This is a genomic window from Streptomyces sp. NPDC054956, assembly GCF_053609185.1.
In genome coordinates this window covers 1-50,343 of the sequence record NZ_JBSGXB010000004.1, presented here as the reverse complement: position 1 = coordinate 50,343, position 50,343 = coordinate 1, and the positions used below count along the sequence as shown (strand labels likewise).

The window sequence follows — 50,343 nt, the reverse complement described above, 5'->3', positions numbered from 1 at the left end:
GCAGCCAGCGAGCAGGGGGCCGAGCGGGCTCTGACCTGCGGTGGAGCAGGGCGAGCAGAGCCCGATCAGCGGTGCGATCTGCGCATATCAGGCAGCAGCGAGGGCGTCTCGCTTGTAGCCGCGGGGATTCTGCAGGCCGTCGATCGCGCCGATCGGGCCGGGGTCGGGGACGCCGGCGGCACGCATCTTGGCCTTCAGCTCATCCACGGTCAGGTGCATCGCCGCGGCGAGGGTTTCCGTCCTCATCCGGCCGACCTGGCGCTCATCCATGACGGCCAGCGCTTCGGCAACGATCGGGTTCGAGGATGCCTGTCCTGCCGGGGGCTGGGCGCCGCACAGCTGGAGCAGGGCCGCCCACGACCGCAGCTTCGGGAACCCCGGGATCTCCGGCAGGTCAACCTCGGCCATGGCGTCGATCGACTCCTGATCCAGGTCAACCAGGCCGGCCGCCAGCCGCTCGGCCCCGAGCTTGCGGAGGGTCGCCGCGTCCACGTGATGGATCGCGTACTCGACTGGCTCATCAGCCAATCCCGGTACGCCCTGGACGAAGACGTGGCCGGCGTCCTTGGCGTCGGTGGCGGTGGCCGGGTCTAGGCGGTGCGGGAGCCAGCCTTCAGCTGCAGCTCCGTCACCAAAGACCGCGTTGGTGTCGACGCGCTTGCACGGCCCGACCGCCCGGAAGGCGATCATCTGGGCGATGTTCTCGCTGAGGTACCGGCTCGTGCCACCCTGCGAGGCGAGCACCAGGTCGACGCACTCCTTCCGGCCGACCAGCAGCAGCTCGACTGCGAGGAGCTGTGACAGCTCCGACCCCTTCGGGAACTCGTCGAAGAAGATGGTGAATGCCGGGTGTTCGGGTGAGGGAGTCCACTTGTTACCCATGCCGAGCTTGCGCCGGAGCCGAGCCCGCCCCTTGGCAACGACGAGGAAGAACGCAAGGACGGCCTCGATCTGCTCTGTGGTCCGCGCGGTGATCCGCACCGCGTCGTGAAGGTCTTCGAGGCCGTCGCCGAACGGGTCGAGGTCGATGGTGACGTTGTCGTAGCAGGCGGTGGTGATCTCGGCGAGGGACTGGAGGATGCCGGTCTTCCCGCCGCCGGAGGCTGCGACTACGAGCCCCATTACTCCGGCGAGGCTGACCGCAAGGGCATCGCTACCGATGGACGTGCCGGCCCGCGAGCGGTCGGTGATGCTGATCGACTTGGGCTCCCGGTAGGGCGGGGCGGGGGCAGTGGCGAAGGGATTGCCTTCGATGAGACGGAGGGTGGCGCAGGCCCGGCGCTCCTTGAGCGGCTGAATCCGGAGCCGGTTGGTGCCGAGATCGAAGCTGGTCTCAAGGTCGCCCGCTGCTTTGATGATGGCCTCAGGGGTGCCCGCGCTGACGCGGACGGTGCACTCCCAGCCCCAGTCGTGGCTGCTGATGTCAAAGACCTCGGCCACGGGGATGTTGGCCTTGCGCATGGCGGCGAGGACGCACACGGCGAGCTGCTGCGGGGTCTCGGCCTGGGCAACGGGGAAAGGCTTGGTGTCGTCGGCCAGCATGTCGATGGTCATGCCGCCTGCGGTGGCTTCGATGCCTCCGAGCTGGATGTCCGTGGCGGCCTCAATGGCCGTGGCGGTCGGCTTGCCGGGGCGGCCCTTGTGGGCGCCGTAGAGCGCAGCGCCTGCGATCACGAGGAGGTCGGCCAGCAGGCCGCCGGTGAAGGTGCCGACCGTGATGCCGGCGCCGCCGACGAGGGTGGTGGCGCTGGATGCCCCGGCGTAGATGAGGCGGTGCTTGCGGTAGTCGGTGCGGTGCTTGAGGACGAGCGCCTTCTTCTTGGTCTGCTCGTCGGAGGTCGTGGCTGCCTGAATCTCAGCGCGAGCCGTCTCGATCATCCATGGCCAGTCGTCGCGGTATCCGTCGATCCACTGCGAGGCGAGCCGCTGGTATCCGCGAGCGATCCACGGGAGGTAGCCGCGGTGGATGACGACGTGGTCCTTGACGGCCTCCAGCAGCGACGGCCGGGCCTTCTCGACGGCCGCGGTCTTCTCGATGACGACGCCCTCGAGCGGGGCGGCCGGCTGGTCGGGGACGACGGTCAGGTGCGGGTGTACGGCGGCGGTGCTCATGCGGATTCACCCTCTCGATTCGCGGCCTGTTTGGCGGTGACGGCTGCCTGGTTTCGGGCAGCTTCGACGAACTTCGGCGCGTCGCCAGAGCGGCGGATCCCACGGACCTTGGGGCCCGTCTTGGAGCCCCTCCCAACGCCAGGGGGGAGATGTGGAACACGCTGGGCGTTTGTGACCTTGACGGGCCGGTTTCCGGGGGCTTCGGAGCGGGCCGCGATGAGGCGACGCTCGGCTGCGTTCCGACCTCGGATGATGTCGACGCTGTCGCCGGGGTCGACGCCGTTGAGGTCGCGGTAGGCGCGCTTCCAGATCGCCTCGGTGACGACGGTCTCGCCGAGGGCAGCGGCCAGCCTGAGAGCGTGCGCCCACTCCTTCGGGTAGGCCTCCGCTCGCTCTGCAGAGAGCTTGGCCGCTGTCTCTTCGGCGGCCTTCGCCGTGGCCATCGCCGCGTCGGCTTCGAGTCGTTCGGCGGTCTCCTTCGCGGACTTGGCGCGCCATGCTGCCCACCGCGAGACCTTGCCGTCGCGGGCCCGGATCCGGCCGTGCTCGTGGAGGTCCCACACGCCGGGGCCGGCGATCGAAGCGACCGCCGTAGCGATGGCGGTGATCGTGTCGAAAGATGCGAGGCCGTGGCCGAGGTTCACGCCGGCCGCGAGCGCTGCGACCGCCCAGGCGATGAGCCGGTAGTGCCAGTGCGGCCGGCGGTCGGTGACTGCGGCGGCCGCGCCCTTGAGGACGACCCATGCCCCCGCTTCAAGAACGACCGGGACGCCGCCGAGGTACGGGCGCTCCGGGCTGTAGAAGGCGGACATCTGCACGGGAAGAGCGACCAGGGCGCAGACCACCGCGAAGCTGATAGCGGCGCGCTTCCACGAGCGGGCCGAGTCCTCGCGGGCCTCCTGCTCCGCCTCCGCCGCAACCTCGGTCTCCTCAGCGGCCTTGGCTTCGGCATCGGTCAGCCGCTGCGTCTCGGCGAGCTTCCGCTGGAGCTCCGCGATTCGAACACTGTGCGCAGCTGCTTCGGCTTCGTCTCGGCGGGCGGCCCGGCTGTTGGCGAGGCGCTGCTTCTCGGCTTCCTCCTTGACCTTGATGAGCTCGGCCTGGGCCGCTGCTTCAGCCGCGATCCGCTGCGCCTTGGCGTCGGCGTCGGCCTTGGTCCGGATCGCGTCGGCTTCGGCGAGAGCGATCGGGTCGAAGGCCGGCTCGGGCTTGACGAGCGACCACGGGTCCGCCGCTCGTGCGGTTCCGTTGACGTGGTCCATGGTGCTGCTCACGGCAGGGATCCCTTCGTGGTGGTGGGGTTAGGCGGCGGTGTCGAAGCGGGTGGGCCGCTTGAGGGTGTGGGGCCAGATTCGGTGGCCGTCGGCGCTGCTGCCGATGGCGACCATCACGACGAGGGCGAGCCCGAGGCTGATCCGTTCCCAGGTCGACCAGTCGGATCCGAGGAGGGCCAGCACGCCGATGAAGGCGAGGAAGCTGCGGGCCTTGGCCATCGCGGTGGCGACGGTGCTCATGACCACTCCCACTTCTGGCCTGCGCGGGCGGCACGGAGAGCGGAGTCGCCGATCTGGCGGGCCATCTGCGCCCACTCGGCAGGCAGGTGATTGGCCGCGAGGAGGAGCGCGTTGCCGATCTGCCCGGCGTCCTTCGGCTTCACCTTGAACGGGTCGCCGGAGCGGCGGGCGAAGACCGGACGGATCGTCTGCATGTCGGCGGGGCGGAGGATGGCGCCGAGCCACTGGTGCAGCTCTGCAATGCCGCTGTAGGAGTAGCCGAGCTTGGTGCCGCCGTGCGAGATGTCCCAGGTCATGGCTTAGTTGCCCTTCATGCGTGGTGGGTGGGGTGTGATGCTGACGGATTTCCTGGCCTCAGGTACGGGGGCCGGACCTGAGGCGAGGGCTACCGATCAGCGGGCCTCGCGGATTCAGCGCTGGTTGTCGCGGCCAGCGAGGTGGGCGCGGGCGAGCGCAGCAGTGGCGTTCTCGGGATCCTCGGCGACGATCTTCTTGTACTGGCGGTACGCCTCGCCGTAGTTCTGGTTGTCGGACGCGGCGGCGGACTGGTCGGCGTGGTGCTGGGTGCGGGGCTTGAAGCGGGCCATGGGGTTCTCCTTGTCTGGGACGGGACTGTCGGGCGGCTCGGGTAACCGGTCAGCGGATCTCGCGAGCGAGGTGCTCAAGGCTCTGGGCCTCGCGCTCGTCTCGGTCGACCTGCCGGTTGACCTTCCAGGCCTTCGGGTGCGACAGCTTCTCGAGGCCGTAGTTGTTGCGGAGCCCCTTCATTGCGCTCTCGCGGGCTCCGGGCCTGCCGAACTGAGCCACGTGCACCAGCTCGTGCACGACGGTCTCGTCGAGCATCCGCTGGTCTGAGGTGAGTGGGCTGGCGTTGATGACGACCACGACCCCGTCGGGGCCCAGCGTGGTGGTCCCGAGGTAGTCGCATCGCTCGGCCCGGATGGGCAGCGTGTCCACGCCGAGCGTCTGCTGCTGTGCCCGGATGACGAGTGCGGGGCAGTGCTTCTCGGCGGCGACGATGAGCCGGGCCGGAGGCATCTGGCCGCGGGTCTTCTGCCGGACGAGGAATGAGGCCTGGCCGGCGATGGCCTCGACGCGGGACAAGACTGATGCGTACCGGCGATGTAACTGGTAGCCGGAGACGTCCATCAGGCGGCCTGGGCGGTGTCGCCGTCGAGCTCGTCGACGAGGCGGCTGGTCCCGGGGTTGGCCATGTCGTACTCGATGGCGGCCCAGCGGGCGGCCTCACGGGCGGCCTTGGTGCGGGCGCCGAAGTAGGCAACGACGATCTGGTGCCGGGCACCGTGCTCGGCCCAGGCGGACTCGACGGTGTCGGGGGTCTTGTGCAGAGTGAACTTGGGCATGGCTGTGCTCCTCGTTGGTCAGGCGGGGTGGGTGGGTCTAGCGGTTGGTGTGGAGTCCGGCGCCGGTCGCGGATCCGAGCTGGTCACGCTGGGCGCCGGCAGACTCGGCACGCTGGGACTGGGCGGCGGCGTACTCGGCGCGGCAGTCCTGAGCGGTGGCCGGCTGGTCGATGACGCTGTGGCCCGACTGGGCGGAGGCGCTCATCGGGGGCACCGGCAGCAGTGGTGGTCGCACGTCTTCTCGGCCGGCTTCGAGGCCTCTGCGGCCCGCGCTTCGACGGAGCGCTTGAGCATCGACACCACGACGAAGGCGACGCCGACCACGCCTGTGAAGATCAGCAGGGCAGCCATCAGGCCGGCACCCCCTCGAGCATCGGGCTGAGCTCGACGTCGAACGGTGTCGGCAGCGGCGTCATCGGCAGCCGGTACGCCTGAGCGGTGAGGTAGCGGGTGAAGAAGTCCGCTTCGAAGTCGCCCAGGTTCGGCGACAGCATCACGACGATGCGGGACCCGCGAACCACCGTGCAACCGAAGAAGTCGGCGTCGGTGATCTCGGAGGTGATGACCTCGACATGCAGCTCGGCCGCCATCTCGGCGAGCGGGGTGTCGAAGACGTAGTCGAGGGTGGGGCGCTGGCCGGGGACCAGGCGGAGGGCGGCGGGCTGCGGGGGCTTCACCGCAAGGGCCGTGGCGTTCACAGCGCAACCGCCAGCTCGCTCGCCGGGATGCCGCGGTCGTCGAGGTACTGCATGAACGCGGCTCGACTGACGCGGATCGTTCCGCGGCCGGAGCCAACGCGGTACGAGGGAAGGCGGCCGGCGGTGACCTCGCGGTAGATGGTGGCCCGGTCGAGGCGCAGCGCATCAGCGATGACCTTGACGTCGAGAGGGTGGTTGTCCTGTCCCTTCGTGGGGGCAGGCACGGTACGCTTGTGCTGCATCTCTGAGACCCAATCTCTGATGCGCTGGCCCTGGCGGGCCCGGTGTTGGTAGCACCGGGATCACCCCGCTGGGGCCTTTGCGTGTTCGGGGCGTTGCAGAACTTGCGGCTCCTGTAGAAGCTGCCGATGAAGAGCACGTTATAACGAGCAGGACGAGTTACGCAAGAGTGTGAGCGTGTCGTCACGGAAACAGTTCTAGATGTGCAGATCAGCCACATGTTCTACTGGTAACGACAACCGAGACGAAAGGGTCAGAGTGGCTTCGTACCAAGGCAAGCCCGCATACATCCAGATCGCGGACGACCTTCGCCAGCGCATCCTGGATGGAGTGCTGCGAACTGGAGACAAGTTGCCTTCCGAGGCTGCCTTGATGGCCGACTACGGCGTCTCCCGAATCGTCGTGCGGGGTGCAGTCGACATCCTCCAGAACGAGGGCCTCGTCTCGAAGGAGCAAGGTCGGGGGACCTTCGTTCGTAGTCAGCGCCCCCCAGAGCGCCGCATTTCCGGCGACCTGTACGGCAAGCGACCGGTCGCCTCGCCCATGAAGCGCGCTACGGAAGCCGAGGGACGACGCTCCGAATGGGAGCACGCAACGCGGACCACGACGGCAACGCAGGCCATCTCTGAGCGCCTTGGCATCGAGCCCGAAGACCAGGTTGTCCGCACGACGTACACGTTCTTCGCGGACCGGGCGCCGGTGATGTTGTCCACGTCTTACGAGCCGCTTGCGTTGACGTGCGGTACGCCGATTGAGCATCCGGAGGGCGGTCCGGTCTCCGGCGTCGTGCCCCGTATGGACTCGATCGGGCTGCACATCACGCACGTCACGGAGGACGTGACCGCGCGGGCGCCACGGCCTTACGAGAGCGAGTCGCTGAAGATCGCGCCGGGTGTGCCAGTCATTGAGATCATTCGGACGTACTACGTGGACACGCGGGCGGTGGAGACGTGCGACATCGTGATCGCCGCAGATCGGTACACGCTGAGCTACACGATCCCGCTGCCGCCTTACGAGGAACCTCAGGCCTGACCCCAGACACGCGAGAGCGCCCCAGCCATCCCGGCTGGGGCGCTTCTTCATGCTGCGGACCTCTCCGCCATGGGCAGCTGCAGCACCTCGGCGTGCCCGTACTGCACCTCACACCCGCCGCACCGGACCCCTGGCGTGTCGAGGGTGACCTTGAGGACGGTGCCGCAGGGGCATGCGACGGGTATCCGGCGTGCCGGCCGCTCACCGCCGACGATGGCGTCGCATTCGGCCTTCAGCCGGCGGACGTCATCGGCGAGTTCGAAAACTGCCTCGTGAGCGTCGCAGAACCACGGGACCTGCGCGCGGAGGAAGGCGACGGCCCCGTCAACGGTCTGCTGCACGTTGCCGCGGAATGGCGGCGGATCCCAGCCGAGGTCTTCGCGGGCAACCTGCTCCCAGGTGGTGACGACGCCTTCGATCCCTCCGCGGGCGCGTAGGTCCAGTACGGCCTCGTTGACCGGCAGCGGGGCGGTCCGGCTACCGCTCCGGCCACTGTCGCCGCGGCGGCCGGGGGCCAGGTGCTGCTCCAGCTCGCGGTACAGGGTGGGCAGGGCGGCGAGTCCCTCGTTGAGGCGCGCCTGGCAGCCTTCGTGGACACGGACGGCGGACGGGTTCCGGCAGATCTCACAGCTGGTGATCGCGGTCACGGCGTTCTCCTGGTGCGGCGTGCGGGCGGGTCTCAGGCGGGGAAGCTCTTCGGCGGCTGGCTGATGCATGGGACGGTGCGGCGTTCGGTGACGGGCCCTTGGGCTTGCGGATCGAAGATCTTGCTGCCGACATCGCTACGGACGTACACGTCGAGGGTGATCGTGTGCTCGTTGACGACGATCTTCGAGTCGATTGGTACGTCGGCTGGGTCCACCCCGTTGGTCATCAGCCAGACGGCGATCGCGGTGCGTCGGTCGTCGCTCATCTCGGCGGAGCCGTACAGGTCAGGCATCGGGGTTCTCCTTCGGCGGTTCGAGGGCGGCGAGGACTCGTTGCCCTGCGTCCAGCCCGGGGTAGTTCAGGCGCAGCCAGGCTGCGACCTCTCGAACGCGCTCGATGGCGGCTTCGGCTGCCTTACGGCGGGGCGTCTCCGTGTTGTGGTTGAGCAGGAAGCACCCCTCGGCGGTCTCGAACGCGTCGAGGATCCGGGCGGCCATGTCGAGGCGCTGTTCGGGGGTGGCTTGGTTCCAGCACCAGATCCACTGAGCGGGGGTGCCGATGTTCGCGGCATCTGGGTGGGGCTCCTCGCCGGCGTGCAGGTTGGCGAGCTCGTCCCGCAGTCGGTCGATCTCCCTGGCCTGCGCGTCGATCTGCTGCTGGAGCTGCCGTTCGGATTCGCGGCTGGCGGCAGCGTCCTTCCGTATCCGGTCGCGGGTGTCGTCGAGGAGTTCCTGGATGCGGACCGCCCGCCGCTGGCTGGCCTCGAGCTCGGCGTCGCGGCCGAGGCGGACGTGCTCGGCGGCTATCCGCAGGCCGGCGGCCATGCTGCTGTGCGCGATGGCGCCCTCCGGGGTCTGGGATTGGCTGGCGCACGTGTCGTGGTGGGCGGCGTCGGCAAGGATCCGCTCGAGGGCCGACTGCCCGACCGGGGTGTCGTAGGCGGCCTGGGGTTCGTCGGGGTGGTGCCGCTGGACGTGCTTGGTCCAGTGCGTTGGCGGGACAGTCGTCGTGCAGTGCGGGCATCGGACCGGGAAGCCGAGGGCGGCGGTGAACCGTGGGTTGTCGAGGCAGGTGTCTTGCGCCGCCTCGATCCAGCGGGCGCCTTCCCTGTTGGCGTGGCTGCCCTGATGGCCGGGTCGGAGGACGCATTCGGAGACGGGCCTGTCGCCATCGAGCGGTGGCAGCTGGTGGCCGCAGTGTTCGACCGGCTGGCTGGTGTCGATGAGGTGCAGCGGCACCTCGAACGCATCAGCTATCGCCGCAGCGCTCTCGCGGCTGCCAGCCTCTCGGATGCAGGGTGTCTGGTTGCACTGGCAGTCGGCGCAGGGCCAGCAGAACGGCTGCTCGCGGTAGTTCCGGTAGGTGACGGGCCCGCCGCCGCAGACGCAGCAGGCTTCGAGGCTGACGGCGGCGAGCACGGCGTCGACTGCGGCTTCTTGTCCGGCGGGTGGGAGCCAGTAGCCGCCAGCGTTGATGGCCTGCTTGACGGCGTCGAGGGCGAGGGCGCGGCGGGTGGGCGGGGTGGTCACTGTTGGCCTCCGTTGATCGCGCGGGCTACGGCGAGGGCTTGGGGTGTTCCGGACTCGTAGCAGCGGTGCGCGCCGCTGTCGCAGCAGACGTATCCGGCGCGCACGTGTGCAGAGGCGGCGTCCAGCCAGTCGGCGAGCGGCTCCCGGGTCCGGAGGAGGGCGGCGGCGGCTGGGGTGGCCGTCATGGCTCCTCGGAACGTGGCGGCGCGCAGCTGCTCGGCGGCGGCCTCGAGTTCGTTGGCGGGGGTCACAGGAGATCTCCCTTGATCTTCACGGTGTGGATGCGGCATGGCTGGTTGTACGTGCCCCGGCCGCCAGGTCGTCCGTGGTCGCCGGGGATGGCTTGGAGTCGGCGGGCATGGAGGTCGGTGTGCGCCTGCTCGTCGGGGTCGGGCGGGGCTCCGTGGCAGGGCTCCGTCTCCCAGCCGGGCAGGAACAGCTGGCCGGTCACGGCTGGCCTTCGATGAGCGCTGCCGCCGCGGTCATGGCCATGGCGTCGTACTCGCCGTCCGTGAGCCGCATCCGGACGCCGTCCTCGAGGAGCTTCAGCGAGTTCGGGCCGAGGGTGATGCCGACGGTTCGGATGGCGGCGCTGATCGCGTCGGTGAGCTCGCGGAAGCTGTAGGTCTGGGTGCCGATCGAGGGGTGCCCGTCGTCGGCGGTGTAGTGGCGGAGAACGCTCAGCCGCTGCTCGGGGTCGAGGGCCGGGGCGTGCGCGCAGCCGCCGGGGGCGTTGGTGTGCTCGAAGCGGCAGGATCGATGGCAACCGACCGTGTGCCAGTCGGTGGGTTCGGCGTTGAGCAGCGCGCGAACCTCATCGGCGGCGGTCACTGGCTGGCCTCGAGGACGTAGCCGGTGCGGCGGGTCTGACCGGTCTTGGTGGTCGGGCTGGCATGCAGGCTGCGGGTGAGGATTCGCCGGGGCCGCTTGCCGGTGACAGCGTCGACTACGTCAGCTCCGGCCCAGCCCGGTTCGTAGGCGGTGACGCGAATGCGGATGTTGTCGCGAGGGTCGACGGAGCGGTAGGTCTGGCCAGGTTGGATGGCGGTCATGGGGTTCCTCCGGGTGTCGGGTCGGGGCGGGGCTGTACGGCCGCGTGAGGCTCTGGGGTGGGCTCCGGCGGCTCTCGCGACGCCGGAGCCCTGAGAGGGCCTCAGGCGGCAGGCTGGCGCTTGCTGGCGGGGTCGTAGCTCTCGCTCGCCGGCCAGCCCCACAGCAGTCCGTAGGCCTTGGGTCGTGCGGTGAGGCCGACTTCCACGGGGTGAGCGCAACGCCGGTCTATGCCGAAGGCGCCGATGCGGTGCTTGTCGGCGGCGGACTCGCAGCTGAACGTTTCGTGGCAGCCGGGGGCGGCGCAGTGGCTGCGCGTGAGTCCGGTCCACCAGGCCCCGCAAGAGCAGTTGATGGCGTTGGCGGGGAGCGTGGCGGGCTCGGTCTCAGCGGGGGTCTGGTTCTGGAGGTCGGTCATTGTGGGTCCTTCCCGGTCTACTCGCTTTTGCTGGAGGGCTTGGGGGTCGGAATGCGGGTTCGGGGACCCTGGGGCTCCTACGCGGCTTCCTGTGGCGTCTGGCGGGCCTTCAGGGCCGCCCGGTACGCCTTCTCCCCGTCGCGGCACGGGTCGCAGATCTTGTCCCGGCGCCGAATGTGGGCCTCGTAGCCGTTGTGGTCGCCGTGGTGTTGGCGCCGGCCGTCGAGGATTCCGGCGAGGCAGGCTAGGAAGACCGCGTGCGTCGAGTTCTCCGCGCCCAGCTGGGCACTCGCCCGGTGAAGGCGGAGCTTCACCGCGTTCCTGCTGACGCCGAGCGCCTTGCCTGCCCGCTCGAGGGTGTAGCCCTGGGCCACGAGTTCGAGGACGGCTATCTGCTCGGGCGTCAGGCTGACCACCGGCCGGGCGGGCGCGGTCACGACGCGCCGCCGCGGGCGCAGCTGCAGGCGCAACTGCCGGTCGGCACGGGCTGCCCGGTGGCAGCGGCGTGCTCGACATCCTCGGGCCCCGCCCAGCGGTGCTCGGTGGGCTCGTCGTAGTGCTGGCCCCACTGGCAGGGCTCGCACTTGGCGTAGCAGATGATCGCGGCGCCGCCGGTGAGCGCGGTGTGCAGGGCTTCGACGGCTGCGGCCTTGGCGGGGTCGACGGGCTCGGTCATGACGTCTCCTTCGGTGCGGTGGGAAGATCGGGGTGTCCGGCCGGCTGCATAGCCCGCGGCTGGCCGTTCGCGTCACGGGGTGGGGGCGGCCAGGCGCCGAAGCTCGGCCACAGCGTCGAACCAGCAGCAGTCGCCAGGGCTGCACGTGGGGCCACCCTTGGCCTCGAGCTGCTCGGCCGCGCGTAGCAGGACCGCGGCCTCGAACTGCTCCTGCGCCGCCTGGATCCGTCGGGCGTAGTCGCGGACGCCCTCCTGAATCGCGTTGATGGAGAAGTAGCCGCCGGTCTTGGAGTCGAACAGCGGCGCGTACCGGTGGTGGCCGTGGACAGCCAGCTGGTACAGCTCGCCCTGGGCCACGTTGTAGGCCACCTGCGCGTCGGTGGGTGGCGCCTCTTCGTCGCAGTCGGGCTGGTCGGTCATGTCGTGGCCTTTCGGGTTCGGTGGGTGCGGTAGACGGCGGCGGCGAGGTCGGCGTAGTGCTGGGCTTGTTCGGCGGCGCGTGGCGGGCAGCGGTGTGGGTTGGGGCATTGGGGCAGGTCGTCCCAGTAGGTCGCGGTGTCAGCGGGGATCGGCTGGCGGCACCACTGGCAGGTGACCGTGACGGCGGGTCGGGGGCCGCCGAAGGATCCGTCGGGCCACTCCTCCGCCAACAGGCGCTGCAGCGGGCTCATGACGCGTCGCCGAACAGGACGGGCTCGATGGCCTTGCTGAGTCGGACCCGGCACAGCTCGGCGTGGGCAGCCTCCCGCTCGATGCCGACGGCCTGGAACCCCTCGATCGCCGCGGCCTCGAGGGTGGTGCCGGAGCCGGCGAACGGGTCGAGGACTATGCCGCCGGGCGGGGTGACGAGGCGGATCAGCCACCTCATCAGGGCGAGCGGCTTCACTGTGGCGTGGGCAGTGCCATCGGCGAGGCGGGGACGTTCCGATGCAGGGGCCTTGGCCTCATACCGGAAGGCGGGGAAGAAGCGGGCCTCGGCGCCAAGGCTCGGCACAGGGCATCCGGGCGCGCACTGGGTCGAGCAGTCCGGGTGGTGGCCAAGGAGGATGTTCGTGGGCCACCGGCCGGCTTCATGCGTGCTGTCTGCCCGCGCGCCGGTCCAGTCGCCGAGGGTGTCGCCGTTGCGGTTGCTGGCGATGCCGACAACCGACGCGCACTTGTCTCGGTAGTCCTGCCCGCCCTCGGTGCGGCAGGCGTCGACGTTGAGGGCACCCGTGCCGTGAAGTAGGACGTTCGCAACGGTGGACTCGTAGCCGGTGGACTTCCGTGCGACCACGATGGGTTCGTGTGCTGGCTTGAGATTGGTGTTCCAGCCCTGCCACTGACGGGCCGCATCGGAAGCGGGCGCCGTAACCGGGATGGAGCCGTCTGCCGCACGCCCCGTCGTTCCGCTGAGGAAAACGCTGGTGGCCCCGCTGGCCAGCCCGGAGTGTCTGCGACCGATCACCTCACGCTGCGCCCAATCGTCGCTGAGGTTGCCCTTCCTGGCGTTCAGAGCTGCAACTAGGTCGCGGATGCCGGCATCGTCGAAGCCGAGCTCCTCCCGCAGCCGATCCCACTGCTCAGGCTGCGGAATGATCGCCGCCTTGCCCTGGGTCGTCCAGAGCCCAGCCATACCGCTGAATCCCCAAAGGGCGTCAACCTGACGGTTGGTCCAGCCTGCCGCGTCTCGGGCCGCCGCAAGCCAGGCAGTCACCTGCAGGACCTGCGCCCGGTCGTCGCGGTGCCGGTCGATGGATTTGGCGATGTCCTGGCCTTTGGGGAAGCCGCTGCCATAGATCCAGTGGATGCTGTCGCGGATCTCGAAGCCGGCGTCTTCGATGGCGACGGTCATGCGGTGGTAGGTGCGGGTGGCGCCGAAGGCGAGGAGATGGCCGCCGGGCTTGAGGACCCGCCAGCAGTGACGCCAGACCTCGGTGTTGTAGGCGATCCCGGAGGCGTCCCAGGCCTTGCCCATGAAGCCGAGCTCGTAGGGCGGGTCGGTGATGATCGCGTCGATGCTGGCGGTCGCGATGGTCGGCAGGACGTCGAGGCAGTCGCCGAGGTGGAGAGTGATGCCGTCGGCGGCGTAGTACGGCTCGGCGGTCATGCGACTTCTCCTTGGGCTTCGGTGTAGCGAGCGGCGTGGACGGGGCTGCTGTCGGGGCGTTGGATGCCGTCGTCGTGGCAGGGGGTGCCGGGTGCGGTCTGGCAGGTGGTGCAGACGGCGGTGGCGGTGGCGTGGGCGGCTTCCTCGGCGTGCTCGGTGCGGGTCATGCGGCTTCCTCCAGTTCGACGGTCTGCGGACGGCCGTGGCGGCGTTCGGCTTCGGCGACCAGTTCGAGGAGGGCTCGCCGTGATGGGTCGGTGTTGATGGCCTGGTTCCAGGTGGCCGGGGGGATGAAGCCGTTCCAGGTCTCGGGCCGGCTGAACCGGAAGGGCTTGTCGGTGAGGCGGGCTGCGAGGTCGGGGTGCTTGAGGACGAGGGCTCGGCGGTGGGCTGCGACGCGGCGGGCGTCTTGCATGTGGGCCTTGATGAAGGCGCCGAGGTCGCCGTCTTCGCGCATGGCGCGGGTGTCGTCGAGGCTGAGGGGCTCGGTCATGCGGCACGTCCTTTGCGGAGGTCGTCGCCGCGGAGGATGACGCGTTCGCACATTTCGGTGAGCCTTGAGGCGACGCGGTCGCCGAGGAGGTCTTTCATCTGGCCGGGCGGCACGTTGCTGGTGATCATGGTGGGGAGGCATTGCTCATACCGGTGGTTGACGATCCGGTAGGTGATCTCCTCGGTCCATTCGGTGGCCTTCGCTGCGGCGAGGTCGTCGATGAAAAGGAGGCCAGCGCCGCTGTACGAGGCGAGGGCTGCGTCGGGGTCGGGGCTGCCTTTGGGGCGGAGGGTGGCGTACATGTCGACGGCGGTGATGGCGCGCCAGCGGCAGGCGAGGGCGGATCCGGATTGGGCGATGGCGCGGAGGGTGCCCCAGGCGAGGTGGGTTTTGCCGGTGCCGGTGGGTCCGATGAGCAGGAGGCTGGGTTCGGTCTCGGGGTTGGCGATGACGCGGCGGACCCAGTCGGCGGTGCGGACGTCGGGCTGGACGGCGGCGTAGCGGCGGGGCACGGTTTCGATGAACCGCTTGCTGCCGGCTTCGGCGAGGCGGCGTTGTTCGCCGGCGATTTCGTCGTGGAGCCATTGGCGTTCGGCTGGTTCGAGGCCGGAGGCGGGGAGTTCGCCTTTGTAGTGGGCTTTGATGCGGGCTACGCCGTCGTCGTCGCCGAAGTAGTCGGCGGGGTGTGGGTAGTGGGCGGGCGGGGCGGTGAGGCCGAGGGCCTGCCAGTCGATGTGGGGCCGGTTGGGTCGGTTGCTGGTCATCAGATCAAGTCCTCGTCCCATACGGAGTCGTCGGTGGGGTTTTGGAAGGGGCGCGAGCCGTCGCCGGAGACGGCGCGGAGCTGGGGGCGGGTCGACTCCACGGGTTCGTCGTCGTAGCAGCCCTTGTTCAGCCAGGTCGCCGGGTGCTTTGTGAACTTGGGGTCTTGGTCTCGACGCTCTCGGGCGTATGCCTGGGCGCCGTCGACCATTCGCTTGGGGTCGGCTCCGCGCTCGATGGCGGCGATCCACGCCTTCTTGGCGTCTTCGTAGGCCTTCTTGAGCGGGTAGTTGGACCAGAAGGCGCCGAAGGCCTCGAGGTGGTGGTTCTTCTGCTGGCCGGTCTTGGCGCCCGCCCGAGGGGTCGGACGGCTGACAGCGGCGGGAGAAGAGTCTTTATCTACCTGAGGGGGTGAGGGGGTTGAGGAGAAGGGGGTAGCCCCGGCTCCTTGTGAGTGAGCCCCGGCTCCTTCTGAATGAGCCCCGGCTACCCCTTTACCGCCTGAAGGGGTAGCCCCTGCTACCCCTAGGGGTAGCCCCTGCTCATTCGGAGTGAGCCCCGGCTCCCCCTTGGGGAGGGAAGGGGTAGCGGTGGCTACCCCTTCGAAGGGGGGGACCCGGAACGTGACGCGATGGCCGGGGACCGCGTACAGAACGCGTCCGTCCTTGCCCTTACCGATCGGCACTCGGAACTCCCAGCCGTTCACGGCCAGCCGCTTGAGAGCGTTGCGGACGACGATGGCGTCCTTCGCTCCGGTCCAGCGAGCCAAGTCGTCGAGGCTGGCCCAGCTCTCCCGGGTGGCCTCGTTGGCGTCGTCGGCGATCTCGAGGGCCACGGCGCGCTGCAGGCCGGTGATGTCCGGTCCGAGCACTTCCCGCAGCTGGCGGCGAAGCTCGTAGCCCATGCGTCGTCTTCTCTCTGGCTGGTGCGGGTAAAGGGGACGGCTAGGCCGCGGCGGCGAGCTCTGGGCCGCTGTCCTGGCGGGTGTGGATGACGGCTCGGAGTCGAGCTCCGATCCAGGCGCCGACCTGCGGGGATACGGCGTTGCCGAAGCCATCGACCTGGTTTCGGGCAGAGCCCCAGACGATGAAGGTGCCGCTGTAGTCGCTGAAGTCGACGTCGAAGCCGCAGCCGCGGCCGACCTCGTGGGCGGCCATCATCCGGAAGTAGCAGTCCTCGAGCGGGAGGTCCCTGAGCGCGGCCCGCCACTGGGCCATGAGCAGTGCCGTGGTGTCGCGGGCGGTGAGGGTGCCGAGGGGGTGGGTGAGTGGATGCGGCGCCGTCTCGTTGCCCGTGGGCCCGTTCTGCTTGAACCAGCCGGCGGCAGTGAGCAGGCCCGGAATCTGATCCGAGGTGACTGTCGGCATGGCCTGGCTGTGCATCGCGGCGAGGGTGTTCTTCCGGAACGGGACGACCCCGGACGACACGACGGCCAGCGTCTCCGAGCCGACCTGGGTGGGCAGCGGGCTCGCGGCGCTGCGCGGGCCACCCTGGTAGTTGTCCACCGCGATGGCGAGCGGGGGAACGAACAGGCTGGCAGGGCCGGTCGACAGGATTGACGTCTCCTGCTGGCTGGTCTGCGTCGCCATCGGCTGCCACGGATGCCGCTCGGAACCGTGTACGGACTTCGCTGGCATGAGGACCGCGGGGAATTGGGCGAACCTCTGGCGGCAGCGCTCCGCACGGGCCATCGTCGCGGGTGCGAGTGGCTTCACACGGTCACCGATACGGGTCCCGAGGTCGGTCAGGTCGAGTGCTGCCAGGGACGGCGTCATGGGCGGGACGACCGGGCGGCGGCAACTGGGGCACCGGTACTCGTACTGCTTGCCGTAGCGCACGGATCCGGTCGGCGGGACCCCGGTGCGCCACGTCCACACCGCTTCGACGTCCTTGTCGCAGTGCTGGCAGTGCGTGGCCGGCCGGTGCTCGAGGTCGGGGGCGGGCAGGGCCTTGTCCCAGAACGCGATGTACAGCCGGTCTCGGGACTGCGGTACGCCGAAGAACTGCGAGTTGAGGTACAGGATCTTGTGCCGGTAGTTGAGGAGGTCGAACTGCTTGAGCCACCACCGGTAGGTGGTGCCGTCTCCGACCTTGGCGCGGCCCTGGACCGCGGGCCCCCACGAGGTGAGTTCGGTGGTGCACTCGACGAGGATCAGCCGCGGGTGGTGCTGGGCGGCGTAGTGCAGCACGCAGTTCGCGGTGGCCCGGTCGCGCTCGGACTTGGTGACCCGCGCCTCGTAGTCGGGGTCGTCATAGTCGAACAGCGTCGCGCCCTGCTCATAGGCCTTGATGGTGTTGGCCTGGGAGTGGTTGACGCAGCTCACGCCAGCGACGAGGAGGTCGGCCGCGGGGAGGTCGCGGGCGGAGTGGTAGTCCGCCGCCTCGGGGTCGACCAGGTCGGCGATCCAGTGCTCGGCGTCGGGGTGGTTCGCCTCGTGGACTTCGACTTTGTAGCTGTTGTGGTTCGCGGCCATGATCGTGGTGAACCCGGCCATCTCGATGCCTCGGGTCAGACCACCGAAGCCGGAGAACAGGTCGACGGCGACGAGGTCGTCGTGGCGGAAGTTGCGGCGCCTGACGGCCGGCCGGTGCGTGGCGGTGCGGGCCTTCTGGTTAGCTCCGGTGGACATCAGGCGGCCTTTCGCATGTCGGTGGGGCCGAGGACGCGGTCGACGTAGGACTTGTCCTTGCCGAGGCGGGCGGCGGCCTGGGTGCGGGTGAGGCCGGCGACGGTGACGAGGAAGGTGGCTTCTTCGGCGAGGAGGTCGGCTTTGGTGCGGCCGTACTCGGAGGTGAAGTGCGGGTCGTCGATGGCGCCCGGGAACTTCGCCCAGTACTTCGGGGGCGCCCAGCGCAGGCCGGAAGCGCGACGCCGTGCACGGTTGGCGCTGACCTTGCTGACGCCGTGGCGCTCCGGGTTGCTGGCCGCGAGCCGTTCGTATGCCAGGCGGACCGAGTGGGCGGTCTGGCCGCTGGTGACGTCCTTCTTGAGGAGGTCGTCGACCCATGACGGATGGATGCCGATGACCGGGCCGATCCTGGCCAGCGGCCATCCGAGGGCGGCAAGGGCCTGGATGCGGCGATGGGTGCCGGTTGCGTCGACGGTCGCCGGGAGGATCTCGGTGGTGGTGACGGCCAGGATGCGGGCAGCGGTCTCCGGCTTGGTGCGGCGCTTGCGGGGGCGGCCGGGGCCTGCCGGTCGGACGAAGGAGATGATGCTGGCGGGGTGGCAGCCGAGGTGCTTGGCGAGCTTGGTGGTGCTGATGCCGGCGGCTTGCAGTCGCAGGATGTGCTGCCGGACGGGCTCGGCGTCGATCAGGTTGTCGTAGGTGTTGCCGCGCTTCGCGGCGTGGTGTCGTCGCTGCCATTCGTTGTAGCCGTCGTAGCAGGTGCGGCACTTGCAGCCGTGCCACTTGTGGCGGCTGAGGCTTCCGTGGGGCGGGAGCGGCTTGGTGGTCACTGGTCTTCCTCCGTCCGGCGGGTCTTGCGGGTCTGGTGGGGGATGTCGTGCGGGGTGATGTTCCAGATGGCGAGGCAGGTGGTGAGGTCGAGGGCTGCCTTGGCTTTGGCCAGGTCGCGGCGGACGTCGTCCTCGTTGCGGCGGGCGGCGTCGTATGCGGTCTGCTGCCAGCGGTCGAGCTCGAGGTTCTCTTCGCGGCGGGCCCGGATGCTGCGGTCGAGGAGCCAGCAGAGGATCCGGTAGGCGACGTACACGGCCGCGCAGATCACGGCCACGGTGACCGCGGCGGCCTCCCCGGGGCTCACGCGGCCCTCCCGCTGCGTGCGGCGCGGGTGCCGCGCCAGACTTTGACGACGGAGTGGTTGCCGCCGGGCCGTTCGGTCTCGTCGAAGGCGACGTGCTGTATCAGCCCGTCCTCAGCGAGGCGGTGGATGAAGGAGCCCCAGTGCGTCTTGGGGAGCGGCGGGTCCTTGAGGTTGCGCTCGTCGGCGATCTCGTAGGAGGTGAACCGGCGGCCGCTCCGGGCTATCTCTACGAAGACGGGTCGGACGTCCTCGACCCAGGTCTGGTAGCTGCTGGCTCGGGGTCGGGCCGGCGGGGGGATGGTGCCGTCGAGGGCGGGCTGGATGGAGGTCATGACGCGGACTCCTCTGCCATGGCGAGGTCGTTCAGGGCGGCGATGATGCGGGCGAAGGCGTCGAGTTGGCCGACGAGGTCCGCGGCGTGGCCGATGCAGGACCGGCACCAGGTCAGTCCGTCCGGCGGCTGGGTGGGCAGCGGGTCGAGGATCACGGCGGGGCTGTGGGTGACGCCCCACCCGGGGGTCCCGCAGAGGGCCTGGCGTCCGGCGAATCCGCCGTCTTCACGCATTACGTGGAGTCGGCGTACCTGCTTGGCCCTGCGGCCGGTGACGGCGCTGTAGCCGCGGTAGAAGGCCCTCATGCCGATCGCTCTTCGGTGGCCTGGGCGATGGCCTCGCAGGTCGCCGCGTCAGCAGCGGCAGCCGACTCACGGCGCTCGATGCTCCGGCTGTTCGTTTCGCAGATCTGACGCATCGTCTCGGCGTCGGCGTTGATGCCCGAGTCGTTTTCCTCGAGCTCCTTCTCGGCGCCCCAACAGCGAACGCAGAGGAGGGGCTGCTTGTCTCGCATGCACCAGCGGCAGGAGTACATGGCCGCGCCGAGGTGTCCGTGGTCGGGTTCGTAGAGGAAGAGGGGCCGCTGCTGGTGGCAGTGGTCGCAGTAGGCTTCGAAGGGCTGGAGGGGCTTCGGGTCCATAGCGGTGTCCTCTCGGATCTGGTCTGCTTGGGGTGGGCGGCTCTCGATTCGGACGAGAGCCGCCCGAACTGCTACTGCTGCTTGGCGGCCTTGAGGGCGGTGCCGCGCATCCGGATGTAGTCGCCGAGGCTGGTCGGCTGGCCGGTCTCGGGGTGCATGATCGGGGTGGCGAGGGCGCTGGCGGCTTCGACGACGCGGTAGAGGGCGACCAGGCCGCCCGGGGTGGCGTTCTCGGCGCTGGCCTCGTCGATCCAGGCGTTGATGTCGGTCTCCTTGGCGCCGGCCCGCAGCCACTCGAGGTAGGGCTTGGCGATGTCCGTGGCCCCGTCGGGGCGGTCGAGCTCCAGGCCGCGGAAGGCGGGGCAGCGGCTCTTGATGAAGCGGAGCTGGTTGTCGACGTTCATCTCGGCTGCGACGCCAAACTCGAACTCGATGTCCTTGCGCTGCTGGGCCTTCATCCCCATGTCCACGGGCGCCTTCTGGCCGCGCTCGTTCTCGACGAGGACCCACTTGCGGGAGGACCGCATCGTGGCGACGACGTGACCGGGGTAGGCCATGAGGGCCTCGATCATTTCGTTCTGCAGGTTGCCGCCGGGCCCCCAGCCGGCGAAGGTGTTCCCGCCGAACTTGGCCTTGGCGAACTTCTCCACCTGGTCGAGGGTGCCGTCAGTGCCCTTCCAGTAGTGGCTGAGCGAGTCGACCATCGCAACGGGGTACTTGGCGGCCCCCGCCGCGGCAAGCGCTTTGATCAGGTCCCGGGGGTCGTAGCGGTGCATGGGAAGGGTGTCGAACTGGGCGTCGATGTCATTGACGTACAGGGCAGCGGCCCCGCGCTCGGTGTCGATGACCGCGAACCGCTGGCCCTCGGCAAGGCCTGCGGCGATCTGGAGACCAGTCCACGTCTTCCCGGACCCGGAAGGGCCCTGGAGAGACAGGCGTGCCTTCTGGCCGTCCTTCGTGGCGGGTCGGAAGACGAACGGACCGTCGTCGTACTCGTTGCTGACCGTCTGGCCGTTGTTGCCCTGGAAGCGGGACATGGTGGCTCCTATCGGGCGGGCTGGAGGGCGATGGTGGTGCCGTCTTCGCGGGCGGTGCGGTAGGCGATCCGCTGGTCGCCGATTACGGCGTTGCGGCCGTTGCCGAGGGCGTCGAGGAGGAGGGACTTGACCTCCGTGTACTCGGCGTCCGCGGCCTTCGAGTACTCGCGGCGGGACACGTACAGCTCCGCGAGGTCCGGGGGGATCTCGACGTCGATCACGTCGTAGCGGTCGGGCTGGACGCGGATCGTGTTGTAGGTGATCTCGCTGTCGTCGATGGCCGGCCGCTGTCCGTTGAGGACCGTTGCGAGGAAGTCCTCTGCGGCCTGCCGCATGGTCGCTGCGTCGTCGGCGTCGTACTCGATGACGTACTCGCGGTAGTCGTGGCCGGCGATCAGGACCGCGACGTGGCAGACGTCCAGCCCGAGGGTGTCGAGCTGCCACTGGGCCTGGCAGTAGTAGTGGAGAGGCACCCCCTCGTCCCATTCGTTGGCGACGGGGCTGGTCTTGATTTCGACGAGCTCGCGGCCGAGGAGGTCGGGAGTGGCGCGCTGCCACGGCCGGTCCTGGTGGCGCCAGGTTCCGGTGGGGGCGAGCACCATCTCGGGGTGTTCGTCGGCGAACTTGGTGCCGACCGCGGGCTCCAGACGGTTACCCCACTCGATCTGCGGGGTGACAACGAACGGGGGCACTCGGAGCCCTGACTTCTTGTGCCAGAGCTTGAAGCGGTTCGACCACGGCGAGCAGCCCATCACTGCGGCGATCTCGGTGGCTGTGATGCACAGGCCGGCGCGGGCTGCGTCCCACTCTGGGGTGCCGGGGGTGAAGGTCCCCAAGAGGACGCCGGTCGGGGTGGCGGTCACGCGACGGCCTGCCCGTTCGCGATGGCCTGCAGCTTAGAGATGCCGTCCCTGTCGTACTGGGCGAGCCGTACCGCCTCGACCTCGGCGGGGAAGGCTTCGGCCAGGCGGGCCATGTTCTGAAGGTCGGCCCCGGCGATCAGCTCGAGGAGCTGTTGGCCGAACCGGCCGGGGGTGATACCCCCGCGGCCGAAGTGGGCGAGGACGTGGCGGGCGGTCTCGGCGGGGATGACGGAATGAGACATGTGAACCTCACGAGGGTGTGGCGGGCCGCGGGCGGGCGGTGGCGCCCGTCCGTGGCGGTGGTTGGTGCGTCCGCCGTCGGCCTGTGGGCATCCGGCGGCGGACGGGATCAGAAGCCCGGTACGTGGCTCGGGCTGGTGTGGCCGGCGAGCGGCGAGAGGTGAAGTGGCAGGACCGGGATCGGCTGCGTCTCCGCGACCGCCCGGTGCGCGGCGAGGGAGCTGACCGCAGTCGCGGTGGCGCGGAACGCCCGCAGCTCGTACAGCTCGGCGGTTTGGGCTTGCAGCTGGCGCGTGGCCTCGGCCGCGGTCTCCTCGATGTCGGAGAGGCGGTTGGCCTTCGCGTTCGCCGCATCCCACCCGGCGGTGGCCACGGCCAGCCGGCGGGACAGGTCGCAGATCAGGATCAGCAGCGGCAGCAGCTGGGAGCGGAGCCGCAGAACCTCGTCGACCGCGCGGTGGCGGCCGTGAGGGCGGGCTATGTCGAGGAGACTCACGCGGGCACTCCCGCCTGGTCGTCGCTGAGGTCGACCTCGTCGGCGAGGAGTCCGGCGATCTGCGCGTCACGTTCGGCGAGCTGGGCCCGCAGGTCGGCGGCCTCGTTGTGGTCGGCGGCGATCCGGGAGGCCAGCTCGGGCGTCTCGGCGTCGGCCACGTAGTCGACGTGGTTGCCCTCGCCTGTGGTGATGATGCAGGGGCAGAACTCGGCGTGTTCGTCGGAGCACTCCTCGACGTGCCACACGGCGTCGAGGCGGGGATCAGCGTCCATCGGAGGCACCCCCCTCGGCGACGTCCAGGTCGATTCCCATGCCGACCTCGCCAGCCTCGGGGTGCGCGCTGTCGAACATCACGAGGGGCCTGCCAGTGAAGAGCGCCTCCATGAAGGCCGCCCCGAAGGCTTCGCCGTCCCCGTCGTTCATGTCGATACGAATTGACTCAGGCATGGTGCCCTCCGGTCTGGATTCGGTGCCCGAGGGCGAGGAGCAGGAGCGAGGTGAACGCCATCGCGACGGCACCGGCAGGGGTGGCGACCAGCCCGAGGGCGGCCATCAGCAGGTCACGGTCGGCGTCATCCCGGGCGTTGCGGGCCACGTAGGCGGCGGCGTCGCACTGTTCCGCGAGACGGACGGTCTCCTCCTGCGGGGGCATCGCCAGGAGTACGACCTGCTGGTTCAGCGGATCGGCGGTCACGACCGGCCCCCGATCCGGGCGTCCCACGAGTCGAGGGACTCGGTGAAGCCGAGCTCGAGCGACTCATCGAAGTCGGCGTCCACGGGGCGCGCCGTCAGGCCCAGGGCCCGCAGGAGCGTCGTCGCCTGGATCACCGGCGGGCCGGCGGACAGGAGCTCCGAGAGGATCGTCTCGGTACGGATCGCGGTCATGCTGCACGCTCCAGATCTGCAGAGTCGACAATCGCCTGCAGCAGGCGCTGCATCGAGCAGTACGAGCGAACGACGGCCAGTTCATCCGTGACCTGGGTGCCCTCGTCAGCGGCGAGGACTTCGCGGGCCTGATCGAGCAGCCAGTCGGAAACTTTCGCGCTCACGCCGCCACCAACTTCGCGGCGTCGTACTGGGCGATGCCCCAGCGGATCGCGTGGCAGGCCCAGAGGAACCGCCACGAGTAGTCCCGGAGCCGCCAGTCGTGCGTGTCGTAGAACTGGTAGCCCTCGTCGTGCTTGATCGCCACAGGCTCTTTGTCGTTGTGACCAGCGCCTGGACCCTGGAGGTGGCGGTCCCGCCAGGAGGTGGCCTCGAAGTAGTACTCGAACTTGGCCGCCTGCCCGCAGACGCATGCGGCCTTGTAGTGCTCGCCGTGCCGGAAGTCATGGAGTGCGCGCTGGGCTTCGCTCTCAAAGTCGACGACGTTGTACTCGCTCATGACGCCGTAGAAGTGCTCGTCTACCGCTTCGCGGAGCGCAGCCGCCTCGTCCTTGGGGAGGCCCTCCGACCACTGCTTGACCGTGTCTTCGACCTCGGCGCGGAACAGTGCGTCGCTGTAGTCCTCGACCTGATCGCGACCGGCGATGATCTTCTCCTGCCAGTAGCCGGGGTTGATCTCGCCGGGGCGTCCCGTCCTCCGGAACAGCTCGAACAGGTCTTCCGTCGGGTACACCGAGAAGAGGTAGCTGATGCCGTCGCCGCGGATCACGAAGTTGTTCGCCCAGGTGATTAGGTCGAAGCCGTAGCTCTGCGGCGCCGAGAACCGCAGGTGCCGGTACAGGCCGTCCTCGTGCAGGACCGTCATCGTGTGGTTCCTGGTCTCCCGGGCGAACCGGGCGGCGATCTCGGGGTACTCGCTCACTTGGTTCCTCCGATGAGTCCGGCGTCGCACATGTCGTGGAGCTGGAAGGCCATCTCGCCGGCCGCCCTCGCCGCCGACGTGTCCGAGTGCAGGCCCTCAGCGATCAGCGCAATCAGCGGCATCCGCAGCAGCGGGAAGTCCGGGGACTGCATCGCCGGGCCAGCGTCGGCGCGGAACGGCTGGCCGTCCCAGTGCCACAGGTGGTGCGTGGAATCGATGAAGTCGCGGCGCAGGCACCACACGCTGTGGTCCGGGGCCTGGAACGACTCGACCTTGGCCGGGAGGGTGTCAGCCACGGGACTCACCAGCCTCGGGGATGGTCGGCCAGCCGTCCTCCATGGGTGACCCGGCAGCCAGCCACTCGACGTACCGGGCGAGGATCTCCACCTCGGCGTCGTCGCCATCCCACTGATCCGGGTTGGTCATCGTCGCCTCGATCCGCTCGACAAGTTGGCGGTAGGAGACGGCACTGAGCATGAGGGCGGACGGGTTCACCACGTCGCCGAGCAACTCACGCTCGATCGCGGCGCGGTAGGCGTCAGCCGCCGCTTCGAAGCGGTCCCGGCTGTCGCTGAGGAAGCAGTCACGGAGTTCGTCGCGGGCGCTCATCGGGCACCCCCGTCGATGTAGCTGTCGAGGTCGAGGGCGGCGATCGTGTGGCCCTTCGACATCAGGTGATCGGCCGCGGCCTGGAGTTCCTCGGCGCGGGCAACGGCGACGATGCGGCGGGCCAGCAGGCCAGCAGTCACCGGGGTGAGGCCCGCAGCGGCGAGGATCTCAACGGCGAGGTCGAGGGCGGTGGGGTTGGTCGTGTCGCTCATGACAGCACCGCCGTCGACTGGCGCAGCGCCACACCGGACAGAACCTTGTTGGCTGCCGCGTACTCGGCGAGGAGCGTCTCGCGGTCGCCCTGGTCCTCGACCGAGGCCAGCGGGCGGAGCCGCTTCAGCTCCTGCTCGACGTCCGTCATACGGGCCGCAGCCTCGATCTGGCGGGCCGGGCGCTTCGACGCCGACAGCAACGCGACCTTGAACGGGGAGGGAACCGGAGCCGCGGGCTTCGGACGCTGGGAGGGGATCAGGTCAGCGACCCGATCGGGCATGATGTGGGACATCGGGATCTCGCTCTCTCCGCATCACCGTGCGGGTGAGGGATGGGACTTCCGTAGGCCCTGCTGCCGGAGGTCAGAGACCGGCGGTGGGGCCGATTGCCGTTGTCAGGCGGCGGAGGCGATAGCCCGCGTCTCGCGGACGGGGCGCACGTCGTACATGGCGGAGATCTCGCGGATGTGCGCCAGCTTGAGCGTGATCTTCGCGGCGCCGCGGTTGTGCGGCCACTCATGGGTCTGGCACTTCTTGCGGATGACGCTGGCCTTGAACGGCAGCAGCGCGAGCTCCTCGATCTTTTCCGGCGTGTAGTGCCGCAGTTCGGCCTCAGTCGGGGCGACCGGGGGAGACTCCTTCGTCGTCCTGCTGTTCACTGCTTCTCCTCGTGGGTTATGGCTTCCGGAGCCACATCGAGGGCGCCGGCGACTTTGCGGACCGGCTCTCCCCCTGCCTGGTGGATGAGGCCCCTCTCTAGGCGCGAGAGGTAGCCCCGGTTCAACCCGGTCATGTCCTGGAGGGCGCGCAGGCTCAGTTTTCGAGCCTTGCGGATGGCCTTGATTGCCTGTCCGTTCGGTCTCACGCTTAGAATTCAAGCGCACTCTGCCGGACTCTGCAACCACTCTGCCCGACTTTCGAGCTTGAATCTCAAGCTTGGCATGGAGTGTCAGGGGGCGTGTTGGCATATGCGGGGCGCAGAATGCAACCCGAAGAGCGTGAATCGGCCACCAACCCGCAGGTCAAGGCTCGGAAAGCAGGCTTCTTGGTTGCATGCTTCTGAGGCATGATGTGGTCATGGACTTCGATTGGGACCACCTGGGGCGGGCACTCCAGGCCGCTCGCCTAGCTGAAGGCATCAGCCAGGAAGACCTGGCAGACGAGCTTGGCGTGGGGCGATCGACCATCCAGATGATCGAAGCGGGGCACGCCTACAAGCGGCCCACGCCCACGATTCGGGCGTTCGCGCGCCGCGTCCGGTGGACCGACGACTCGCTAGACCGAGTCCTGGCCGGCGGGCAGCCTCGCACGGTCAGCCCGGCCGAACCGGCGTTGGCGCCCGAATCGGGTCCCGCGGACAGTCGACTGCCCCTCGTCATCGTGGACGAGCTGGAAGAGGACGGACCGCTCGTCGCCACGACGGTGATCCCGCTCGGCGACGATGCGCGCATGGTCATCATCGTCAAGGGCAACGCGGACGCCACCCCCGAAGAGATGCGGCGGAGCGTGGAGGCCTGGCGCAAGGCGAAGCGTCATCTGCAGGCGCTCGACCAGGATGGGCGCGACGACTCGCCGCCCATCGCGAACCGGGCGTAGCAGAAGCGCTCTTCAGTTACTCCAAGCTCTCCACATGTGACCCAAATGTGTGGTTGCATGAACGAACGCTGGCGATGGCCCCACCATTTGGTCGAGTGAGGTGCCGATGTGTGTTCAAATCGCCATGGTCGACGACCTACCGAACGACGGGCTCGTTCTTGCTGAGCGACTGCCCTCCGGGTATGTGGTCTATGTCGACCAGTCTCTCTTCAGCCTCTCCGGGTCGCTCACTGAGACTGGGGTTCAGATCGTTGCGATGGCCCTTGCGAGCCTCCGCGATCAGATGCAGGCCCTGGCAGGTGACGAGTTCGACTGGCAGCCGTTGCGGTCAGTCGCGGGATAGGCAGCCGGCATCTACAGCGGGGGTGCACCTTGGCACACGCCGAGAAGGTCTACAAAGTTCGCGGCGGCAAGCAGACGAAGCAGTTCACTTGGCGCGTCAAGTACAAGAAGCCAGACGGCACCTGGGGGAGTGAGTCGGGGTTCCCAACCAAGGTGACCGCCGAAGCGTGGGGCGAGGAGCAAGAGGCGGCCATCCGGGCTGGCCGCTGGATCGACCCAGCTAAGGCGCGGAAGCCTTTTGGGGTCTGGGCGCGCGAGTGGATGAAGGCGAAGGCGACACGGCGTGGCAACACGATCGACGGCTGGTGGCTGCTCCTTGATCACGTGATTCTTCCGAAGTGGGAACACACCCCGCTCCTGCAGCTCAACTGGTTCGACGTCGAGGCGTGGGCCACCGGCCTGGAGATTGCGGAATCTCGTGTCGATCACGCACTGACCCTGATGTCATCCATCCTTACGGGCGCCGTCGACTCCAAGCACCTTGCAGTGAACCCCCTCTTCGGGCGGCGTCGAGGTAAGTCATCGACCCCGCAGCGCAGGCGCAAGACTGACCAAGAAGACATGTGGGCGCCGCCTGAGACGGTCATCCAGCTGGCTCAGCGCCTTGGGCCTGCGAAGGGAATGTTCGTCCTTACCACGGCCTTCACTGGCCTCCGATTCTCTGAAGGCCTTGGCCTGCATCGAGATGATGTGCTGCGTACCAGAAGTCAGTCCTTCAAGGGCGGCGTCTTCTCCTGCCCCGTCATCCATGTCCACCAGGAGTACGTCGAGTACACCAAGCGGGCGGAGGATGGGACGAAGCTGGGTACCGTGAAGGCGCTGGAGCCGCCGAAGAACGACACCTCGGTGCGGAGTATCGACGTTCCGCCCTTCCTTGCGAGGCTTCTCCGCTATCACCTCGACGACTGGCCCCACGAGTTGGTCTTCTGCCAGCCGAACGGGAGGCCGTGGTGGACGGGGAACTGGTCCCGCCAGATGAGGCCTGCCGCCGACGGCCGGCCCGAACGGGAGAAGCGTCAAGGCGTCTCGTACCGTGCGGCTTGGGAGCCGATCTCACCCGGGCTGGACATGAGGGCCTTGCGGCACACGCACGACACGTATCAGGATGAGATTGGCGTTCGTCCTGCTCTCGCCTTCGAGCAGGCTGGACATCGGCGGCCTGGCATCAAGGCTGTCTACCAGCATCCGACACCGGCGATGCGTCGGGAGCGCCTGGAAGGCCTCGAGGAGATCTACTGGGGCGCGATGCGTAACCTGGGTCTCCGCACCCTCTGGGGTCGCGTGGATCTCCTAAGGATCGCCCAAACGATCACTGAAAAGGATGCGGAAGCGGCTTAGCAGCAGGTCAAGTTACGTGCCGAGGTCGTATGGCGCTGGTCTCCAAAACCAGATGTCGCAGGTTCGAATCCTGCCGCCCCTGCAAGATGAGTCAGCAGGCGAGAGCCTGTTTTCAGCCCCCTGGCCGCGATCGGCCGGGGGGCTTCTCGCGTCCGTGGTCCCGTCAGTACGTGGGGCAGATGTTGGCTTGGACGGTGGCGAGGATGAGTGCGCTCTTCGTCGGGCCGAAGCCGTCGGGGTGGGTGGGGCCGATGAACCGCTTGTTCACGGACTCGACGCGCTTGGTGGGGTCCTTCTCGTCCTTCATCGAGGCGCACTGGTCGCGGCCGCGGCTGACGGCCTTGTCCTCCTTGCCGTTGACGATCTCGGGGTCGATGCCGTTGAGGGTGGCCAGGTAGATCGTGCGCTTGTCGGGGCTCGGCTCGGGCGGAAGGCCCGAGGGCTCGGCCGCGGCGCTGGAGCCGGTGGGCGCGGGGGCCGTGGGGGCCGCGGGCGTGGGCTTGGCGTCGGGCTTGGGCTCGCTCTTCAGGCTGGTGCATCCGGTGAGGGCGATGGCGGCGGCCGCGAGTACGGCGGCGGCGGTGTGGTGTCGGCGCATCGCGCCATGCTGCCGGGGCGCGGGCGGCCGTGGGTGGTCTGTGACAACCCTGTGACGTGCGAAGGCCCCGCGGCCACGCACCGGACGGGCAGGGCCGGCCAGACCGCCTACCCGTCGCCGGACGCACGTCCGCCCCGCCGGGCGCTGTCCCCCGAGGGGGTCCGGTGGGGCGGAATCGTGCACTGCAGCCCTGCAGCATCCCCGCGGGTAGTAACCGCTGGTTGATGCGTTCATTGTGGCGCCCGGCACTGACAACGGGCCGGCGGCTCCGGCCCCGAGCGGGCGGCGAAGTGCGTGCGGCGAGGTGCGTGCGGCGAGGTGCGTGCGGGCGGCTGGGCCGCGGCAGGCGCGGAACGCCGGCAGGATGGCCCTGCCCTGGGCCCATTTCACCCATATGGCAGACTTGGCCGGGTTATTCAGGCGGTGCAGGACAGGAAACCGGTGCGAATCCGGTGCGGTCCCGCCACTGTGACCGGAGCCCCCGCGGGTCCGGGAGTCAGACACTGACGCACCGCCTCTTCGATTCGACCAGGGGACGCGGATCCCCCGGAGAGGCCTCGCCGTGCCGTCGTACCCCCGCGCCCTGTCGCGCGCGCTCCTGCCCCTCCCGTTCCTGATGGCCCTTGCCGCGTGCGGGGGTTCACCGGGGGCGGAGAGCGCCCCGGGCGCGGCGGGGGCCGCGCCCGGGTACCCGTACACCGTGACCAACTGCGGTGTCAGCAGCACCTATCAGGCGCCGCCGCGGCGGGCGGTCACCATGAACCAGCACGCCACCGAGCTCCTCCTCGCCCTCGGGCTGGGGGAGAAGATGGCCGGGACCGCCTATCTCGACGACGCCGTACTGCCCGCCTACCGGCCGGAGTACGACAGGATCAAGGTCCTGGCGAAGGAGTACCCCTCCAAGGAGGTCCTGCTCGGCGCCAACCCCGACTTCGTGTACGGGGGTTACTCCAGCGCCTTCGACAAGGCGCAGGGCCGCGACCGCGAGGGGCTCGCGAAATCCGGCATCAACTCCCGGCTCAGCGTGGAGTACTGCACCGACGGGCCCGTCGGTCTGAACCAGCTGAAGACCGAGATCACCGAGGTGGCACGGACCTTCGGCGTGCCCGAGCGCGGCGAGAAGCTGATCGCGGACGAACAGCGCCGCATCGACGCCGTCACCGCACGGGTGAAGGACAAGGCCAAGCCGACCGTCTTCGTCTACGACTCGGGCGATGCCTCCGCCTTCACCTCGGGGGGCAACGGCATCGGCAACGAGATCGTCTCCCTGGCGGGCGGGACGAACGTGTTCGCCGACCTCGACGACACCTTCGGCGACGTGTCGTGGGAGAAGGTCATCGAGCGGGCACCCGAGGTCGTCCTCATCTACGACTACGGCGGCACCACCGTCGAAGCCAAGAAGCAGCGCCTGTTGAACGACCCGGCACTGGCCCAGGTTCCCGCGGTCAGGAACAAGCGGTTCGTGGTGCTCCCGCTGTCCTCGGCCGTGCTCGGCGTGCGGGTCGCCGACGCCGTCGAGTCGCTGGGCTCCCAGCTCCACCCCGACGCCCCGTGAGGGCGGCGCGCCGTACGCCGGTGACGCTCGCCGTACTCGCCGCCGCGCTCGCCGTGTCGGCCGTGGCCGGGCTCGCCCTGGGCCCGGTACGGATTCCCCCGGGCCAGGTGCTCGACATCGTGTTCGCCGGGCCCCGACCGGGTGCCGGCGGCGGGGCCTTCAACGCCATCGTGTGGGACGTGCGGATGCCGCGCGTACTGCTCGGGGTCGTCGTCGGCGCCGGGCTCGCCGTCGCGGGCACCGTCCTGCAGGCCCTCGTGCGCAACCCGCTCGCCGACCCGTTCCTGCTCGGCGCCTCCTCCGGGGCCTCGGCCGGCGCGGTCCTGGTGATCGTCTTCGGAGCCGGGTTCCTCGGTTTCGCGGGCGGGGCCGCCGTACCGCTCGCCGCGTTCGCCGGGTCGATGGGCGCGCTCGTCACCGTCTACGCGATGGCCCGGCGGGGCGGCGCCATGACCACCGGCCGGCTGATCCTCGCCGGAGTCGCCGTCCAGTACGTCCTGTCCGCCCTGACCAGTCTGGTCCTCGTCCTGGCCGCGCACCCCGACCAGATCCGCAGCGTGCTGTTCTGGACCCTCGGCGGCCTCGGCGGGGCCCGCTGGGGCGAGTTGGCGCTTCCCGCCGCCGCCCTGCTGGCCGGCACCGGCCTGCTCGTCGCCCTCGCCCGGCCGCTCGACCTGCTGCTCGCGGGGGAGGAGGGCGCGCGGACGCTCGGCCTGGACACCGGGCGGTTCCGGGCCGCCGTCTTCGTCCTGACCTCGCTCGTCATCGGCGTGCTGGTGGCCTGCAGCGGGGCGATCGGTTTCGTCGGGCTGATGGTTCCGCACGCGGCCCGCATGGCCGTCGGCGCCGGGCACCGGGCGCTGCTGCCCGTGGCCGCGCTCGCCGGGGCGGTCTTCCTGACCCTGGCCGACCTGGCGGCCCGTACGGTCGCCGCGCCGGAGGAGATCCCGGTGGGCGTGGTCACCGCGCTCGTCGGCGGGCCGTTCTTCCTGTGGATGCTGCGCCGCTCCACCCGTACCGAAGGGGTCGTGGGATGAGCGGCGAACCGGCGGGACCGGCTCCCGCGCCGGCGGAACTCGCCGTCGAGGCCGTCCGTTACGAGATCGACGGGCAGCCGCTGCTGCACGGAATCGACCTCACCGCCCGACCCGGCGAGACGGTCGGAGTGGTCGGGCCCAACGGCAGTGGCAAGACGACGCTGCTGCGCTGCGTCTACGGCACCCTGCGCCCGAGCGGCGGGCGCGTACTGCTGGACGGCGTGGACGCGGCCTCGCTGGGCGTCAGGGACCGCGCCCGGCGCGTGGCCGTCGTGCCCCAGGACGCGGCCGGCGCCTTCGGGCTGACCGTGCGCGAGGTGGTGGCCATGGGCCGCAGCCCGCACAAGCGGTTCTGGGAGCAGGACGGCCCGGACGACGTACGCCGCGTCGACGAGGCCCTGCGGACCGTCGGCGCCGATGCCCTCGCGGGGCGCCGTTTCGACGGGCTCTCGGGCGGCGAGCGCCAGCGTGCCCTGGTGGCCCGCGCCCTCGTCCAGGAACCGGGCCTGCTCGCCCTCGACGAGCCGACCAACCACCTGGACATCCGCTACCAGCTGGAGGTCCTCGGCCTGGTCCGCGCCCTGCCCGCCACCGCCCTGCTGGTGCTGCACGACCTCAACCTGGCGGCGATGTACTGCGACCGCCTCTACGTCCTGGCGGACGGCCGCGTGGCCGCCTCGGGAACCCCGGCGGAGGTGCTGACGGAGGCGCTGCTGGCCGAGGTCTACGGGGTCCGCACCCGTGTGGGCACCCACCCGACGACGGGCACGCCGAACATCGTCTACCTTCCAGGGGATGGGGAGTGAACGAGGTACGGGCGAGGACGTCTGGGACAGGCTGGAGTTCGGGGAGGCCGCAGGGCTGAGGCTGCGCCACTTCCGGCGGGACGGCCTGAGCATGAACCGCGCCGCGCCCGACGCGATCCTGGTGGGGCTGATCGGCAGGTGCGACGCGTTGCCGTACCGGCCGGACCTGCCCCAGGCGGTGCTGGAGGCGGTGATCGAGCACCCGGACGGGAAGCTCCGCGGCCATTTCGCCGAGCACCGGGGCGTCACCCTCGGCTTCTCCCGGACCGGAACCCGCACCTGCGTCGAGCTGACGGCGGACCAGTGGTCCCGGCTCGTGCTCGTGGAGCCGAACCCCCACCGCAGATCCTCGCTGGCGTACCTGGCGGGCCGGGCCCGGGCGCGGCTGACGGCCGAGGCGTACGGGGCGCTGGCGTGCGCCGGCTCCGACGCGGTCAGGGCGGAGGCCGCGACCCTTCCCGGCCTCCCGGACCGGCTGCTCGGGGCCCTCGCCGCCGATGCGGCGCCGACCGTGCGCGCGGCGGTCTGCGCGGCGGCCTGGGCGAAGCTCGACGAAGAGGTCCGGGACCGGCTGGCGGCGGACCCCGCCGGGGCGGTACGGACGGCGGTCGGGCTCGCCCGGCACGAGGAGGTCCCGCTCACGGCCGGGTTCTTCGACGGCCTGGCGGTGAAGTACGAGGTCGTGGAGACCCGGCGGCTGGAACGGGACCTCGCGGTCCGCCTCTCCCGGGACGGGGACCCCTCGGTACGCCGGGGCCTCGCGCAGAACCCGTACCTGGAGCCGGACCTGGTCGCCGTACTCGCCGCCGACCCGGACACGGGCGTACGCCGCGAGGTGTCGGTGCGGCCCGAGCTGACGGAGGGGCGGCGGGCGGACCTCCTGGCGGGCCTGGAACCGGACGGGCTGCGGTACCCCGTCCCCTGGGTGGTGGCCCTGCACGCGGACCCCGAAGCGATGCGACGGCTCGCCGCCTCCGTCCATCCCGCGCTGCGGAGCAGCGTGGCGAAGGCCCGGCGGCTGCCGGCCGATGTGGTCGAGCGCCTGGCCCGGGACGAGGACGAGGTCGTGCGGCTGCTCCTCGCCGAGAACTGCGACGACGCCCCGGCGGACATGCTGCTCGAGGTCTGGAACTGGTGGACCGGGAGCTTCTCCAAGCCCAACCGTCCCTACGGCCATCCGAACTTCCGCGGAGTCCGCCCTGCGGCTGCTCGACGACCCGGACGCGTACGTCCGCCGCCTTGCCGCCGAGCACCCGCGGCTGCCCGCATCCGCGCTGGTCCGGCTGCTCGGCGACGAGGAGACGGCGGCCGCGGCGGCCCGGAACCCGGCCCTCCCGGAGCCGGTGATGTGGCGCATGCTCGACTGAGCCGTGCCTCAGGCGGGGCCGTCCCTCAGCCAGGGACGGCCGCCTCCGCCAGGACGGCCTCCATCAGCCGGACCGGCAGGGCCGGGTGCGCGCCGGCGGCCTCCGCCACCCACAGGTCGTCCAGGAGTTCCGGCAGCCGGCCGGGCGACAGCCGGGGATGGGCCGCGGCCGCCTCGCGCACGGAGGCGTCCGGGTCCCGGCTCAGCCGGTCCACCACCGCCGGATCGAGGTCCGGCCAGAGCAGGGCCAGGCACCGTTCGTCGCGATCCTCGCTGTCGGCGAGCGGGGCGAACCGATCCAGGGGGAAGCCCGGCCTGCCGAGGAGGTCGTGCCGGGTGATCACCCGGGCCTCCCGCCAGACCTCCCACAGCAGCGCGGGCGGCACCGCCGGATGGTTCTCGCAGAGCAGCAGCCGCACCGCGTGGTCCGGGTCCAGGGCCAGCCGCGCGACCAGCTCGCCCGGAAGCCGGGGGTTGTACGCGGCGCTGCGCCGCAGCCCGAGCTGCGCGGACTCCACGGCCCGCCGCATCAGTTCGGGGTCGTCGGTGTCCGTCGCCCAGGGAGCCGGGGATACGTACGCGTCGGGGTGCACCTCGGCGTCGATCGCGGCCCGCCGGGCCTCCGAGAGCTCCTGCCGCATGGCCACGGCCAGCCGTACCGGCCGGCTGGGGTCCCCGGCCAGTTCCGTCACGAGCTCGGCCGGCAGGGTCGGATTCGCCGCCAGGCTCCGGCGGAGCTCCGGGGAGCCCCGGCGTACGAGATCCCGCGCGAGCTCCCGCTCCAGCGGGGCCGTTTCGGCCGCGCGCAGAACCTGCCATTCGTCTTCGTCGTGGGCCCACAGCCGCAGCGCCCGGGTCCCGCCCGCCGCGATCAGCGCGGCCGTCCGGACCTCGGGATCGGGGTCGTCCAGCAGGACGTCCAATACGGCGGCGGGCAGCCCACCCGCGTGTTCCAGGAGGGCCAGCCGGACCCCGGCGACCGGGTCGGCGGCCAGCCGGGCGAAGGCGGACTCCGGCAGTGGGTCCACCGGTGTCCGGAACGCCCGCGAGGGCCGTGCGACCAGCTTCCGCACCTCCGGATCGGGATCGTCCACGAGCCGGCCCCGCTGGGATGCCGGGGCGTGCGGATTCTTCGCGAGGTGCCGGCGTACGTCCGGGTCGGGGTGCGCGATCACCGCGTCGTACACGGCGTGCGGCAGCGGGGGCGCGCGGTCGACCAGGATTTCCCAGTGGCCGGAGCCGAGCAGCCGCAGGAGCAGCGCGGCGGGCGCGTTGGGATTGCGCGCCACTCCGCGGGCTCCTGCGACCGCTCGCACCGGAACTACTCCTTGAAGCCGCCGTACGGGACGGTGATCAGTTCCATTCCGTGCCCGGAGGGATCCTGGAAGTACACGCCGCGTCCGCCGTCGTTGTTGTTGATCTCGCCGGGGCGCTGCCCGTGCGGGTCGGCGAAGTAGGTGAGCCTGGCCCGCTTGATCTTCTCGAAGGCCTCGTCGAACTCGGCCTCGGAGACGAGGAACGCGTAGTGCTGCGCGGTGATGGACTCGGCCGGGATGCTCGCGAAGTCCAGGGTGACGCCGTTGGCGGTCTCGACGGGGATGAACGGGCCCCACGGGGCCCCGACTTCCAGGCCGAGGATGTAGGCCAGGAATTCGGCCGACTCCCGGTGGTCACGGGAGTGGATGATGGTGTGGTTGAGCTGAACAGTCATGGGTGAATGCCTCCGAAAGGCACGTCTCGGCACCTCCATGTCTCACCCAGCCGGTGACCGACACGCGATGCCGCGACATGATCCTAAACACCCCTTACGGGTGGAGTCCAGTGCATTCGAGTGGACCGGTGGGCTTCACGACCCCGAACCCCCGTACACCGCCTTGACGTTGTCCTGCGCGGGATGCGTCCGTCCCGCCGGTCCGGCCGCGAAGGCGCGGAGCAGGTTCTCCGTCACTCGCGTGGTCAGGGCGCCCGAGCGCGCGTCCAGGCCGTGGTTGGCGCCGCTGCGGCCGTCGCCCGTCGCGTCGAGGGCCTCCACCCAGCGCATCGTCCCGGTCGCGAAGACGGCGGCGCCGCTCGGCACCGTGTAGTACGCCGTGTCCTGGTGGCTGGGACGGCCGTCGCAGACCACGGGGGAGTGGGCCAGGATCTCGATCGGGCGCGGGGTCGTGAAACCGGTGTTGACCTTGTCGTACTCCACGCCGACCAGGTGCGCGAAGCTGTCGCCCGCCTTCGCGCCGGTCCCCTCGAACAGCCAGTGGCCCGGGTTGGTCACGACGTACGGGGCGTCCACCGGGTAGCCGTCGTAGATCACGCCCAGCAGGGAGCTCTCCGGGTCGGCGGCCGGCGGGGAACGGAAGTCGACGGTGGCCGGGTGGCCGCGTTTGAAGCCGGGGTCCTGGTCGTAGGAGGACTTGTAGCAGACCACCGTGCGGTCCGGCCCGAGGTCGGAGGCCTCCAGCCGGATCCGGCGGTAGCAGCAGTTCGCGCCGAGGATCGCGATGTTGGTACCGGCGTCCCGGGCGGCCGTGAAGTGCGCGCGCTGCTCGGGCGACCAGTACTCGTCGTGTCCGAGGGAGAGGACCGCCGCAGCGCCCTCCAGCAGCCGTTTCTCGCGCGCCACGTCGGTGGTCGTGGTGTACGCCAGCGGGATGCCGAGCCGTTCGGCGAGCGCGAGCAGCGGCGCCTCGTACACGAGGAACAGCCCCGCGCCGTCGTCGTACTCGTACGGGCGGTCGAAGGTCACGGCGAGCGAGCGCGTGGCGTACCCGCCGCTGGGGCCGTCGTAGCTGCCGTAGCCGCCCCACCGGTTGTACGCCTGCCAGGTCGCCACCGCGTTGACGACGACGGTACGGCCGGTCGTGGCGGCGGAGCGCACGGTGAGGGGCACGAACCGCTGGCCCTCGCCGCCCTGGGCGTCGAGCCGCAGCAGGTAGCAGCCCTCGGGCCAGTCCTTGGTGTCGACGGTGGTGCTACGGGTCCACCGGGTGCGGACCATCCGGGTCGCGGAGTCCACCGTGTGGTCGGGCTGCCGTACCCCGGGCAGGGCCTCGGAACGCCAGACCAGGCGGGCCCGGGCTCCGCCGTACCAGCCCATCCGGTAGGCGGAGACGGTGAACCGGGGCGCGGTGGTGGAGACGTGCAGGCCGAAGGACTCGCCGGGCAGGACGCTGACCTTGTCGGCGAAGCCCTCGACGGCCCGCGCCGGCCCGGCCTTGGTCACCTGCCAGTCGGCGTTGCCCGGCCGGGCGTTCTCGGTTTTGACGTCGAAGCCGTGCGGGCCGTCCTTGTCCGGCGAACCGGACGGCTTCGGGCTCTCGCCGGGCCCCGCCCCGTCCGTCCCGCCCGCTCCGTCGGTGGGGCCGGTGCCGCAGCCGGCCACGGCGCCCAGCCCGGCCGCGGTGGCCGCCGCCCCCGTCGCCAGGGCGAGGAACCGCCGCCTGCCCGCGCCTTCGCCGTCCCCGGGTATGTGCTCCTGATCCATAGAGGGCACGTTATGTCACCCCGTGGCCTGCCCTTTTGTCGCCCCGCGGACGTGGACACGATCGCGAATGGATCACCCCGGAGCCCATCGCGGGTCCCCGCCCGAGCCCGCCCGAGATCGTCGCCGGGGGTCACCCCAGCCGCACCACCACCTCCTGGCCGGCCCCCTCCCGTGCGGTGAGGCTGCCGAAGCCGAGCTGGAGCCGGTCTCCCGTGGCCGCCGAGACCACGCTGCCCGGCTGCGAGAGCACCTGGGCGACGGGCCGGTTCCAGACCAGGTTCAGCGCCGTCAGCGTGCGCGTCGGATCGGAGACGCACACCACCGCCGTACCGTCGCCCCGCTCCCGGAGCGTCACCGAACACGGCGCGCTCGCCTGCACCGCGCCGACCGTCGCGGCCTGCCAGAAGTTGATCCCGGTGAAGCCGAGCGAGGTGACCGCCACCCCCTGGGCGGTGGCACTGTTGGCGAGGACCGTGAGCCATCCCGTGGCGGCCGCCCGCGCCGAGGTCTGGGCGGCCGTGGCGCCCGGCATCATCTGGTAGACGTAGCCGCCGCCGACGGGATCGGTCCCGTGGTCGTACCAGAGGGTCGGATAGCGCCGGGTCAATGACGTGCCGGACGCGCTCCGGTTGATGTCGCTCCACTTGCCGGTGCGGGCCTCCCGCAGCGCCTTGAAGGTGCCCGGACCCGACATCACGTACCCGCCGAAGCCCGCCACGTGCGCCCAGCCGGGAGCGGGGAAGGAGCCGGTCCAGCCCAGCGTGGCCGGCTGGACCGTCCCGCCGACGGTCAACGCATGGGTGCCGGCCGCGCCCAGGTTCCGGTTGTCGATGACCGAGTCGACCGCCGTGCCGTCGGTGGCGGTGATCCCCGCGCCCAGGCAGACGACCGTGTCGGCCAGGAAGAACCAGGACTTGCGGGCCGTGAGCGTGCTCCCCAGCCCTTTCAGGTGCTGGCCCACCGACGCGAACTCCCCGTCGGTCGTGCCGCCCACCCAGGTGGCGTCCGGCCGCGAAGCGCCCCAGTCGCCGCCCGCGCCGTCGGCCAGGGCCTTGCGCGAGACCGTGGTCCCCGGCAGCCGGTAGGGGTTCACCGTGGGCCAGAAGGCGTCCGAGTACTGGCCGTTGCCGAAGGCGGAACCCCACCAGCAGAGCATGCCGCTCCCGGTGTGCCAGCCCCGCAGGTTCTCGCCGTTGCCCGTCTCGTAGTGGGTGATCCGCTTCGAGGCCATCGACAGCGAGGCCGCCCAGCCCGGCCGCCGGTGCGTGGCCCGGTCCATGGAGGGGAACAGCCGGTGCCCCACCGGCTCTGCCGTGGCCGTGACCGAGGCGTCCGCCGACACCTCCGCGAGCCGGGCCAGGGCGGACAGCGTCTGGGTCGTGTCCGAGAGCGGGGCGCTGTAGTAGTCCCGAGCCGCCCAGCCCTTCACCAGCCCCCGCCAACGGGCCCGCTCCGCACTGCCGGCGCCCTCGCCGAGCAGCAGGATCGCGGCGAGTACGGAGTGCCCGCGCGTGTGGTCGTCCATCTGTACCTGGAGCGGGTCCGCCACCTGGACGCCCCGGCTGGGCGCCCGCCCCGAGACCGCGTCCATGATCAACCCGTTGAAGAGGAACGGCGCCCACGCGTGCTCGACCGCGTCGAAGACCGTCTGCGCCCCGGGATCCACGACCTCCCACGGCGTGCCCTTCAACAGCCCGAACAGCATGCCCAGTCCGCCGAGCATGACCGACCCGTACGAGCCTGTGTACGCGACCCAGGAATGCTGGATGAAGGAACCGTCCCGGTAGAGCCCGTCGCCGGTGGTGACGTACGGGAAGACCGGCGAGAGCGCGTCCCGGGCCAGGGCGATCTTCGCGTCGTCCCCGCCGACGATCCCGCGCAGCGCGAGCACCCGGCACAGGTCCACACGGTTCGCCCCGGTACTGGTGCCGGTGTAGGCAGCGACGACCGAGTCCGGCACGAAGTGGTCCACGGCGGCGCAGTAGTCGGCGATCCGGGCGGCGGACAACCGGTCGTACAGGAGGACGCAGATGTCGAGCAGGGCCTGCGGGGCTCCGATCTGCCAGCACCACCAGTTTCCGTACCGCGTCCGGGAGGCGTTGTAGACCTGCGCGTGCATGTGGTCCAGCCCGGTCAGCAGCGACGTCAGCAGCCCGGCGTCCCCGGTGAGTCCGGTACCCGGCCGGACGTAGGCCTCAGCCATGCTCCGCAGCCGGTAGTAGCTCTGGGCCATCCACTCGGGGTCGGTGGTGAAGACCTGGTCGGGCCAGAGCGAACCGGTGGCCGGGGCCATCGAGGACCGCCACTGGCCGGCCTGCGCGCCCAGCGCCGCCAGCCGGCTCCGGAACGGCTCCGCGTCGGGGGAGAACCGGGCCCCCAGGACGAGGCCCTGCCACACCGCGCGCATGGCGTCGTGGACCGGGGTCACCGTCCCGGCGACCGCCGGGAAGGCCGGTGTGCCGAGCAGCACCACACCTCCTCCCACGGCCGCGAGGAAGGCACGACGGTTCCACACTTCTGTCATGGCGGTCTCCTTTGACCTTCGACCGGAACGCTTCCGGTCCCCGTGATTCCCCGCGTCCCCCGCATCCCCCGTGTCCCCTGCCCCACGCATCTCCCGCGCCCCCGCGCCCCGCGACCACCGCCTCAGTCGACGTGTTCGCGGTAGCGGTCGATCACCTCCCGCAGCACCTCTCCGCCGTCCCGGGCCCAGAGCCCCGGATGGAAGATCTCCACCTCCACCGGACCCCGGTACCCGACGGAGTCGGTCAGCTCCCGGAAGGCCCGCAGGTCGATCGAGCCGTCGCCCAGCTGCCCCCTGCCGAGCAGTACCCCCTCGGGGAGCGGGGTCACCCAGTCGGCGACCTGGACGGACACGATCCGCCCGTCTTCGCCCGCGCGCCGCAGTTCGGCCGGGAGCCGCTCGTCCCACCACAGGTGGTAGGAGTCGGCCACCACCCCCACCCGCTCCGCGGGGAACTGCTCGGCGATGTCCAGGGCCTGACCGAGCGTGGAGACCACGCAGCGGTCCGACGCGTACATCGGATGCAGCGGTTCGATCCCCAGCCGCACCCCGAACCCGGCGGCGTACGGGGCGAGCTCGCCCAGGATGTCCACGATCCGCCGCCGGGCCCCCGCCAGATCGCGGTCCCCCTCCGGCAGCCCGCCCGAGACCAGGACCAGCGCGTCGGCCCCCAGTTCGGCGGCCTCCTCCACGGCCCTGCGGTTGTCCTCCAGGGCGGCGGCGCGACCGGCCGGGTCGGCGGCGGTGAAGAAGCCGCCCCGGCACAGGGAGCTGACCCGCAGCCCCGCTCCCGCGACCAGTTTCGCGGCCTCCCGGACTCCGAACCGCCGTACCGGATCCCGCCACAGCCCGACCGCGCCCACCCCTGCCGCCGTGCACCCGGCGACCAGTTCGGGCAGCGACCACTGGCGGATCGTCTCCTGGTTCAGGCTGAACCGGCCCGGAGCCGGCGCCCGGTTCACGAGGCCACCCCGTGCAGCGAGAGCAGCTGCCGCATGCGGGCCTCGGCGAGCTCCGGATCCGGGAACAGGCCCAGATCGTCGGCCATCTCGTACGCGCTCGCCAGATGGGGGAGCGTGCGGGCCGAATGCAGCCCGCCGAGCATCGCGAAATGCTCCTGGTACCCGGCCAGCCAGGCCAGCAGGACCACCCCCGTCTTGTAGTAGCGGGTGGGCGGGGCGAACAGGTGCCGGGACAGGGCCACCGTCGGGTCCAGCAGCTCCCGGAACCCGGCCGGATCGCCCTGGTCGAGGGCGAGCGCCGCGCGGGCCGCGATCGGGGCGATCGGATCGAAGATCCCCAGCAGGGCGTCGCTCGAGAGCTCCCCGTCCCCGGCGATCAGCTCCGGATAGTGGTAGTCGTCGCCCGTGTAGCACCGCACCCCCGCGGGCAGCCGGCGGCGGATGTCCACCTCACGCCCGGCGTTGAGCAGCGAGACCTTGATCCCGTCCACCTTCTCCGGACACTCCGAGACGATCTTCAGGAAGACGTCCGTGGCATCGTCCAGGTCCTGGTGCCCCCAGTACCCCTCCAGTGCCGGATCGAACATCGGCCCCAGCCAGTGCAGGACGACCGGCCGGGCGCTCTGGCGCAACAGCCCCGCGTACACCTCCAGATAGTCCTCGGGACCGCGAGCCGCCGAGGCCAGGGCCCGCGAGGCCATGAGCACGGCCCCCGCCCCGCACGCCTCGACGTGCGCCAACTGCTCCTCGTACGCGGCGGTGACGGCGGCCAGGGAGTGCACCGTGTCAGGCGCCAGCTGGTCGGTGCCCGCGCCGCACACGATGCGGCCGCCGACCGACCGGGCCTCGGCGGCCGACCGGCGGATCAGCTCCGCCGCGCGCGGCCAGTCCAGTCCCATCCCGCGCTGCGCGGTGTCCATGGCCTCGGCGACCCCGAGGCCCTGGGCCCACAGCCGGTGCCGGAAGGCCAGCGTGGATTCCCAGTCGATCACCGGCTCCGCGTCGGCCGAGGCGAAGAGCGGATCGGCGACCACGTGCGCGGCCGAGTAGAAGGTGCGGCTGTGGGCCGGGCCGTGGCTCAGCGGAGCCAGCGGGGCGATGGTCGGCGAGTGCAGGCGGAACCCGCCGTCCACCGACGGAAGACGGATGCTCACAGCGTCACCTCCGGCACCGCGAGCCGCCGCCCCTCGGCGCTGGAGCGCAGGCCGAGGTCGGCGAGCTGCACCCCGCGGGCCCCGGCCAGCAGGTCCCACTGCCAGGGTTCGTCCAGTACGACGTGGCGCAGGAACAGCTCCCACTGGGCCTTGAAGCCGTTGTCGGCGGGGGAGTTGTCCGGGACCTCCTGCCACTGGTCGCGGAACCGCTCGGTCAGCGGCAGGTCCGGATTCCACACCGGCTTCGGCGTCGTGGCGCGGTGCTGGACGCGGCAGCCGCGCAGTCCGGCGACTGCCGAGCCGTGCGTCCCGTCGACCTGGAACTCCACCAGCTCGTCCCGGTTGACCCGGACCGCCCAGGAGGAGTTGATCTGCGCGACCGCGCCGCCCTCCAGCTCGAAGATCCCGTACGCCGCGTCGTCCGCCGTGGCCTCGTACGGTTTGTCCTCCTCGTCCCAGCGGCGGCCGATGTGGGTGCGCGTCAGCGCCTGCACGGTGCGGACCCGGCCGAAGAGCTCGTGCAGCAGGTACTCCCAGTGCGGGAACATGTCGGCGACGATGCCGCCGCCGTCCTGCACGCGGTAGTTCCACGACGGCCGCTGGGCGGGCTGCCAGTCGCCCTCGAAGACCCAGTACCCGAACTCCCCGCGTACGGAGAGGATCTCGCCGAAGAAGCCGCCGTCGATGAGCCGCTTGAGCTTCAGCAGGCCCGGCAGGAACAGCTTGTCCTGCACCACCCCGTGCTTGACGCCGGCCGCGTCGGCCAGCCGGGCGAGTTCGAGGGAGGCGGCGAAGGTCAGGGCGGTGGGCTTCTCGCAGTACACGTGCTTGCCGGCCGCTATGGCCCGGCGCACGGCCGCCTCCCGGGCGCTGGTGACCTGGGCGTCGAAGTAGACCTCGACCTCGGGATCGGCCAGGACCTCGTCGAGGTCCGTGCTGACGTGCTCCAGTCCGTGCCGCTCGGCGATGGCCCGCAGGGCCGCCTCGCGGCGCCCCACCAGCACCGGCTCCGGCCACAGCACCGTGCCGTCACCGAGGTCGAGCCCGCCCTGCTCGCGCAGTGCGAGCAGGGAGCGGACCAGGTGCTGGCGGTATCCCATCCGCCCGGTGACGCCGTTCATGGCGATCTTGATCGTCCTGCGCTGCACGGTGTCCCCCTCCTTCGTCTTGTGCGGTGTCGCTTGTGCGGAGTTGCAGGGAAAGCAGGATAGAAAGCGCTTTCACTGCGATCAGGCTAGGGCCGCACAACACGGCGGGGCAAGACTCTTACGGGTGATAGAAAGCGCTTTCTCCATTGAGGACTATGAAGATCCACTCGCCGGATGAGACGATGAGCCGGGGACGATCGGAAGGAGGGGTCTGATGGCGGTCACACTCGCCGAAGTGGCGGTGCGGGCAGGGGTTTCGCCCGCGACGGTCTCGCGCGTGCTGAACGGCGGATACCCGGTGGCCGGCGCCACCCGGACGCGCGTGGAACAAGCGGTCGAGGACCTCGGCTACATCGCCAACGGCCCCGCGCGGGCCCTCGCCGCGGCCACCTCCGACCTCGTCGGCGTCCTCGTCCACGACGTGGCCGACAGCTTCTTCGGAATCCTCGCCGGCGCCCTCCAGGGAGCCCTGGCGCCCGGCGGCGGGGGCGGCGCCCGCAGGCTCGCCGTCGTCTGCAACACCGAAGGGGCCCCGGCCGCGGAGCTCGCCTACCTCGCCCTCCTGGAGGGCCAGCGGGCCGGCGGGGTCGTCCTGACCGGCGGGGCCGTCGAGGAGCACGAGCACACCCGGGCCCTCGCCGCCCGCCTCGCGCGGATCGCGGCCACCGGAGCCCCCGTGGTGCTGTGCGGCCGCCCCCCGCTGCCCATGCCCGCCGGACTCCCCGTCGCCGCCGTCATGTTCGACGACCGCGCCGGCGCCTTCCGGCTCGCCGAGCACCTGCTCGCGCTCGGCCACCGCCGCATCGCCTACGTCGCAGGCCCGCCCGGACTGAGCACCACCCGGGAGCGGCTCGCCGGGCACCAGGACGCCCTGCGTCACCACGACCCCGCACTGCCCGAGCGCTGCGCCGCCCTCACCGTGCACGCCGGGTTCGAGCGCTCCGCGGGATACGACGCCGCCCGCGAACTGCTGCGCCGCGGTGTCCCCTTCACCGCCGTCGCCGCGGCCAACGACACCGTCGCCACCGGGGTGGCCGCCGCCCTGCGCGAAGCCGGCCTGCGGATACCCGAGGACGTCTCCGTCGCGGGCTTCGACGACCTGCCCGTCTGCGTGGACACCGCGCCCCCGCTCACCACCGTCCGAGTGCCGCTGCGCGAGGCCGGGGTGCTCGCCGCCCAGCTCGTCACCGGCCGCCGGGCCATGCCCCCGGGCGGCATCACCATGCTGCCGACCGAACTGATGGTGCGAGGATCCACCGCGCCCCCGCCCACCGAGCCCCCGCCCGCCGCACCGCCGCCCGCCGCCGGGAGCCGCCCGTGAAGTACGCCTTCTCCACCCTCGGCCTGCCCGGCACCGCGCTGGAGCGGAGCGCGGCCCTCGCGGCCGCCCACGGCTACGACGGCCTCGAACTGCGCGCCCACCCCGAGGAGCCGCTGCACCCCGGCAGCCCGGCCGCCGACCGCGCGGCGGGCCTGCGGACCCTGACCGCCGCCGGTGTCACCGCCCTCGGAGTCGCGGGGTACGCCAAGGTGGCAGCCCCCGGCCACGACGAACCGGTGCTCGAGGAGATCCGGGCCCTGGTCCGGCTCGCCGCCGACCTCGAAGCCCCGTACGTACGGGTCTTCCCCGGAGGCGGCGACCTGCCCCCGGAGGAGGCCGACGGCCACGCGGTCCGCCGGCTCCTGGCCGCCGCCCCCTTCGCCGAACGGCACGGGGTGCGGATCCTGTTGGAGACCCACGACTCGCACCGCACCGCGACCGCGACGGCCCGGGTCCTCGACCGGGTCGCGCATCCGGGCGCCGGGGCGCTGTGGGACGTACTGCACACCTGGCTCGGGGGCGAGACGCCGGCCGAATCGAGCCGGGCCCTGGCCCCGCACCTGGGCTACACCCAGGTCAAGGACGTACGGTCCGCGCAGGAGCTGACCCCGCTCGGGCTCGGCGGCGGCGCGCTGCCGCTCGCCGAGGCGGTGGCCCTCGTACCCCCGGGCGGCTGGCTGTGCTGGGAGTACGAGAAGCGCTGGTATCCCGCCGCCGCCGAGCTGCCCGGACAGCTCGCCCGGGGCCGGGAGCACCTGGAGGCTCTGGTGGCCGCGGTGCCCGGGGAGGGTCAGGCCGAGTGGGCGAGCCGGTCCCGGTCGACGGGGTAGCGGAAGCCGAGGCCCAGGGCGTAGCGCTCCAACTCCTCGACGGCCGTGCCCGCCAGCCGGTCGAGCTCCCCGCCCAGCGAACCCGCCACATGCGGGGTGAGCAGCACGTTCGGCAGGTTGTACAGCGGGGAGACGGCGGGCAGCACCTCCGGCTCGGTGTGGTCCAGAACGGCGTGCAGCCGCCCCGAGAGCAGTTCCTCGGTCAGTGCCCTGGTGTCGACGAGCGAGCCGCGCGCGGTGTTGATCAGGGTGGCGCCGTCGGGCATCAGCGCCAGCCGGGAGGCGTTCAGTAGGTGGCGGGTCTGCGGCAGCTCGGGGGCGTGCAGGCTCACGACGTCGCTGTGCCGCAGGAGTTCGTCGAGCGGGACGGGCTCGGCGCCCAGGGCCGTGAGCTCGGCCGGGTCGGCGTACGGATCGTGCACGAGCACACGGAAGTCGAAGGGCCGCAGCAGTTCCAGCACCCGCCGCCCGATGAGCGAGGCTCCGACCAGGCCTACCGTGCGGCGGTAGTTGCCGACGGAGGGGTAGCGGCGCAGCAGGTCGAGGGGGGCGCGGGCCGCGCGGTAGGCGTGGGCGGACTCCAGGACCCGCTTGTTGGAGAAGAGGACGGCGGCGAGCGTGAACTCCGCGACCGGCAGGGCGTTCGCGGCGGCCGCACTGGAGACCATCAGTCCGCGCTCCCAGCAGGCCTCGGTGACATGGTGCTTGACGGTGCCCGCCGCGTGCACCACGGCACGGAGCGCCGGCATCAGTGCCAGCGCCTCCGCGTCCAGGGGAGGGCAGCCCCATCCGGTCACCAGTACCTCGGCCGTGGCCAGCCGGTGCCGCAGGGCCTCCTCGACATAGGCGAACGCGAAGTCGGTGACGAGCACTTCGGGATCCACGTCGGCCACCCGGACCAGCTCCGGCAGGATCCGGCCGCCGATGACGGCGGCCCGGGCGTCGGGGCTCATGGCGAGGACGGTGGCGGGCCGGCGCGCGGGAGCGGAGGAAGGGCCGAACGGACGGGCGGACGAGGCCGCGGGCCCGGGGGAAGACGCGGGCCACGGGGAGGACGAGGAGGCGGGATGGGTCACGTGACGGCTCCTGCGGTGAGATCCGAACGGCACGTGCGTGAGGGGGCCGCGCGGCCGGCCGTTCGTGAGAGCCCCATCCTTTTGTGCGACGACCACGAGGTCAAGGCCGAGCGCGCGGTTCGATCGAAACAATCGGTCCGGGCGGGCCGACCGGCCCCTTACGGGCGAACGGTCAGCCGGGGCAGCAACTCCAGGTGCTGCCGCGCCGCCCCCTCCGCGTTCCCCGCCACCCGGTCCAGCAGCAGTCCGGCCGCCCGCGCCCCCACCTCGCGCTTGGCCGGCGCCACCGCCGTCAGCGGTACGTCGGCCAGCCCGGCCACCTCGTCGTCGTACGTGATCACCGCCAGGTCCTCCGGCACCCGCACCCCCCGGGCCTGGAGCCGCGGGATCAGCATGATCGCGTCCGTGTCGCTGTGGATCAGGGCGGCGGTCACCCCGCCCTCCGTCACGGCCGCGCACAGGTAGTCCAGCGTCCGCGCGAAGGCCTCGGCCTCCGCGAACACCTTCGCCTCCCCGGAGGCCTCCGCGCCGGGGTACGGCCCCGGTCCGGAGTCCGAGCGCGGCCACGGCGGCGCCGGCTCCAGGCCCAGCGCGGCCACGGCCGCCTCGAACCCGGCCCGCAGCCGGGCCGAGGTGGGCGTCTCCCGGCTGGCGAGCGCGATCCGGCGGTGCCCCAGCCCCGCCAGGTGCTGCACCGCCCGCGCCGCGCCGTGCGCGTGGTCGGAGGCCACCCGGTCGAGCGACGCGGCCGGATGTCCGGGCGGGGCCCACCGTTCCACCAGGACCGTCGGCACGGGGAGTTCCGCCGTCCACGCACCCTCGCCGGGGCCGGGCGACCCGGTGTCCCAGTTCGGGGTCAGCAGCAGTCCGTGGGCACCGGTGGACAGCAGCCGGTCCGCCTGGGTCCGGTCCTCGCCGGGCAGGTACCGGGTCAGTCCCACGGTGAGGCGGGCGCCCCGCGCTTCGGCCACCTCGCGGGCTCCCCGGACGACGTCGGCGTAGTAGTACTCGGTGGTGGGCACCACCATCCCGATCACCAGCCCGCCGCCGGCACCGCTGCCGCCGGAACCGGTCGCCGCGGTGTCCGGGGCGGCCGAGCCCGGCTGCGGCCGGCTGATCACCCCGTGCATCCGCTGGATCTCGCCCCGTGCCGCCATCGCCTCGATGTCCCGCCGCAGGGTCACGGGGGAGATGCCGAGCTCCCGGGCCAGGTCCGCCACGCGCACGCTGCCCCGGGCCTGGACGAGTGCGCGTACCCGTGCCCGGCGCTGGTCTACATGCGGTCTCAAGGGTCCCCCTGCGGTCTGTCGGGTGCGGTGCGGGCGGTGCGTCAGGTGTGCTCGGAGCCATCATAGAGAGCCGAAACGATCGATTCGATCGATTCCGATCAACCGGTCATTGACGGCGCGGACCGCGCGTTCATATATTCGGCCACGTCCCGCACCTCACGGCAGCATCTCGACCTCTCCCGGGAGTCAGCGCATGCTCACGCACGACCAGGACGGCTTCCGGCGCGCAGACCGCCCCCACCGCATCGTTTCGGGGGCCCTGCACTACTTCCGGGTCCACCCCGACCTGTGGGAGGACCGCCTCACCCGGCTGCGGGCCATGGGCGCCAACACCGTGGACACCTACGTCCCCTGGAACTTCCACGAGACCGCCCCGGGCAAGGCCGACTTCACCGGCCCGCGCGACCTCGGCCGCTTCCTGCGCATCGCCCAGGACCTCGGCCTCGACGTCATCGTCCGCCCCGGCCCGTACATCTGCGCCGAATGGGACTTCGGCGGACTGCCCGCCCGCCTCCTCGCCGTCGACGGCCTGCGCCTGCGCTGCTCCGACCCCCGGTTCGAGGCCGAGGTGGACGGCTGGTTCGACCTGGTCGTCCCCGAACTGCTGCCCCACCTCGCGAGCCGCGGCGGCCCCGTCGTCGCCGTCCAGATCGAGAACGAGTACGGCTCGTACGGCAACGACGTCGCCTACCGCGCCCACGTGGAGCGAGGCCTCCTCGAACGCGGCGTCGACTGCCTGCTGTTCACCGCGGACGGCCCCGAGGACGCCATGCTGCAGGGCGGCATGGTCCCGGGCCGGCTCGCCACCGCCACCTTCGGCGCCAAGCCGGCCGAGCGCCTCGCCTCCCTGCGCCGCTACCAGCGGACCGGCCCGCTCACCGCGATGGAGTTCTGGATCGGCTGGTTCGACCACTGGGGCGAGGAGCACCACGTACGCCCCGTCGAGGACGCGGCCCAGTCGCTCGACGAACTCCTCGCCACCGGAGCCTCCGTCAACCTCTACATGGCCCACGGCGGCACCAACTTCGGCTTCTGGGCCGGCGCCAATCACACCGGCTCCCGCCCCGGAGACCCCGGCTACCAGCCCACCGTCACCAGCTACGACTACGACGCCCCCATCGGCGAGGCCGGCGAACTGACTCCGAAGTTCCACGCGTTCCGCGAGGTCATCGGCAAGTACGTGCCGCTGCCCGACGGCCCGCTGCCCGAACCGCTGCCCCGGATGACCCCGGCGCTCGCCGTCCGCGAGGGCGCGGCCCCGCTCCTCACGCACCTGGACCTCCTCGCGGGCGCGCCCGTCCTGCGCCCCGCTCCCGAATCCATGGAGCGCCTCGGCCAGGACCACGGCCTGATCCACTACCGCACCACCATCACCGGCCCCCGCCCCGTCATGCCGGTCAAGATCGACGGCCTCGGCGACCGCGCGTACGTCTTCGCCGACGGCGTGCCGCTCGGCATCCTGGACCGCAACGCCCCCGACGAGGGGCTCGACCTGCCCGTGGGCGAGGCCGGGGTCGTCCTCGACGTCCTCGTCCGGGCCCAGGGCCGGGTCAACTACGGGCCGCTGCTCGACGACCACAAGGGCATCTCGCGCGCCGTGCGCCACGGCCACCAGCACCTCTTCGAGTGGGAGATACGGCCCCTGCCGCTCGCGGACCTCGCCGGACTGGGATGGTCCGAGGACGTTCCCGAGCCCGGCAAGCCCGCCTTCCACCGCTTCACCCACACCCTCGCCGAGGCGCCGGCCGACGGGTTCGTCGACCTCTCCGACTGGGGCACCGGCCTGATCTGGCTGAACGGCTTCCTCCTGGGCCACTACGACACCCCGCGCGGGCCGCAGCGCACGCTGTACGCGCCCGCCCCGCTCTGGCGGGACGGACCCAACGAGCTCGTCGTACTGGAACTGGAGCACCCCGGCACCGGACTGCCCCTGCGGGACCGGCCCGACCTCGGACGCCCCACGGTCGTCGACATCGACTACTGACACGGAGCCGCACTCGGGTTGTCCACAGGCACGTCCCCGGTCCGGACGCGCGGCCTAGACTGGCTGCCAGTTGATCACGTGGGGTGATCACGCCGGTTGGTCCCGCGGTGGGTCCCGCGGTCGGTCACGGCGCCGGACGAGTGCGGAGGAACGAACCACATGCGCTATCTCCCCCTGGGCAGTTCAGGTCTTCAGGTGTCCGCGATCGGGCTCGGCTGCAACAACTTCGGCGGCCGGCTCGACGCCCGCGCCACCCGGGCCGTCGTCGACGCCGCGCTCGACGCGGGCATCACCCTCCTGGACACCGCGGACATCTACGGCGGCGGCGGTTCCGAGGTCCACCTCGGCGAGGCCCTCAAGGGCCGCCGCGACCGCGTCGTCCTCGCCACCAAGTTCGGCTACGACGGCGTGGACATGGGGTACGGACCCGCCGCCGGCTCGCGCGGCGGCCGCGCCTACGTCCGGCGCGCCGTAGAGGAGTCCCTGCGCCGCCTGCAGACCGACCACATCGACCTCTACCAACTGCACAGCCCCGACCCGTCCGTACCCATCGCCGAGACCCTCGCCGCGCTCACCGAACTCGTCACCGAGGGCAAGGTCCGTTACATAGGGCACTCCAACCTCAGCGGATGGCAGCTCGCCGAAGCCGCCCACGTGGCCCGCGAAACCGGCGCGGCACCCTTCGTATCGGCCCAGAACGAATGGTCGCTGCTCCAGCGGTCCGCCGAGCACGAGCTCGTCCCGGCCGCCCTCCACTACGGAGTCGGGGTCCTGCCGTACTTCCCGCTGGCCAACGGCCTGCTGACCGGCAAGATCCGGCGCGGCGCCCCCGTACCCGCAGGCTCCCGCCTCGAAGGCCGCGACGCGTACCTCACCGAGGAGCGCCTCGACATCGTGGAGGCCCTGGCCGCGCTCGCCGACAAGCACGGCCGCACGGTCCTGGAACTCGCCGTCGGCTGGCTCTCCGCCCAGCCCGGCTGCGCCTCCGTCATCGCCGGCGCCACCTCCGCCGAGCAGGTCCGGGCCAACGCTGCCGTCGCCGACCGGCCGCTGGACGAGGCCCTGCTCGCCGAGGTCGACGCCGTCGCGGGGGCCGCCCTGTGACGGACCTCCTGCGCTGCGCGGTCCTCGACGACTACCAGTCGGCCGCCGCCACCTCGGCCGACTGGTCCCCGGTCGAGGGCCGGGTCGGGGGGGTGGCGGTAAACCACCACCGCCACGGAGCGGGCCCACACGCCCCCCCCCGACCCCACTTAGCCCAAGTCCACACCCAGCGCGAACGGGTGCCGGTGCCCCCGACCCCGCTCGGGCGG

The 50,343-nt window shown here is 71.1% G+C and carries 70 protein-coding genes, 1 tRNA gene and 1 riboswitch; of the genes, 11 read left to right on the top strand and 60 right to left on the bottom strand.

Annotation, left to right across the window (positions count from 1 at the left end; genetic code table 11):
- Window positions 1-87 precede the first annotated feature (87 nt).
- The 11 genes from ACWGDE_RS01675 to ACWGDE_RS01625 all read right to left on the bottom strand — a co-directional run bounded on the left by ACWGDE_RS01675 (window position 88) and on the right by ACWGDE_RS01625 (window position 5,912).
- Window positions 88-2,112, bottom strand: coding sequence for a hypothetical protein (locus ACWGDE_RS01675; RefSeq protein WP_453386949.1), 2,025 nt, complete (start codon window positions 2,110-2,112; stop codon window positions 88-90).
- Window positions 2,109-3,386, bottom strand: a complete 1,278-nt coding sequence (locus ACWGDE_RS01670) for a hypothetical protein (RefSeq protein WP_453386948.1) — start codon at window positions 3,384-3,386, stop codon at window positions 2,109-2,111. The genes ACWGDE_RS01675 and ACWGDE_RS01670 overlap by 4 nt, the downstream gene beginning before the upstream one ends.
- A gap of 27 nt (window positions 3,387-3,413) precedes the next feature.
- Window positions 3,414-3,626, bottom strand: coding sequence for a hypothetical protein (locus tag ACWGDE_RS01665; protein WP_453386947.1), 213 nt, complete (start codon window positions 3,624-3,626; stop codon window positions 3,414-3,416).
- Window positions 3,623-3,922: a DUF7739 domain-containing protein gene (locus ACWGDE_RS01660; protein WP_453386946.1), complete on the bottom strand. Its 300-nt coding sequence runs from the start codon at window positions 3,920-3,922 to the stop codon at window positions 3,623-3,625. The genes ACWGDE_RS01665 and ACWGDE_RS01660 overlap by 4 nt, the downstream gene beginning before the upstream one ends.
- Window positions 3,923-4,036: 114 nt before the next feature.
- Window positions 4,037-4,213 carry a hypothetical protein gene (locus ACWGDE_RS01655; RefSeq protein WP_453386945.1) on the bottom strand — a complete coding sequence of 59 codons (177 nt, stop codon included), beginning with the start codon at window positions 4,211-4,213 and terminating at the stop codon, window positions 4,037-4,039.
- Window positions 4,214-4,262: 49 nt separating this feature from the next.
- Window positions 4,263-4,730, bottom strand: a complete 468-nt coding sequence (locus ACWGDE_RS01650; protein WP_453386944.1) for a hypothetical protein — start codon at window positions 4,728-4,730, stop codon at window positions 4,263-4,265.
- Window positions 4,731-4,774: 44 nt separating this feature from the next.
- A complete protein-coding gene (locus ACWGDE_RS01645) occupies window positions 4,775-4,990 on the bottom strand; it encodes a hypothetical protein (RefSeq protein WP_453386943.1) in 216 nt (71 codons plus the stop codon).
- A gap of 37 nt (window positions 4,991-5,027) precedes the next feature.
- Complete coding sequence (locus ACWGDE_RS01640) at window positions 5,028-5,195, bottom strand: hypothetical protein (protein WP_453386942.1); 168 nt, start codon at window positions 5,193-5,195, stop codon at window positions 5,028-5,030.
- Complete coding sequence (locus tag ACWGDE_RS01635) at window positions 5,192-5,341, bottom strand: hypothetical protein (protein ID WP_453386941.1); 150 nt, start codon at window positions 5,339-5,341, stop codon at window positions 5,192-5,194. Before ACWGDE_RS01635 ends, ACWGDE_RS01640 begins: the two co-directional genes overlap by 4 nt.
- A complete protein-coding gene (locus tag ACWGDE_RS01630; protein WP_453386940.1) occupies window positions 5,341-5,688 on the bottom strand; it encodes a hypothetical protein in 348 nt (115 codons plus the stop codon). The genes ACWGDE_RS01635 and ACWGDE_RS01630 overlap by 1 nt, the downstream gene beginning before the upstream one ends.
- Window positions 5,685-5,912, bottom strand: a complete 228-nt coding sequence (locus ACWGDE_RS01625) for a helix-turn-helix domain-containing protein (protein ID WP_453386939.1) — start codon at window positions 5,910-5,912, stop codon at window positions 5,685-5,687. Before ACWGDE_RS01625 ends, ACWGDE_RS01630 begins: the two co-directional genes overlap by 4 nt.
- Window positions 5,913-6,186: 274 nt before the next feature.
- Between ACWGDE_RS01625 and ACWGDE_RS01620 the strand changes: the two genes are divergently transcribed.
- The gene (locus ACWGDE_RS01620; protein WP_453386938.1) at window positions 6,187-6,960 is read left to right on the top strand and encodes a GntR family transcriptional regulator; all 774 of its coding nucleotides are present in this window, start codon (window positions 6,187-6,189) and stop codon (window positions 6,958-6,960) included.
- Between the two features lie 47 nt (window positions 6,961-7,007).
- Here the strand turns inward: ACWGDE_RS01620 and ACWGDE_RS01615 are convergent, their stop codons facing one another.
- The 39 genes from ACWGDE_RS01615 to ACWGDE_RS01425 form a co-directional block, all read right to left on the bottom strand.
- Window positions 7,008-7,607, bottom strand: coding sequence for a hypothetical protein (locus ACWGDE_RS01615; RefSeq protein WP_453386937.1), 600 nt, complete (start codon window positions 7,605-7,607; stop codon window positions 7,008-7,010).
- Between the two features lie 32 nt (window positions 7,608-7,639).
- Complete coding sequence (locus ACWGDE_RS01610) at window positions 7,640-7,900, bottom strand: hypothetical protein (protein WP_453386936.1); 261 nt, start codon at window positions 7,898-7,900, stop codon at window positions 7,640-7,642.
- Window positions 7,893-9,137 carry a hypothetical protein gene (locus ACWGDE_RS01605; protein ID WP_453386935.1) on the bottom strand — a complete coding sequence of 415 codons (1,245 nt, stop codon included), beginning with the start codon at window positions 9,135-9,137 and terminating at the stop codon, window positions 7,893-7,895. Before ACWGDE_RS01605 ends, ACWGDE_RS01610 begins: the two co-directional genes overlap by 8 nt.
- Entirely contained in the window at window positions 9,134-9,388 is a 255-nt protein-coding gene (locus ACWGDE_RS01600) for a hypothetical protein (protein WP_453386934.1), read from the bottom strand. The genes ACWGDE_RS01605 and ACWGDE_RS01600 overlap by 4 nt, the downstream gene beginning before the upstream one ends.
- Complete coding sequence (locus ACWGDE_RS01595; RefSeq protein WP_453386933.1) at window positions 9,385-9,588, bottom strand: hypothetical protein; 204 nt, start codon at window positions 9,586-9,588, stop codon at window positions 9,385-9,387. The genes ACWGDE_RS01600 and ACWGDE_RS01595 overlap by 4 nt, the downstream gene beginning before the upstream one ends.
- The gene (locus ACWGDE_RS01590) at window positions 9,585-9,968 is read right to left on the bottom strand and encodes a hypothetical protein (protein ID WP_453386932.1); all 384 of its coding nucleotides are present in this window, start codon (window positions 9,966-9,968) and stop codon (window positions 9,585-9,587) included. Before ACWGDE_RS01590 ends, ACWGDE_RS01595 begins: the two co-directional genes overlap by 4 nt.
- The gene (locus tag ACWGDE_RS01585) at window positions 9,965-10,189 is read right to left on the bottom strand and encodes a hypothetical protein (protein ID WP_453386931.1); all 225 of its coding nucleotides are present in this window, start codon (window positions 10,187-10,189) and stop codon (window positions 9,965-9,967) included. The genes ACWGDE_RS01590 and ACWGDE_RS01585 overlap by 4 nt, the downstream gene beginning before the upstream one ends.
- A 101-nt stretch (window positions 10,190-10,290) precedes the next feature.
- Window positions 10,291-10,605, bottom strand: a complete 315-nt coding sequence (locus ACWGDE_RS01580) for an FDXHR family putative zinc-binding protein (protein ID WP_453386930.1) — start codon at window positions 10,603-10,605, stop codon at window positions 10,291-10,293.
- 77 nt (window positions 10,606-10,682) lie between these two features.
- The gene (locus tag ACWGDE_RS01575; RefSeq protein WP_453386929.1) at window positions 10,683-11,042 is read right to left on the bottom strand and encodes a sigma factor-like helix-turn-helix DNA-binding protein; all 360 of its coding nucleotides are present in this window, start codon (window positions 11,040-11,042) and stop codon (window positions 10,683-10,685) included.
- Window positions 11,039-11,281, bottom strand: coding sequence for a hypothetical protein (locus tag ACWGDE_RS01570; protein WP_453386928.1), 243 nt, complete (start codon window positions 11,279-11,281; stop codon window positions 11,039-11,041). Before ACWGDE_RS01570 ends, ACWGDE_RS01575 begins: the two co-directional genes overlap by 4 nt.
- 72 nt (window positions 11,282-11,353) lie before the next feature.
- Window positions 11,354-11,701 (bottom strand): hypothetical protein, encoded by a 348-nt coding sequence (locus ACWGDE_RS01565; RefSeq protein WP_453386927.1) that lies wholly within the window; start codon window positions 11,699-11,701, stop codon window positions 11,354-11,356.
- Window positions 11,698-11,952, bottom strand: coding sequence for a hypothetical protein (locus tag ACWGDE_RS01560; protein WP_453386926.1), 255 nt, complete (start codon window positions 11,950-11,952; stop codon window positions 11,698-11,700). The genes ACWGDE_RS01565 and ACWGDE_RS01560 overlap by 4 nt, the downstream gene beginning before the upstream one ends.
- Entirely contained in the window at window positions 11,949-13,370 is a 1,422-nt protein-coding gene (locus ACWGDE_RS01555; protein ID WP_453386925.1) for a DNA-methyltransferase, read from the bottom strand. The genes ACWGDE_RS01560 and ACWGDE_RS01555 overlap by 4 nt, the downstream gene beginning before the upstream one ends.
- Window positions 13,367-13,537, bottom strand: coding sequence for a hypothetical protein (locus ACWGDE_RS01550; RefSeq protein ID WP_453386924.1), 171 nt, complete (start codon window positions 13,535-13,537; stop codon window positions 13,367-13,369). The genes ACWGDE_RS01555 and ACWGDE_RS01550 overlap by 4 nt, the downstream gene beginning before the upstream one ends.
- Entirely contained in the window at window positions 13,534-13,863 is a 330-nt protein-coding gene (locus ACWGDE_RS01545) for a hypothetical protein (protein ID WP_453386923.1), read from the bottom strand. The genes ACWGDE_RS01550 and ACWGDE_RS01545 overlap by 4 nt, the downstream gene beginning before the upstream one ends.
- Complete coding sequence (locus tag ACWGDE_RS01540) at window positions 13,860-14,627, bottom strand: ATP-binding protein (protein ID WP_453386922.1); 768 nt, start codon at window positions 14,625-14,627, stop codon at window positions 13,860-13,862. The genes ACWGDE_RS01545 and ACWGDE_RS01540 overlap by 4 nt, the downstream gene beginning before the upstream one ends.
- The gene (locus tag ACWGDE_RS01535) at window positions 14,627-15,529 is read right to left on the bottom strand and encodes a hypothetical protein (protein ID WP_453386921.1); all 903 of its coding nucleotides are present in this window, start codon (window positions 15,527-15,529) and stop codon (window positions 14,627-14,629) included. Before ACWGDE_RS01535 ends, ACWGDE_RS01540 begins: the two co-directional genes overlap by 1 nt.
- A gap of 40 nt (window positions 15,530-15,569) precedes the next feature.
- Window positions 15,570-17,255, bottom strand: a complete 1,686-nt coding sequence (locus ACWGDE_RS01530) for a DNA cytosine methyltransferase (protein ID WP_453386920.1) — start codon at window positions 17,253-17,255, stop codon at window positions 15,570-15,572.
- Window positions 17,255-18,085 carry a hypothetical protein gene (locus tag ACWGDE_RS01525; RefSeq protein WP_453386919.1) on the bottom strand — a complete coding sequence of 277 codons (831 nt, stop codon included), beginning with the start codon at window positions 18,083-18,085 and terminating at the stop codon, window positions 17,255-17,257. Before ACWGDE_RS01525 ends, ACWGDE_RS01530 begins: the two co-directional genes overlap by 1 nt.
- Window positions 18,082-18,390, bottom strand: a complete 309-nt coding sequence (locus ACWGDE_RS01520; protein WP_453386918.1) for a hypothetical protein — start codon at window positions 18,388-18,390, stop codon at window positions 18,082-18,084. Before ACWGDE_RS01520 ends, ACWGDE_RS01525 begins: the two co-directional genes overlap by 4 nt.
- Window positions 18,387-18,722: a hypothetical protein gene (locus ACWGDE_RS01515; RefSeq protein ID WP_453386917.1), complete on the bottom strand. Its 336-nt coding sequence runs from the start codon at window positions 18,720-18,722 to the stop codon at window positions 18,387-18,389. Before ACWGDE_RS01515 ends, ACWGDE_RS01520 begins: the two co-directional genes overlap by 4 nt.
- Window positions 18,719-19,027 carry a hypothetical protein gene (locus ACWGDE_RS01510; protein ID WP_453386916.1) on the bottom strand — a complete coding sequence of 103 codons (309 nt, stop codon included), beginning with the start codon at window positions 19,025-19,027 and terminating at the stop codon, window positions 18,719-18,721. Before ACWGDE_RS01510 ends, ACWGDE_RS01515 begins: the two co-directional genes overlap by 4 nt.
- On the bottom strand, window positions 19,024-19,362 hold the full coding sequence (locus ACWGDE_RS01505) for a hypothetical protein (RefSeq protein WP_453386915.1): 339 nt from the start codon (window positions 19,360-19,362) through the stop codon (window positions 19,024-19,026). The genes ACWGDE_RS01510 and ACWGDE_RS01505 overlap by 4 nt, the downstream gene beginning before the upstream one ends.
- A gap of 71 nt (window positions 19,363-19,433) precedes the next feature.
- The gene (locus ACWGDE_RS01500; protein ID WP_453386914.1) at window positions 19,434-20,399 is read right to left on the bottom strand and encodes an AAA family ATPase; all 966 of its coding nucleotides are present in this window, start codon (window positions 20,397-20,399) and stop codon (window positions 19,434-19,436) included.
- Window positions 20,400-20,407: 8 nt separating this feature from the next.
- Complete coding sequence (locus ACWGDE_RS01495) at window positions 20,408-21,262, bottom strand: YqaJ viral recombinase family nuclease (protein ID WP_453386913.1); 855 nt, start codon at window positions 21,260-21,262, stop codon at window positions 20,408-20,410.
- Window positions 21,259-21,504 (bottom strand): hypothetical protein, encoded by a 246-nt coding sequence (locus ACWGDE_RS01490; RefSeq protein ID WP_453386912.1) that lies wholly within the window; start codon window positions 21,502-21,504, stop codon window positions 21,259-21,261. Before ACWGDE_RS01490 ends, ACWGDE_RS01495 begins: the two co-directional genes overlap by 4 nt.
- 107 nt (window positions 21,505-21,611) lie before the next feature.
- A complete protein-coding gene (locus ACWGDE_RS01485) occupies window positions 21,612-21,998 on the bottom strand; it encodes a hypothetical protein (protein WP_453386911.1) in 387 nt (128 codons plus the stop codon).
- Entirely contained in the window at window positions 21,995-22,270 is a 276-nt protein-coding gene (locus ACWGDE_RS01480; protein WP_453386910.1) for a hypothetical protein, read from the bottom strand. The genes ACWGDE_RS01485 and ACWGDE_RS01480 overlap by 4 nt, the downstream gene beginning before the upstream one ends.
- On the bottom strand, window positions 22,260-22,445 hold the full coding sequence (locus tag ACWGDE_RS01475) for a hypothetical protein (RefSeq protein ID WP_453386909.1): 186 nt from the start codon (window positions 22,443-22,445) through the stop codon (window positions 22,260-22,262). Before ACWGDE_RS01475 ends, ACWGDE_RS01480 begins: the two co-directional genes overlap by 11 nt.
- Window positions 22,438-22,692, bottom strand: a complete 255-nt coding sequence (locus ACWGDE_RS01470) for a hypothetical protein (RefSeq protein WP_453386908.1) — start codon at window positions 22,690-22,692, stop codon at window positions 22,438-22,440. The genes ACWGDE_RS01475 and ACWGDE_RS01470 overlap by 8 nt, the downstream gene beginning before the upstream one ends.
- Window positions 22,689-22,883, bottom strand: a complete 195-nt coding sequence (locus ACWGDE_RS01465) for a hypothetical protein (protein WP_453386907.1) — start codon at window positions 22,881-22,883, stop codon at window positions 22,689-22,691. The genes ACWGDE_RS01470 and ACWGDE_RS01465 overlap by 4 nt, the downstream gene beginning before the upstream one ends.
- Window positions 22,880-23,047, bottom strand: coding sequence for a hypothetical protein (locus ACWGDE_RS01460; protein ID WP_453386906.1), 168 nt, complete (start codon window positions 23,045-23,047; stop codon window positions 22,880-22,882). The genes ACWGDE_RS01465 and ACWGDE_RS01460 overlap by 4 nt, the downstream gene beginning before the upstream one ends.
- Window positions 23,044-23,805: a hypothetical protein gene (locus ACWGDE_RS01455; RefSeq protein ID WP_453386905.1), complete on the bottom strand. Its 762-nt coding sequence runs from the start codon at window positions 23,803-23,805 to the stop codon at window positions 23,044-23,046. Before ACWGDE_RS01455 ends, ACWGDE_RS01460 begins: the two co-directional genes overlap by 4 nt.
- The gene (locus ACWGDE_RS01450) at window positions 23,802-24,101 is read right to left on the bottom strand and encodes a hypothetical protein (RefSeq protein WP_453386904.1); all 300 of its coding nucleotides are present in this window, start codon (window positions 24,099-24,101) and stop codon (window positions 23,802-23,804) included. The genes ACWGDE_RS01455 and ACWGDE_RS01450 overlap by 4 nt, the downstream gene beginning before the upstream one ends.
- Window positions 24,094-24,414: a hypothetical protein gene (locus tag ACWGDE_RS01445; RefSeq protein WP_453386903.1), complete on the bottom strand. Its 321-nt coding sequence runs from the start codon at window positions 24,412-24,414 to the stop codon at window positions 24,094-24,096. The genes ACWGDE_RS01450 and ACWGDE_RS01445 overlap by 8 nt, the downstream gene beginning before the upstream one ends.
- Window positions 24,411-24,626, bottom strand: a complete 216-nt coding sequence (locus tag ACWGDE_RS01440; protein ID WP_453386902.1) for a hypothetical protein — start codon at window positions 24,624-24,626, stop codon at window positions 24,411-24,413. The genes ACWGDE_RS01445 and ACWGDE_RS01440 overlap by 4 nt, the downstream gene beginning before the upstream one ends.
- Window positions 24,623-24,919 (bottom strand): hypothetical protein, encoded by a 297-nt coding sequence (locus ACWGDE_RS01435; RefSeq protein ID WP_453386901.1) that lies wholly within the window; start codon window positions 24,917-24,919, stop codon window positions 24,623-24,625. The genes ACWGDE_RS01440 and ACWGDE_RS01435 overlap by 4 nt, the downstream gene beginning before the upstream one ends.
- A gap of 102 nt (window positions 24,920-25,021) precedes the next feature.
- A complete protein-coding gene (locus tag ACWGDE_RS01430; protein WP_453386900.1) occupies window positions 25,022-25,285 on the bottom strand; it encodes a hypothetical protein in 264 nt (87 codons plus the stop codon).
- Window positions 25,282-25,491 (bottom strand): helix-turn-helix domain-containing protein, encoded by a 210-nt coding sequence (locus tag ACWGDE_RS01425; protein ID WP_453386899.1) that lies wholly within the window; start codon window positions 25,489-25,491, stop codon window positions 25,282-25,284. The genes ACWGDE_RS01430 and ACWGDE_RS01425 overlap by 4 nt, the downstream gene beginning before the upstream one ends.
- Before the next feature lie 212 nt (window positions 25,492-25,703).
- Here ACWGDE_RS01425 and ACWGDE_RS01420 point away from each other — a divergent pair, with 212 nt between their 5' ends.
- The 3 genes from ACWGDE_RS01420 to ACWGDE_RS01410 all read left to right on the top strand — a co-directional run bounded on the left by ACWGDE_RS01420 (window position 25,704) and on the right by ACWGDE_RS01410 (window position 27,986).
- Window positions 25,704-26,222 (top strand): helix-turn-helix transcriptional regulator, encoded by a 519-nt coding sequence (locus tag ACWGDE_RS01420; protein WP_453386898.1) that lies wholly within the window; start codon window positions 25,704-25,706, stop codon window positions 26,220-26,222.
- Between the two features lie 372 nt (window positions 26,223-26,594).
- Window positions 26,595-27,902 (top strand): hypothetical protein, encoded by a 1,308-nt coding sequence (locus tag ACWGDE_RS01415; RefSeq protein WP_453386897.1) that lies wholly within the window; start codon window positions 26,595-26,597, stop codon window positions 27,900-27,902.
- A gap of 2 nt (window positions 27,903-27,904) precedes the next feature.
- Window positions 27,905-27,986, top strand: a tRNA-Trp gene (locus ACWGDE_RS01410).
- Window positions 27,987-28,065: 79 nt separating this feature from the next.
- On the opposite strand, the gene ACWGDE_RS01405 is transcribed toward ACWGDE_RS01410, so the two are convergent.
- On the bottom strand, window positions 28,066-28,500 hold the full coding sequence (locus ACWGDE_RS01405) for a hypothetical protein (RefSeq protein WP_453386896.1): 435 nt from the start codon (window positions 28,498-28,500) through the stop codon (window positions 28,066-28,068).
- A 431-nt stretch (window positions 28,501-28,931) separates the two neighbouring features.
- A riboswitch (cobalamin riboswitch) is annotated at window positions 28,932-29,006 on the top strand.
- 56 nt (window positions 29,007-29,062) lie between these two features.
- On the opposite strand from ACWGDE_RS01405, the gene ACWGDE_RS01400 reads away from it, so the two are divergent.
- Genes ACWGDE_RS01400 through ACWGDE_RS01390 form a run of 3 tightly spaced genes read left to right on the top strand, consistent with a single transcriptional unit; the run spans window position 29,063 to window position 31,898 of the window.
- Window positions 29,063-30,055, top strand: coding sequence for an ABC transporter substrate-binding protein (locus tag ACWGDE_RS01400; RefSeq protein ID WP_453386895.1), 993 nt, complete (start codon window positions 29,063-29,065; stop codon window positions 30,053-30,055).
- Between the two features lie 20 nt (window positions 30,056-30,075).
- The gene (locus tag ACWGDE_RS01395; RefSeq protein WP_453386894.1) at window positions 30,076-31,092 is read left to right on the top strand and encodes a FecCD family ABC transporter permease; all 1,017 of its coding nucleotides are present in this window, start codon (window positions 30,076-30,078) and stop codon (window positions 31,090-31,092) included.
- Window positions 31,089-31,898, top strand: a complete 810-nt coding sequence (locus tag ACWGDE_RS01390; RefSeq protein WP_453386893.1) for an ABC transporter ATP-binding protein — start codon at window positions 31,089-31,091, stop codon at window positions 31,896-31,898. The genes ACWGDE_RS01395 and ACWGDE_RS01390 overlap by 4 nt, the downstream gene beginning before the upstream one ends.
- A 1,392-nt stretch (window positions 31,899-33,290) precedes the next feature.
- On the opposite strand, the gene ACWGDE_RS01385 is transcribed toward ACWGDE_RS01390, so the two are convergent.
- The 7 genes from ACWGDE_RS01385 to ACWGDE_RS01355 all read right to left on the bottom strand — a co-directional run bounded on the left by ACWGDE_RS01385 (window position 33,291) and on the right by ACWGDE_RS01355 (window position 42,503).
- Complete coding sequence (locus tag ACWGDE_RS01385; RefSeq protein WP_453386892.1) at window positions 33,291-34,553, bottom strand: LRV domain-containing protein; 1,263 nt, start codon at window positions 34,551-34,553, stop codon at window positions 33,291-33,293.
- 32 nt (window positions 34,554-34,585) lie between these two features.
- Window positions 34,586-34,975: a VOC family protein gene (locus ACWGDE_RS01380; RefSeq protein ID WP_453386891.1), complete on the bottom strand. Its 390-nt coding sequence runs from the start codon at window positions 34,973-34,975 to the stop codon at window positions 34,586-34,588.
- A 135-nt stretch (window positions 34,976-35,110) separates the two neighbouring features.
- Window positions 35,111-36,742, bottom strand: a complete 1,632-nt coding sequence (locus ACWGDE_RS01375) for a N,N-dimethylformamidase beta subunit family domain-containing protein (protein ID WP_453386890.1) — start codon at window positions 36,740-36,742, stop codon at window positions 35,111-35,113.
- Between the two features lie 130 nt (window positions 36,743-36,872).
- Complete coding sequence (locus tag ACWGDE_RS01370) at window positions 36,873-39,266, bottom strand: polysaccharide lyase 8 family protein (RefSeq protein WP_453386889.1); 2,394 nt, start codon at window positions 39,264-39,266, stop codon at window positions 36,873-36,875.
- A gap of 122 nt (window positions 39,267-39,388) precedes the next feature.
- Window positions 39,389-40,228 carry a sugar phosphate isomerase/epimerase family protein gene (locus ACWGDE_RS01365; RefSeq protein ID WP_453386888.1) on the bottom strand — a complete coding sequence of 280 codons (840 nt, stop codon included), beginning with the start codon at window positions 40,226-40,228 and terminating at the stop codon, window positions 39,389-39,391.
- Window positions 40,225-41,382, bottom strand: coding sequence for a dihydrodipicolinate synthase family protein (locus ACWGDE_RS01360; protein ID WP_453386887.1), 1,158 nt, complete (start codon window positions 41,380-41,382; stop codon window positions 40,225-40,227). The genes ACWGDE_RS01365 and ACWGDE_RS01360 overlap by 4 nt, the downstream gene beginning before the upstream one ends.
- On the bottom strand, window positions 41,379-42,503 hold the full coding sequence (locus tag ACWGDE_RS01355) for a Gfo/Idh/MocA family protein (RefSeq protein WP_453387002.1): 1,125 nt from the start codon (window positions 42,501-42,503) through the stop codon (window positions 41,379-41,381). Before ACWGDE_RS01355 ends, ACWGDE_RS01360 begins: the two co-directional genes overlap by 4 nt.
- Window positions 42,504-42,744: 241 nt before the next feature.
- On the opposite strand from ACWGDE_RS01355, the gene ACWGDE_RS01350 reads away from it, so the two are divergent.
- Both ACWGDE_RS01350 and ACWGDE_RS01345 read left to right on the top strand, forming a co-directional pair.
- Window positions 42,745-43,851 (top strand): LacI family DNA-binding transcriptional regulator, encoded by a 1,107-nt coding sequence (locus ACWGDE_RS01350; protein WP_453386886.1) that lies wholly within the window; start codon window positions 42,745-42,747, stop codon window positions 43,849-43,851.
- Entirely contained in the window at window positions 43,848-44,681 is an 834-nt protein-coding gene (locus tag ACWGDE_RS01345; RefSeq protein ID WP_453386885.1) for a sugar phosphate isomerase/epimerase family protein, read from the top strand. Before ACWGDE_RS01350 ends, ACWGDE_RS01345 begins: the two co-directional genes overlap by 4 nt.
- Here ACWGDE_RS01345 and ACWGDE_RS01340 read toward each other — a convergent pair.
- On the bottom strand, window positions 44,642-45,634 hold the full coding sequence (locus ACWGDE_RS01340) for a hydroxyacid dehydrogenase (protein ID WP_453386884.1): 993 nt from the start codon (window positions 45,632-45,634) through the stop codon (window positions 44,642-44,644). The genes ACWGDE_RS01345 and ACWGDE_RS01340 overlap by 40 nt on opposite strands.
- A 281-nt stretch (window positions 45,635-45,915) precedes the next feature.
- Entirely contained in the window at window positions 45,916-47,046 is a 1,131-nt protein-coding gene (locus ACWGDE_RS01335) for a substrate-binding domain-containing protein (protein ID WP_453386883.1), read from the bottom strand.
- A gap of 193 nt (window positions 47,047-47,239) precedes the next feature.
- On the opposite strand from ACWGDE_RS01335, the gene ACWGDE_RS01330 reads away from it, so the two are divergent.
- Together ACWGDE_RS01330 and ACWGDE_RS01325 are read left to right on the top strand one after the other, a co-directional pair.
- Window positions 47,240-49,030 carry a glycoside hydrolase family 35 protein gene (locus ACWGDE_RS01330; RefSeq protein ID WP_453386882.1) on the top strand — a complete coding sequence of 597 codons (1,791 nt, stop codon included), beginning with the start codon at window positions 47,240-47,242 and terminating at the stop codon, window positions 49,028-49,030.
- A gap of 159 nt (window positions 49,031-49,189) precedes the next feature.
- Complete coding sequence (locus ACWGDE_RS01325) at window positions 49,190-50,134, top strand: aldo/keto reductase (RefSeq protein WP_453386881.1); 945 nt, start codon at window positions 49,190-49,192, stop codon at window positions 50,132-50,134.
- Window positions 50,135-50,343 lie beyond the last annotated feature (209 nt).

What these genes read in the sequence shown, in the direction of transcription:
- ACWGDE_RS01675 (WP_453386949.1), bottom strand. Translation starts at nt 2,112, where the DNA reads ATGAGCACCGCCGCCGTACACCCGCACCTGACCGTCGTCCCCGACCAG.
- ACWGDE_RS01665 (WP_453386947.1), bottom strand. Translation starts at nt 3,626, where the DNA reads ATGAGCACCGTCGCCACCGCGATGGCCAAGGCCCGCAGCTTCCTCGCC.
- ACWGDE_RS01660 (WP_453386946.1), bottom strand. Translation starts at nt 3,922, where the DNA reads ATGACCTGGGACATCTCGCACGGCGGCACCAAGCTCGGCTACTCCTAC.
- ACWGDE_RS01655 (WP_453386945.1), bottom strand. Translation starts at nt 4,213, where the DNA reads ATGGCCCGCTTCAAGCCCCGCACCCAGCACCACGCCGACCAGTCCGCC.
- ACWGDE_RS01645 (WP_453386943.1), bottom strand. Translation starts at nt 4,990, where the DNA reads ATGCCCAAGTTCACTCTGCACAAGACCCCCGACACCGTCGAGTCCGCC.
- ACWGDE_RS01640 (WP_453386942.1), bottom strand. Translation starts at nt 5,195, where the DNA reads ATGAGCGCCTCCGCCCAGTCGGGCCACAGCGTCATCGACCAGCCGGCC.
- ACWGDE_RS01635 (WP_453386941.1), bottom strand. Translation starts at nt 5,341, where the DNA reads ATGGCTGCCCTGCTGATCTTCACAGGCGTGGTCGGCGTCGCCTTCGTC.
- ACWGDE_RS01610 (WP_453386936.1), bottom strand. Translation starts at nt 7,900, where the DNA reads ATGCCTGACCTGTACGGCTCCGCCGAGATGAGCGACGACCGACGCACC.
- ACWGDE_RS01585 (WP_453386931.1), bottom strand. Translation starts at nt 10,189, where the DNA reads ATGACCGCCATCCAACCTGGCCAGACCTACCGCTCCGTCGACCCTCGC.
- ACWGDE_RS01580 (WP_453386930.1), bottom strand. Translation starts at nt 10,605, where the DNA reads ATGACCGACCTCCAGAACCAGACCCCCGCTGAGACCGAGCCCGCCACG.
- ACWGDE_RS01570 (WP_453386928.1), bottom strand. Translation starts at nt 11,281, where the DNA reads ATGACCGAGCCCGTCGACCCCGCCAAGGCCGCAGCCGTCGAAGCCCTG.
- ACWGDE_RS01565 (WP_453386927.1), bottom strand. Translation starts at nt 11,701, where the DNA reads ATGACCGACCAGCCCGACTGCGACGAAGAGGCGCCACCCACCGACGCG.
- ACWGDE_RS01560 (WP_453386926.1), bottom strand. Translation starts at nt 11,952, where the DNA reads ATGAGCCCGCTGCAGCGCCTGTTGGCGGAGGAGTGGCCCGACGGATCC.
- ACWGDE_RS01555 (WP_453386925.1), bottom strand. Translation starts at nt 13,370, where the DNA reads ATGACCGCCGAGCCGTACTACGCCGCCGACGGCATCACTCTCCACCTC.
- ACWGDE_RS01550 (WP_453386924.1), bottom strand. Translation starts at nt 13,537, where the DNA reads ATGACCCGCACCGAGCACGCCGAGGAAGCCGCCCACGCCACCGCCACC.
- ACWGDE_RS01545 (WP_453386923.1), bottom strand. Translation starts at nt 13,863, where the DNA reads ATGACCGAGCCCCTCAGCCTCGACGACACCCGCGCCATGCGCGAAGAC.
- ACWGDE_RS01540 (WP_453386922.1), bottom strand. Translation starts at nt 14,627, where the DNA reads ATGACCAGCAACCGACCCAACCGGCCCCACATCGACTGGCAGGCCCTC.
- ACWGDE_RS01535 (WP_453386921.1), bottom strand. Translation starts at nt 15,529, where the DNA reads ATGGGCTACGAGCTTCGCCGCCAGCTGCGGGAAGTGCTCGGACCGGAC.
- ACWGDE_RS01530 (WP_453386920.1), bottom strand. Translation starts at nt 17,255, where the DNA reads ATGTCCACCGGAGCTAACCAGAAGGCCCGCACCGCCACGCACCGGCCG.
- ACWGDE_RS01515 (WP_453386917.1), bottom strand. Translation starts at nt 18,722, where the DNA reads ATGACCTCCATCCAGCCCGCCCTCGACGGCACCATCCCCCCGCCGGCC.
- ACWGDE_RS01510 (WP_453386916.1), bottom strand. Translation starts at nt 19,027, where the DNA reads ATGAGGGCCTTCTACCGCGGCTACAGCGCCGTCACCGGCCGCAGGGCC.
- ACWGDE_RS01505 (WP_453386915.1), bottom strand. Translation starts at nt 19,362, where the DNA reads ATGGACCCGAAGCCCCTCCAGCCCTTCGAAGCCTACTGCGACCACTGC.
- ACWGDE_RS01500 (WP_453386914.1), bottom strand. Translation starts at nt 20,399, where the DNA reads ATGTCCCGCTTCCAGGGCAACAACGGCCAGACGGTCAGCAACGAGTAC.
- ACWGDE_RS01490 (WP_453386912.1), bottom strand. Translation starts at nt 21,504, where the DNA reads ATGTCTCATTCCGTCATCCCCGCCGAGACCGCCCGCCACGTCCTCGCC.
- ACWGDE_RS01480 (WP_453386910.1), bottom strand. Translation starts at nt 22,270, where the DNA reads ATGGACGCTGATCCCCGCCTCGACGCCGTGTGGCACGTCGAGGAGTGC.
- ACWGDE_RS01475 (WP_453386909.1), bottom strand. Translation starts at nt 22,445, where the DNA reads ATGCCTGAGTCAATTCGTATCGACATGAACGACGGGGACGGCGAAGCC.
- ACWGDE_RS01465 (WP_453386907.1), bottom strand. Translation starts at nt 22,883, where the DNA reads ATGACCGCGATCCGTACCGAGACGATCCTCTCGGAGCTCCTGTCCGCC.
- ACWGDE_RS01445 (WP_453386903.1), bottom strand. Translation starts at nt 24,414, where the DNA reads ATGAGCGCCCGCGACGAACTCCGTGACTGCTTCCTCAGCGACAGCCGG.
- ACWGDE_RS01440 (WP_453386902.1), bottom strand. Translation starts at nt 24,626, where the DNA reads ATGAGCGACACGACCAACCCCACCGCCCTCGACCTCGCCGTTGAGATC.
- ACWGDE_RS01435 (WP_453386901.1), bottom strand. Translation starts at nt 24,919, where the DNA reads ATGTCCCACATCATGCCCGATCGGGTCGCTGACCTGATCCCCTCCCAG.
- ACWGDE_RS01420 (WP_453386898.1), top strand. Translation starts at nt 25,704, where the DNA reads ATGGACTTCGATTGGGACCACCTGGGGCGGGCACTCCAGGCCGCTCGC.
- ACWGDE_RS01405 (WP_453386896.1), bottom strand. Translation starts at nt 28,500, where the DNA reads ATGCGCCGACACCACACCGCCGCCGCCGTACTCGCGGCCGCCGCCATC.
- ACWGDE_RS01390 (WP_453386893.1), top strand. Translation starts at nt 31,089, where the DNA reads ATGAGCGGCGAACCGGCGGGACCGGCTCCCGCGCCGGCGGAACTCGCC.
- ACWGDE_RS01380 (WP_453386891.1), bottom strand. Translation starts at nt 34,975, where the DNA reads ATGACTGTTCAGCTCAACCACACCATCATCCACTCCCGTGACCACCGG.
- ACWGDE_RS01375 (WP_453386890.1), bottom strand. Translation starts at nt 36,742, where the DNA reads ATGGATCAGGAGCACATACCCGGGGACGGCGAAGGCGCGGGCAGGCGG.
- ACWGDE_RS01370 (WP_453386889.1), bottom strand. Translation starts at nt 39,266, where the DNA reads ATGACAGAAGTGTGGAACCGTCGTGCCTTCCTCGCGGCCGTGGGAGGA.
- ACWGDE_RS01355 (WP_453387002.1), bottom strand. Translation starts at nt 42,503, where the DNA reads ATGAACGGCGTCACCGGGCGGATGGGATACCGCCAGCACCTGGTCCGC.
- ACWGDE_RS01350 (WP_453386886.1), top strand. Translation starts at nt 42,745, where the DNA reads ATGGCGGTCACACTCGCCGAAGTGGCGGTGCGGGCAGGGGTTTCGCCC.
- ACWGDE_RS01340 (WP_453386884.1), bottom strand. Translation starts at nt 45,634, where the DNA reads ATGAGCCCCGACGCCCGGGCCGCCGTCATCGGCGGCCGGATCCTGCCG.
- ACWGDE_RS01330 (WP_453386882.1), top strand. Translation starts at nt 47,240, where the DNA reads ATGCTCACGCACGACCAGGACGGCTTCCGGCGCGCAGACCGCCCCCAC.
- ACWGDE_RS01325 (WP_453386881.1), top strand. Translation starts at nt 49,190, where the DNA reads ATGCGCTATCTCCCCCTGGGCAGTTCAGGTCTTCAGGTGTCCGCGATC.